At 59.0% G+C, this 57,671-nt stretch carries 48 protein-coding genes and 1 pseudogene (1 of these 49 only partly in view); 16 read left to right on the plus strand and 33 right to left on the minus strand.

From position 1 onward, the window contains the following. Window positions 1-781: 781 nt before the first annotated feature. Window positions 782-1,141, plus strand: a complete 360-nt coding sequence (locus HNR03_RS14050; protein WP_259154179.1) for a DUF6124 family protein — start codon at window positions 782-784, stop codon at window positions 1,139-1,141. An 83-nt stretch (window positions 1,142-1,224) separates the two neighbouring features. Here HNR03_RS14050 and HNR03_RS14055 read toward each other — a convergent pair whose 3' ends face one another. The 4 genes from HNR03_RS14055 to HNR03_RS14070 are packed head-to-tail and all read right to left on the minus strand — an operon-like array spanning window position 1,225 to window position 6,847. Continuing rightward, complete coding sequence (locus HNR03_RS14055) at window positions 1,225-2,673, minus strand: curlin (RefSeq protein ID WP_259154180.1); 1,449 nt, start codon at window positions 2,671-2,673, stop codon at window positions 1,225-1,227. Between the two features lie 27 nt (window positions 2,674-2,700). Further along, window positions 2,701-3,162, minus strand: coding sequence for a curlin (locus HNR03_RS14060; protein WP_208667726.1), 462 nt, complete (start codon window positions 3,160-3,162; stop codon window positions 2,701-2,703). 59 nt (window positions 3,163-3,221) lie between these two features. Further along, window positions 3,222-5,465 (minus strand): cadherin-like domain-containing protein, encoded by a 2,244-nt coding sequence (locus tag HNR03_RS14065; protein WP_259154182.1) that lies wholly within the window; start codon window positions 5,463-5,465, stop codon window positions 3,222-3,224. A gap of 35 nt (window positions 5,466-5,500) precedes the next feature. Then, window positions 5,501-6,847: a hypothetical protein gene (locus HNR03_RS14070; RefSeq protein ID WP_259154184.1), complete on the minus strand. Its 1,347-nt coding sequence runs from the start codon at window positions 6,845-6,847 to the stop codon at window positions 5,501-5,503. 289 nt (window positions 6,848-7,136) lie between these two features. Here HNR03_RS14070 and HNR03_RS14075 point away from each other — a divergent pair, with 289 nt between their 5' ends. The 5 genes from HNR03_RS14075 (at window position 7,137) to HNR03_RS14095 (ending at window position 15,597) form a co-directional block, all read left to right on the plus strand. Further along, window positions 7,137-8,585: an ATP-binding protein gene (locus HNR03_RS14075; RefSeq protein ID WP_259154185.1), complete on the plus strand. Its 1,449-nt coding sequence runs from the start codon at window positions 7,137-7,139 to the stop codon at window positions 8,583-8,585. Window positions 8,586-8,771: 186 nt separating this feature from the next. Next, window positions 8,772-11,579 (plus strand): multicopper oxidase domain-containing protein, encoded by a 2,808-nt coding sequence (locus HNR03_RS14080; RefSeq protein ID WP_259154186.1) that lies wholly within the window; start codon window positions 8,772-8,774, stop codon window positions 11,577-11,579. Next, window positions 11,576-12,607: an SCO family protein gene (locus tag HNR03_RS14085; protein ID WP_259154187.1), complete on the plus strand. Its 1,032-nt coding sequence runs from the start codon at window positions 11,576-11,578 to the stop codon at window positions 12,605-12,607. Before HNR03_RS14080 ends, HNR03_RS14085 begins: the two co-directional genes overlap by 4 nt. A 100-nt stretch (window positions 12,608-12,707) precedes the next feature. Beyond that, window positions 12,708-14,201, plus strand: coding sequence for a sensor histidine kinase (locus tag HNR03_RS14090; RefSeq protein ID WP_259154188.1), 1,494 nt, complete (start codon window positions 12,708-12,710; stop codon window positions 14,199-14,201). After that, window positions 14,170-15,597, plus strand: coding sequence for a sigma-54 dependent transcriptional regulator (locus tag HNR03_RS14095; protein ID WP_090182714.1), 1,428 nt, complete (start codon window positions 14,170-14,172; stop codon window positions 15,595-15,597). Before HNR03_RS14090 ends, HNR03_RS14095 begins: the two co-directional genes overlap by 32 nt. Window position 15,598: 1 nt before the next feature. Here the strand turns inward: HNR03_RS14095 and HNR03_RS14100 are convergent, their stop codons facing one another. Then, a complete protein-coding gene (locus HNR03_RS14100; protein ID WP_222585934.1) occupies window positions 15,599-15,985 on the minus strand; it encodes a hypothetical protein in 387 nt (128 codons plus the stop codon). Between the two features lie 181 nt (window positions 15,986-16,166). Here HNR03_RS14100 and HNR03_RS14105 point away from each other — a divergent pair, with 181 nt between their 5' ends. Then, window positions 16,167-16,976, plus strand: coding sequence for a class I SAM-dependent methyltransferase (locus HNR03_RS14105; RefSeq protein WP_259154192.1), 810 nt, complete (start codon window positions 16,167-16,169; stop codon window positions 16,974-16,976). A 730-nt stretch (window positions 16,977-17,706) separates the two neighbouring features. On the opposite strand, the gene HNR03_RS14110 is transcribed toward HNR03_RS14105, so the two are convergent. The 17 genes and pseudogenes from HNR03_RS14110 to HNR03_RS14190 form a co-directional block, all read right to left on the minus strand. Beyond that, complete coding sequence (locus HNR03_RS14110; RefSeq protein WP_259154193.1) at window positions 17,707-18,399, minus strand: GNAT family N-acetyltransferase; 693 nt, start codon at window positions 18,397-18,399, stop codon at window positions 17,707-17,709. Between the two features lie 114 nt (window positions 18,400-18,513). Continuing rightward, window positions 18,514-19,305: a ChbG/HpnK family deacetylase gene (locus HNR03_RS14115; protein ID WP_259154194.1), complete on the minus strand. Its 792-nt coding sequence runs from the start codon at window positions 19,303-19,305 to the stop codon at window positions 18,514-18,516. Then, window positions 19,277-20,497 carry a GNAT family N-acetyltransferase gene (locus HNR03_RS14120; RefSeq protein WP_259154195.1) on the minus strand — a complete coding sequence of 407 codons (1,221 nt, stop codon included), beginning with the start codon at window positions 20,495-20,497 and terminating at the stop codon, window positions 19,277-19,279. The genes HNR03_RS14115 and HNR03_RS14120 overlap by 29 nt, the downstream gene beginning before the upstream one ends. Before the next feature lie 4 nt (window positions 20,498-20,501). After that, window positions 20,502-21,191 (minus strand): N-acetyltransferase, encoded by a 690-nt coding sequence (locus tag HNR03_RS14125; protein ID WP_259154196.1) that lies wholly within the window; start codon window positions 21,189-21,191, stop codon window positions 20,502-20,504. 86 nt (window positions 21,192-21,277) lie between these two features. Further along, window positions 21,278-23,197 (minus strand): hypothetical protein, encoded by a 1,920-nt coding sequence (locus HNR03_RS14130; protein ID WP_259154197.1) that lies wholly within the window; start codon window positions 23,195-23,197, stop codon window positions 21,278-21,280. Continuing rightward, window positions 23,194-24,498, minus strand: a complete 1,305-nt coding sequence (locus HNR03_RS14135) for a lipopolysaccharide biosynthesis protein (protein WP_259154198.1) — start codon at window positions 24,496-24,498, stop codon at window positions 23,194-23,196. Before HNR03_RS14135 ends, HNR03_RS14130 begins: the two co-directional genes overlap by 4 nt. After that, window positions 24,495-25,496, minus strand: a complete 1,002-nt coding sequence (locus tag HNR03_RS14140) for a polysaccharide deacetylase family protein (RefSeq protein ID WP_259154199.1) — start codon at window positions 25,494-25,496, stop codon at window positions 24,495-24,497. Before HNR03_RS14140 ends, HNR03_RS14135 begins: the two co-directional genes overlap by 4 nt. A gap of 12 nt (window positions 25,497-25,508) precedes the next feature. Beyond that, window positions 25,509-26,645 (minus strand): glycosyltransferase, encoded by a 1,137-nt coding sequence (locus HNR03_RS14145; protein WP_259154200.1) that lies wholly within the window; start codon window positions 26,643-26,645, stop codon window positions 25,509-25,511. Next, complete coding sequence (locus HNR03_RS14150; RefSeq protein WP_259154201.1) at window positions 26,638-27,606, minus strand: glycosyltransferase; 969 nt, start codon at window positions 27,604-27,606, stop codon at window positions 26,638-26,640. The genes HNR03_RS14145 and HNR03_RS14150 overlap by 8 nt, the downstream gene beginning before the upstream one ends. Continuing rightward, window positions 27,603-28,970: an O-antigen ligase gene (locus tag HNR03_RS14155; protein ID WP_222585945.1), complete on the minus strand. Its 1,368-nt coding sequence runs from the start codon at window positions 28,968-28,970 to the stop codon at window positions 27,603-27,605. Before HNR03_RS14155 ends, HNR03_RS14150 begins: the two co-directional genes overlap by 4 nt. Next, window positions 28,967-30,055 (minus strand): glycosyltransferase family 4 protein, encoded by a 1,089-nt coding sequence (locus tag HNR03_RS14160; RefSeq protein ID WP_259154203.1) that lies wholly within the window; start codon window positions 30,053-30,055, stop codon window positions 28,967-28,969. The genes HNR03_RS14155 and HNR03_RS14160 overlap by 4 nt, the downstream gene beginning before the upstream one ends. Next, window positions 30,052-31,644, minus strand: a complete 1,593-nt coding sequence (locus tag HNR03_RS14165; protein ID WP_259154204.1) for a Wzz/FepE/Etk N-terminal domain-containing protein — start codon at window positions 31,642-31,644, stop codon at window positions 30,052-30,054. Before HNR03_RS14165 ends, HNR03_RS14160 begins: the two co-directional genes overlap by 4 nt. Before the next feature lie 17 nt (window positions 31,645-31,661). After that, window positions 31,662-32,690, minus strand: coding sequence for a polysaccharide biosynthesis/export family protein (locus tag HNR03_RS14170; protein ID WP_090182734.1), 1,029 nt, complete (start codon window positions 32,688-32,690; stop codon window positions 31,662-31,664). A 21-nt stretch (window positions 32,691-32,711) separates the two neighbouring features. Then, window positions 32,712-33,359: a CpsD/CapB family tyrosine-protein kinase gene (locus HNR03_RS14175; protein ID WP_090182736.1), complete on the minus strand. Its 648-nt coding sequence runs from the start codon at window positions 33,357-33,359 to the stop codon at window positions 32,712-32,714. Continuing rightward, window positions 33,360-34,106, minus strand: coding sequence for a sugar transferase (locus tag HNR03_RS14180; RefSeq protein ID WP_090182738.1), 747 nt, complete (start codon window positions 34,104-34,106; stop codon window positions 33,360-33,362). It lies immediately after the preceding gene. Beyond that, window positions 34,103-35,161 carry an NAD-dependent epimerase gene (locus HNR03_RS14185; RefSeq protein ID WP_259154206.1) on the minus strand — a complete coding sequence of 353 codons (1,059 nt, stop codon included), beginning with the start codon at window positions 35,159-35,161 and terminating at the stop codon, window positions 34,103-34,105. The genes HNR03_RS14180 and HNR03_RS14185 overlap by 4 nt, the downstream gene beginning before the upstream one ends. Before the next feature lie 71 nt (window positions 35,162-35,232). Next, a pseudogene (locus tag HNR03_RS14190) lies at window positions 35,233-35,439 on the minus strand (UDP-glucose 6-dehydrogenase); the annotation flags it as partial. 388 nt (window positions 35,440-35,827) lie between these two features. On the opposite strand from HNR03_RS14190, the gene HNR03_RS14195 reads away from it, so the two are divergent. From HNR03_RS14195 to HNR03_RS14230, 8 genes are all read left to right on the plus strand, one after another. Beyond that, entirely contained in the window at window positions 35,828-37,525 is a 1,698-nt protein-coding gene (locus HNR03_RS14195) for a sulfatase-like hydrolase/transferase (protein WP_259154207.1), read from the plus strand. 154 nt (window positions 37,526-37,679) lie between these two features. After that, window positions 37,680-38,348: an ABC transporter ATP-binding protein gene (locus HNR03_RS14200; protein ID WP_259154208.1), complete on the plus strand. Its 669-nt coding sequence runs from the start codon at window positions 37,680-37,682 to the stop codon at window positions 38,346-38,348. A 1-nt stretch (window position 38,349) separates the two neighbouring features. After that, on the plus strand, window positions 38,350-40,821 hold the full coding sequence (locus HNR03_RS14205; RefSeq protein ID WP_259154719.1) for an FtsX-like permease family protein: 2,472 nt from the start codon (window positions 38,350-38,352) through the stop codon (window positions 40,819-40,821). Next, window positions 40,811-41,890: a lipocalin-like domain-containing protein gene (locus tag HNR03_RS14210; RefSeq protein ID WP_259154209.1), complete on the plus strand. Its 1,080-nt coding sequence runs from the start codon at window positions 40,811-40,813 to the stop codon at window positions 41,888-41,890. Before HNR03_RS14205 ends, HNR03_RS14210 begins: the two co-directional genes overlap by 11 nt. Before the next feature lie 62 nt (window positions 41,891-41,952). Then, window positions 41,953-42,195 (plus strand): hypothetical protein, encoded by a 243-nt coding sequence (locus HNR03_RS14215; protein ID WP_222585955.1) that lies wholly within the window; start codon window positions 41,953-41,955, stop codon window positions 42,193-42,195. An 11-nt stretch (window positions 42,196-42,206) separates the two neighbouring features. Further along, the gene (locus HNR03_RS14220) at window positions 42,207-42,374 is read left to right on the plus strand and encodes a hypothetical protein (protein ID WP_222585956.1); all 168 of its coding nucleotides are present in this window, start codon (window positions 42,207-42,209) and stop codon (window positions 42,372-42,374) included. Window positions 42,375-42,460: 86 nt separating this feature from the next. Beyond that, on the plus strand, window positions 42,461-43,039 hold the full coding sequence (locus HNR03_RS14225; protein ID WP_259154210.1) for a hypothetical protein: 579 nt from the start codon (window positions 42,461-42,463) through the stop codon (window positions 43,037-43,039). A gap of 68 nt (window positions 43,040-43,107) precedes the next feature. Then, window positions 43,108-43,647: a hypothetical protein gene (locus HNR03_RS14230; RefSeq protein WP_259154211.1), complete on the plus strand. Its 540-nt coding sequence runs from the start codon at window positions 43,108-43,110 to the stop codon at window positions 43,645-43,647. On the opposite strand, the gene HNR03_RS14235 is transcribed toward HNR03_RS14230, so the two are convergent. The 10 genes from HNR03_RS14235 to HNR03_RS14280 form a co-directional block, all read right to left on the minus strand. Further along, a complete protein-coding gene (locus tag HNR03_RS14235; protein WP_259154212.1) occupies window positions 43,624-44,649 on the minus strand; it encodes a hypothetical protein in 1,026 nt (341 codons plus the stop codon). The two genes, HNR03_RS14230 and HNR03_RS14235, sit on opposite strands and share 24 nt — an antisense overlap. Window positions 44,650-44,822: 173 nt before the next feature. Beyond that, a complete protein-coding gene (locus HNR03_RS14240) occupies window positions 44,823-45,245 on the minus strand; it encodes a HEAT repeat domain-containing protein (protein WP_259154213.1) in 423 nt (140 codons plus the stop codon). A 219-nt stretch (window positions 45,246-45,464) separates the two neighbouring features. Continuing rightward, window positions 45,465-45,869: an immunity 50 family protein gene (locus tag HNR03_RS14245; RefSeq protein ID WP_259154215.1), complete on the minus strand. Its 405-nt coding sequence runs from the start codon at window positions 45,867-45,869 to the stop codon at window positions 45,465-45,467. A gap of 2 nt (window positions 45,870-45,871) precedes the next feature. Further along, window positions 45,872-46,114, minus strand: a complete 243-nt coding sequence (locus HNR03_RS14250; protein WP_259154216.1) for an HNH/endonuclease VII fold putative polymorphic toxin — start codon at window positions 46,112-46,114, stop codon at window positions 45,872-45,874. Between the two features lie 437 nt (window positions 46,115-46,551). Then, complete coding sequence (locus tag HNR03_RS14255; RefSeq protein WP_259154218.1) at window positions 46,552-46,743, minus strand: hypothetical protein; 192 nt, start codon at window positions 46,741-46,743, stop codon at window positions 46,552-46,554. A 307-nt stretch (window positions 46,744-47,050) separates the two neighbouring features. Next, a complete protein-coding gene (locus tag HNR03_RS14260; protein WP_259154219.1) occupies window positions 47,051-47,308 on the minus strand; it encodes a hypothetical protein in 258 nt (85 codons plus the stop codon). Between the two features lie 2 nt (window positions 47,309-47,310). After that, on the minus strand, window positions 47,311-51,981 hold the full coding sequence (locus HNR03_RS14265; RefSeq protein WP_259154220.1) for an RHS repeat protein: 4,671 nt from the start codon (window positions 51,979-51,981) through the stop codon (window positions 47,311-47,313). Beyond that, window positions 51,981-52,718, minus strand: coding sequence for a DUF4123 domain-containing protein (locus tag HNR03_RS14270; RefSeq protein ID WP_259154221.1), 738 nt, complete (start codon window positions 52,716-52,718; stop codon window positions 51,981-51,983). The genes HNR03_RS14265 and HNR03_RS14270 overlap by 1 nt, the downstream gene beginning before the upstream one ends. Beyond that, window positions 52,708-54,750: a type VI secretion system tip protein TssI/VgrG gene (tssI, locus tag HNR03_RS14275; protein ID WP_259154222.1), complete on the minus strand. Its 2,043-nt coding sequence runs from the start codon at window positions 54,748-54,750 to the stop codon at window positions 52,708-52,710. Before tssI ends, HNR03_RS14270 begins: the two co-directional genes overlap by 11 nt. A 134-nt stretch (window positions 54,751-54,884) precedes the next feature. Beyond that, window positions 54,885-55,400: an Hcp family type VI secretion system effector gene (locus HNR03_RS14280; protein ID WP_007948242.1), complete on the minus strand. Its 516-nt coding sequence runs from the start codon at window positions 55,398-55,400 to the stop codon at window positions 54,885-54,887. Between the two features lie 416 nt (window positions 55,401-55,816). Between HNR03_RS14280 and HNR03_RS14285 the strand changes: the two genes are divergently transcribed. Next, entirely contained in the window at window positions 55,817-56,494 is a 678-nt protein-coding gene (locus tag HNR03_RS14285; RefSeq protein WP_222585970.1) for a type 1 glutamine amidotransferase domain-containing protein, read from the plus strand. 100 nt (window positions 56,495-56,594) lie between these two features. On the opposite strand, the gene HNR03_RS14290 is transcribed toward HNR03_RS14285, so the two are convergent. Further along, window positions 56,595-57,671 carry the 3' portion of a VOC family protein gene (locus tag HNR03_RS14290; RefSeq protein ID WP_259154224.1) on the minus strand. Its footprint extends 300 nt past the window's final position, so the window shows 1,077 of its 1,377 coding nt (coding positions 301-1,377); its start codon lies beyond the right edge, outside the window — the gene reads right to left on this strand; its stop codon occupies window positions 56,595-56,597.

Genomic DNA, 57,671 nt, shown 5'->3' on the forward strand with positions numbered 1-57,671 from the left:
CAGCCAACCAATCTCTCGCAGCTGTACAAAATTCAATTGTGGGAGCTGGCCTGCCAGCGATGACGGCCTGACAGCCAACCAATCTCTCCCAGATGCACCCATTCCCCTGTGGGAGCTGGCCTGCCAGCGATAGCGGCCCGCCAGCCAACCAATCTCTCGCAGCTGTACAAAATTCAATTGTGGGAGCTGGCCTGCCAGCGATGACGGCCTGACAGCCAACCAATCTCTCCCAGATGTACCCATTCCCCTGTGGGAGCTGGCCTGCCAGCGATGACGGCCTGCCAGCCGACCAATCTCTCCCAGATGTACCCAATCCAACTGTGGGAGCGAGCTTGCTCGCGATGGCGGTGTGTCATTCAGCATTGATGGTGGCTGATACTCCGCTATCGCGAGCAGGCTCGCTCCCACAGGGAAGGTGTGCTGATTCGAGGGTGCTGTTTAATAGTGTTTAACGTTACTTCCTGAAAGCCACAGATCCTTGCGCCGTTGCCTACGACTGCGCCAGAATCCGCCGGCTTGTGCGCTTTGGGCCTGGTCTTTATCGTTTCCGGGTCGCTGATATCAGCGACCGGGTTTAGCGACCCGGGCTATCCAAAGTGCATCAGTGCTCCAGACTTTTTTGCAGACTTTTGACGTTTGCAATGATGTTATGGTGGCTGTATGCGGGAGACCTTCGGGTCTACCGGGTGCCTTTGACCGGTTCGCTAACCTGCATGCAGCCGCCACCCTTACTTGTTTAGCGACAGGTGCTGGTGGCGCCATTTTCCAAAGGAGATTCACCATGTTCAAATCCACCCCCAATCCCCCTGAACCCGACGACGTTTCCCCCTACGATCCCCTCGATCCGAAAAAACTCAACGAAGCCGCCGACCGCGCGCTGGATCACTATCTCAACCCACTGAAAGCCGCGATCCCGCCACGCAAACCCAGCACCATTTACCTGGTCGCCCCGGACATCGACACCGAAACCCTGTTGGCCAACGCTTGTGAATCCCTGGCTTCGGCCAGTGTCATGGCCAGCGACTTCGCCGGGATGTTGGAATGGCCGCATCGCAACACGATGCTGGGTATTCAGCAGGTCATCATGCTAGCTGAGCTGGCAGTGAGCCGGGCGCTGGACAGGGTTGATCCACAGGCATAAACCCCACCACTGATCGTTCCCTCGCGTGGGGCACAAAAAAACCGCGACCCCTTCACGGATCGCGGTTTTTTTACGCCTTGCGATTACTGTTGCAACACCGTCGCCCGGTTGTCGCTACCCAGCTGTTGAATCGTCGCCATCTGGGTCGTGCCGCTCTGATCGACACTGGCAATGTTCCCCGTGCCTCCCTGGGTGACGTAGGCCACGTTCATGGTGTCAGCCTGTTTGACGGTGATCATGTTGTCGCTGCCATACAGCTGTGTGGTGTACGCCTGGTTGCCGCTGCCCGACTGGTCGAACTCGGTGGTGTTGCCTGAGCCGTTGCTGGTGCCCTGGGCCAGGTTGGTGGTGCCGCGCTGGTCGGCGATGAGGATGTTGTCGCTGCCGTTCTGGTCAAAGTACAGCTCGTTGTAGTTGTCCGCCTGGCTGACCGTGGTTTTGTTGCCGCTGCCGGTCTGGTTGGTGGTCATGATGTGGCCGACGCCGTCTTGTTTGAAGCTGGCGACGTTGCCGTAGCCGGCCTGGGTGACGGTTGCGCGTTGGTTGCTGCCGAATTGGCCGCCCAGTTGCGGGCCTTTCCAGTTACTGGCGTAGACCTTGTTTTCGCTGCCGACGGAGGTGGCGTTGAGCACGTGGCTGTCGCCGCTCTGGTAGGTGAAGTGGACGTTGCCGGTGCCTTGCTGGTAGAGCGCGAGGACCGAGCCGACGGAGTCGAACTGGTCGGCGTAGATGGCGTTGACGTCGCCGACTTGCAGGACCTGGGCGTTGTTGTTCTGGCCGAAGCTCTGGTCGACCACGGTTTCGTTGGTGTGCCCGTACTGGTTGACGGTGGCTTGGCTGGCGGTTTGTGCGCCTTGCCAGACTTCCGTGGCGTTGTAGTCGCCGAACTGGTTAACGGTAATCGTGCCGCCGTTGCCGTCGCGCTGGTCGCCATAGGCGTAGTTGCCTCCACCGGCCTGGTTGAGGTTGATCTGGCCGCCCATGTGGGCGATCTGTTCGGCGGTGGCGTAGTTGGCGGTGCCGTACTGGATGATCATCGCATTGTTGCCGACGCCCAGTTGAATCTGTTCGATGTTGGCTTCGTTGTTGTCACCGAACTGGAAGGTCTGGCCTTTGGTGGCTTCCTGGCTGTCCTGATAGACGAACGAGAAGTTGCCGCTGCCTTGCTGTTGTTGCAGCGCCTCGTTTCCACCCATGCCAATCGACTGGCTGGCATGGCTGGTGTTGTAGCTGCCGGCCTGTTGTTGGGTGATGGTGCTGCCGTCTTCGAACAGTTGCTCGGCGTAGCCGGCATTGTAGTCGCCGATTTGACCCTGGGTGATGGTGCCGGTGGCGGTGTCTTGTAACGCTGCGGCATCGTTGCCCTGGCCGAGTTGTTGTTGCGTGGCGGTACTGTACGGGGCCGCTGTCTGTTTCACGTCGGCGATGTTGGCGTTTCCGACCTGGGACTGGTTGGACACGCTGTCGTCGGCCATTGCCTGGGCGCTGACAATGACCAGTATGGCGGCGGTGAGGGGCGTCAGTTTGAACATGATGGATCCTCCAAGTGGTGCAGTGCTTTAGCGATATTGTTTGACCGAAACGCTCATGCCGTTCCCTGACTGCGTCACGGCGCTTGAAAGCCCCGTACCGGCCTGGTCGATGCTGGCGTCGTTGTTATTGCCGTTCTGCGAAATCTGCGCGCGGTTGTGGCTGCCGTTTTGTGTGATTGAGGCGGCGTTGCCACTGCCTTGCTGGGTGATCATGGCCATCAGGTCGCTACCTTGTTGCAGGATGTAGGCTTCCTGATTGCTGCCCGACTGGACGATGGTGCCGAGCAGCGACTGACCGTTCTGCTGCAACAGCGCCACGTTGGCCTGGCCGTTCTGGTCGATCAGCGCGTGCTGACCCACCGGTGGCGGCAACTCGCCCAGATCGGCGGCGGGTGCCAGGTCGTCGTTGTCCATCAAATCGTCGGCGCGCACGCCGGCACTGCTGCAAAGCAGAAGCAGGCAGAGCAGGGCGGCGGTCGACGTTTTCATGGCGTTGTCCTTGGAAAGAGGCCAGCCCCACCCACCAGATCGGCGGGTGGGGCGAGGGCTCAGTTGGCAGTGACCGTCACGGTGCGCACGGTGCCTTGGGACGAGCTAATGGTCGCTGTCGGGTTGGCCGACGGGATCACCGTGGTGGTGTTGTTTACCGTCAACCGCCAGCGTCCGGTCACCGGCACGGTGGTGGTGCCCAGGGTCGCCAGTCCGGTCGGGGTGCTGACCTGCACGGTGATGGTGTTGCCGGTGGTCACCGATGAGGTGCCCGCAAAGTCCCAGGTGAAGCGGTTGTTGGAGCGGGCCGACACAGTGGCGGTGGTCACGGTGAAGGTTTCCGCAGCAGGCCTTGGCGAGACTTGCACCGTGACCGTCGCCGGTGTCGACAGGGCGCCGAAGCTGTCCCGGGCGATGTAGGTGAAGGTCGTGGTGAAGGCCGTGGTGACCGTGGCCGGTGGCGTATAGGTGATCACCGTGCCGTCAGTGCTGACGGTGCCGCGACCTGCTGCCGGTTGAGTCAGGCTGGCGACGCCCAGCGGCACGTTGCCTTCCGGATCGGTGTCGTTGGCCAGCACGTTGATCGGAATCGCCACGCCTAGGGTCGCGGCGGCGTCGTTGACAGCCACCGGTGGCCGGTTAGGCGCCACGGTGATGGTCACGGTTGCCGGTGTGGTCGAGGCCAGGCCTTTGGCGTCTTGAGCCTTGTAGGTGAAGGTGGTTGTCAGCGGCGCATTGACCGCGGCGGGCGGGGTATAGACCACCGCAGTCGTGCCGCTCAATGCCACGGTGCCTTGGCCGGCAGCCGGTTGGGTCAGGGCGGTGATGGTTAATGGCGTGTTGCCGTCGGGGTCACTGTCGTTGGCCAGCAGGTTGAGGGTGATTGGCACGCCGAAGCTGGTGCTGCCGGAGTCTGCGACAGAGAGCGGCGCCTGGTTTTCGCCGGTGTCCGGTGCCGTTCCGACGACCACGACTGGCTCGGTATCACTGCCGCCGGCAGCGGATTTGACGGTGACGGTGGCCGGTGGCTGGGTCAGGTCGGAAACAGTGATTTTTTGCAGGGTGCCGGATTTCGACAGGCGTCCGTATCCTTGCGCAACCATGTCCGGCACCGCCACTTCGTCCGTGGAGGTGGCCTCGATCAGCAGGCTGTGATTGCTCCAGTTGTAGCGAGCAGTCTGGATTTTCACCACGTCGGTGAGTTTGCTCGACACCGCCGTCGGCCGGGTGGTGCCGGCCGGGTTGGTGGCGGTCACCACCACGACCGAAGGCACAGGGCCGGTGATCAGGTGATTGCCGAAGAACAAGCCGTTGTTGTCACCGACCATGCTGGTCTGGCAGGGCGTAGGCGGTGGGCCGGGGACCAGTGCGAGGCTTTCGCGAAAGCACAGGCTCGAGCTGTTGTCGGCATTGCCGAAGACTTCGACCCGGGTGCTGCTGCCAGTGCCCGAGGAGGTGCGGCGGTAAGTGGCGCGGTTGACCTCCACATGGGTCTGTGCACGGTTGTCGAGGACTTTGCCGGACACGGTGAAGAGGTTGGTCTGGATGGTCCCCGCCGGCCCCTGGATGCGCACGAAGTTGGTGTTGTTGGGGCTGCCGGTGACTGCTTCGGTGAGGTTCGGGTCACCGATGAAGGTCTCTACCGACCCGGTGTCCGGGTTCACTTCGGTGTAAGGGCCGTTGACGCTGCGCAGGAATGGCCCGATGGCGCCGTTGAGCGCTCCGGTGAAATTGCCTGGTGCACCGATGCCGACGTCTTTGGTGATGTTGATCGCACGACGGCCCGGGGTGGTGACGTTGACCGTTTCCACGCCGTACGGGTGGGTAATGGTGTAAGTCCCGGCGGTGGGCACGTTCACCCGGATGCGAATCCGCGCGAAGCTTTGCTGGTCGCCATCGACAGGGGTGCCCGAGGCGAATGCTGCTTCGACCCCGGCCACGTAGGCGTCCATCCCGTAGCCAGCGGCGTTGTTGGGAATGGTGGCGTCGGCCAGGAACCAGAAGCCTTCGTCTGGCCAGTTGTCCGGGAACACCATCGGCAGGGTGTCATCGAAAATGCCCGGGGTCGGCAGCAGGGTGCACATGTAGGCCGGTGGCGTGGCGGCCGGCACCCGCGTACTCGTGGCGCGTGACTGGCACAGTTCCAGCGACAGCAGATTGTTGTCCTGATACCACATCGGGAATTTCCCGGTGGCAAAGGTGTAAGGACCGGGGTCGACGGCAGCGAGTTGCGCAAAAGCGTTGCCGGACAGCGAGAGAGTCAGTCCCAGGGCGTTGAGCGCCAGGCGTGGCCAGTTGTTCATGATGCCTCCTGATGAGGATCTGGGCATGTGAGCGTTCATGGCAGGATGACCACTTCTTCGGTATCGGTGCCGCCATTGGAGGACGTCACGCGAACCTTGGCCGGTGGAATGGGCGAGATGCCGGTCGCCAGGGTTTTCAGGGCGCCGTCGCCACTGAGGGCGCCGATGGCGGCACCGCTGCCGGACGTCGCGGTGAGTACCGGTGGCGAGGTTTCATCGCTGGTGGAGGCCTCGATCGTGAGTTGCCCGGAGTTCAGGCTGTACTCGGCGCGCTGGATCACCACCAGATCCGATAACGGCGTCGACAGGGTGGTGGGTGTGCTGGTGGGGATGGCGATGTGGTTGTCCGCGGTCAGTTGCAAGGTGGTTGGCAAGCTAGGGTTCGTCGACGACTGGGCGTACCAGCTGCCGGTGCCGTTGAGTTCTGTCAGGTTCAGCGCCGGGTTGTTGCTGGTCAGGGCGACGGTGCCTGGAGGCGGCGGCGCCAGGACGAACACGTCTTGCTGGGCCACTGGCGCACTGTCGCCGGCCTTGCGCGAATAGGTGCTGCGCTGGGTGATCATCGGTGTCGGCCGCACGACCGTGGACAACTTGCCGGAGACGGCGAATACCGTGGTGGTCAGGTCTATCCCGTTGGGGCCTTCGATGCGGATGAAGTTGGTGTTGAACGGGCTGCCGGTCACGGCTTCCGAGAGGTTCGGATCGCCGATGAATTGCTCGGCGGCACCGGTCACCGGATTGGTCTCGGTGTAAGGGCCTTTGACGCTGCGCAGGAACGGTCCGACATCCCCTTTGAGGGCGCCGTCGTAGGTTTTCGGCGAGCCGATACCGATGTCGCGAGTCATGTTGATCGCCCGCCGCCCAGGGGTGTCGACGTTGAACACTTCGACGCCGTAAGGGTGGGTGATGACGTAAGTGCCGGCGGTGGGAACATCGACGCGCAGGCGAATCCGGGCAAAGCTGATCTGATCACCGTCCACCGGTTCGCCACCGCTGAAGGCGGCTTCGACACCGCTGACGTAGGTCAGGTTGATGCCCCTGGCCGCGTCGACGATGGCGCCGTCAGCAGTGAACCAGAAGGCCTCGTCCGGGAAGTTGGTGGGAAAGACTAATGGTTTGGTGTCGTCGAATACGCCGGGCGTCGGCAGCAGGGTGCACATGTACGTCGGGGCGCCAGGAGCACTTGGCACGCGCGAACTGACCGCCTTGGACAAACACAGGTCGAGGGTTCGACCATGGGTGTCCTGATACCAGCCGGCAAAAGAGCCGATGGTGGGTTGATAGGGGCCGGGATCGACCGCAAACAGCGCTGCCTGGGTAACACCTTGGGCAAGCGCACTGACGACCAGGGCGGCCGCCGTTTTGGACAGTAAAGGGTGCATGAGTATTCCCTCTATCAGAGTACCTGCCCCGTGGGGATGGGTCAGTCGGGAGGGCTTCGGCAACTTCCATACCAATCTTTCAAAACCAGCGGCAGAGGCCCGCAATGAAGGCGTACGGCGTGCAATCGGCGCGATCGTGCAAAGCGCGCGAGCGGGCGACTGTCCCCAATATTGGGGGTAGATGGGGGCAACGGGCAGGCGGGGAATTGGTGGGGGGGCAAAACCCAAAGTCGGGCAGATACCGTCCAGTGGGCTATAAACCTATAGGGAGTTTCGGGGAACAACGTCCATGAATATCCAGACCAGACCCCTTCAGCAAGAAGAGGCCGATATCCGCCTGAGCTCGCGCAAGCAGCCGTTCAATCTGCTGCGCTGGTTCTCGCTGATCAGCATGGCCGTAATCGGTACGGTGGCCGTGGCGCTGGGGGCGGTGTCCACCCGTTTCGTGATCACCGAGAGCGTGCAGCGCGATGCGTTGCTGACCTCGCAGTTCATCCAGGCGATTGCCTCGGCCGAGGTGCGCCACGTTGCCATCCCCAACGTGCGGACCATGGGCGAGTTGCTGGACCCGCGCAAAGACAAGGACTATACCGACGTCGATCCCATGGCCCGAGCCAGCGCCCGTGGCGAATTCCTCGATCATGTCGAGCACTTGCCGGACGTGATCCTGGCCAACATTTATGCGCCTGACCGCATGGTGATCTGGTCCACCAATCCGGAACTGATGGGCACCACGATCCATGCCGATGAAGACCTCGACCAGGCGTTCGCTTCCAGGATGCCGGTGTCCGCCAGTTACCACAACGTCGACAAGGGGCGCATGGAGCAGAAGTTCGTAACGCCCCCGGATTACATCTTTATTGAAAACTACATACCGCTGTTCGATGCCGACAACGAAAACGTCACGGCGATGGTCGAGATCTATAAGGAGCCCAAAGACTTGATCGATCGCATGGAGCGAGGGCTTGCGCTGATCTGGCTGGCCACGGCACTGGGGGGTGGACTGATTTATTCAGGGCTGTACTGGATCGTGCTGCGGGCGGCGATCCTGCTGGCGACCCAACAAAAACAATTGATCACCAACGAAACCTTCGTGGCCCTGGGGGAGATGTCATCGGCGGTCGCCCATAGCCTGCGCAACCCGTTGGCGACCATTCGCTCCAGCGCCGAGCTGGCCCTGGAGTTCGACAGTGGTCCGGCCCACAAGAACATCAACGACATCATCGGTCAGGTGGATCGCATGTCGAAGTGGGTTCGTGAATTGCTGCAGTCCTTGCGACCCCTTAATGATGAACCCGAACCGGTGAATCTGGTGGCGGCTTTGCATGACAGCCTCATGGCTTTCGAGCAGCAGATTGCCAAAGCCGGGGTCTACGTAGTGTTCGAACCGAAGGAAACACCGATGGTGCTGAGCCAGCAGGTGCAGCTCACGCAGATCCTCAACAGCCTGCTGGCCAACGCATTGGAAGCGATGGACAGGGGCGGTACGCTGACCATCACGCTGGAACCGACCGATGCCAAGGGAATTGGCGTGGTGGTGAGCGACACCGGCAAAGGCATGAACGAAGAACAGCGCAGCATGGCGTTCCGCCCTTTCTTCACCACCAAGCAAGGCGGGCTGGGTGTCGGGCTGGTCCTGGTGAAGCGGATCATGGAGCGTTTCGGGGGCGCGGTGAAACTTGATAGCCGTGAAGGCGAGGGCACTCGGGTCCGTCTGTCGTTCAAGCGCATTCCCTGAAACTGGGTATGAACTTTCCCCGTTAGCGGGTGTCTGGCCCCAGTCGTTTTTCCCGGTCATGGCACATTGATGTTGATAAGCCATTGTTTTATCGAGTGTTAACACTTTCGTATAAACCTGTTACAAATTTGGCGAGCTCCTTGCAGAACCACCACTACCCCCTTCATGACTTCGAGGCGGCTGGTGATGGACAGAAAAGCGCGGTACCCCTTCAAATGGTTTGGCCTGATGACGCCCTTGAGCGTTCTACTGACAATGACGCTGGGCACAGCGACACTGCGCGCCAGCCCCATCGATGACGAGCGACAGCCAGAGCCTTCCGACCCCTCGGCCTACTACGACGAACCGGCTGACGAACCGGCCGCCCTGAACGCCATATTGACCATGCCGGAGGCCAATTTAGATTCCTTCGATTTGCCCAATGGCGTCAAAGGCACCCGGGACGAAACTCGCAAGGAAAACGTCCTGCCGCCGGCGGTGCAGACCAGTTTCAATTACCCCACCAATGGCAAGCCGAGCCCGTTGTTCGGTGCCCAGCCGTTCACTCAGCAACTGGTGCTGTTCGAAGAATTCGGCCCGGAAAAACTCGACCCCACCACCCCGGCCGCGCCATTGGGTTTTCCACCGGCAGCCGTGGGCCCATTGCCCCAACAAGACCCCAACAATGCGGCGCGCAGTGCGCCACCGAGCGCAGCGCTGGATGCGTTCTTGCGGCAACCGGGGCTGACTCCGTTCCCCAGCCAGTATTCGAACGTGGTGGACCGCAACCCGTGGCAAGCGCAGATCGAGGTGTTCCTCAACCGCCGTATCGGCTCTTCGGCGGAAGGTCGTCCACCAGGAAAAGGCTGGTCGCACCAGCGCTGGAACGAGTTCTACCCGCAAGTGGCCTACAAAACCGTGCAAACCGGGGCGAGGCTCAACAGCGGTTGGCGTGACAGCCATCAGATGCACGGTTATGCCGTGGGCGAATTCGGCCCCGGTGGCCTCTATCACAACGTGGCGGGCGTACCGGCAACGGATGGCACCGCCAAGGGCGTCGATGCGCGTTTCCACCCGAACATGCCGGTGCAGAACCACAACTCGGTCTGGACCTTCGACGGCACCTTGCCGCCCAAACTGCTCATGGTGCGGTACGGTCAGCCGGTCCTGATGCGTCACTACAACGGCTTGCCGATCGACCCGTCGGCCAACATGGGCTTTGGTCTGCACACCATCACCACCCATGAACACAACGGCCACGCACCGGCGGAAAGCGATGGCTATGCCAACGCGTTTTTCTTCCCGGGGCAGTATTACGACTATCGCTGGCCGATCCAGCTGGCCGGTTACGACAGCATCAACACCGACGCTCACGATCCACGCGCGGCGTTCCCTTGCGCACCGGGCGAAACCCTGTGGACCAACGACGTGAGCCCCAGCCGCAAGACCTGCGATCACGGCACGATCAAGATCCGTGGCGACTGGCGCGAAACCATGAGCACCCACTGGTTCCACGACCACATGCTCGATTTCACCGCGCAGAACGTCTACAAGGGCAACGCGGCGATGATGAACTACTACAGCGCCCTGGACCGTGGCAACGAATCGGTGAACGACGGCGTCAACCTGCGTTTCCCCAGCGGCAGCGCCTTGCCGTGGGGTAACCGCGACTACGACGTCAACCTGGTGTTCGCCGACAAGGCCTGGGATCAGAACGGCCAGTTGTGGTTCAACCCGTTCAACACCGACGGCTTCCTCGGTGACCAGGTGCTGGTCAACTGGCAATGGAAACCGACCCTGGACGTGCGCGCCCGCAGCTATCGGTTCCGCATCCTCAATGGTTCGGTGTCGCGTTACTTCAAGTTCGCGATCGTGCGTGAGGTCAAGGGCACCAGCGGCGAGTTCCAGGGGCCGAAAAACTCCGGCGTTTCCTATAGCCGCGTGCCGTTCCACATGATTGCCAACGACGGCAACATCATGGAACACAGCGTGCCATTCGACGGCAGCATGGACCTCGACGCCGACGGCGATAAACAGAACCACAACGCGATCCTGCCAACCCAGGGCATCGCCGAGCGCTTCGACATCATCGTCAACTTCGCGAAAAACGGCATCAAGCCAGGCGACAAACTGTTCGTGGTCAACCTGCTGGCCCACGACGATGGCAAAGGCCCGAAAGAACCGATCCCGTTGGGTGATGTGCTGTCGGAAAAATACCTGGCGGTGATCAAGCAAGGCAGCAAAGGTCCGCAGTGGGACAGGGGCGATCCGGGCGTGGGCAAGGTCTTGCAGCTCAACGTCAAGGCCTACACCGGTCAGGACCTGGCCATGGACCCTGCGGCGTACGAACCGGCCAAACCGGGTAAAGCCGAAGGCCTGGTGATGATTCCGCTGAAGATCCATCGCGACAATCCCGCCGACAAGGCACTGCTGGCCAACGCTCGTCACCGCACCTTCACCTTCGGCCGTTCCGACGGCACCGATGAGGCGCCGTGGACAGTCAAGACCGATGGCGGCTTCGGTTTCCACATGGACCCACGGCGCTTGAACGCGGCGACCCACTTGGCGAGCGGTCCGACCGATGCCGGAGCATCAGGGTTCGGCACCCTGGAGGTGTGGAACATCAGGCTCGGCGGCAGTGGCTGGAGCCATCCGGTGCATGTGCACTTCGAGGAGGGGATCATTCTCAGTCGCGGCGGCAAGGCGCCACCGGAATGGGAAAAATGGGCACGTAAGGATGTGTATCGCATCGGCTCGGAAAAGGATGGCCTGGACAACGTCGAGATGGCGATCAACTTCCGCGAATTCGCCGGGACCTACATGGAGCACTGTCACAACACTCAGCATGAGGACAACTCGATGCTGCTGCGCTGGGACATTGAGAAACCCGGGCAATTCCAGTTGATGCCGACACCGTTGCCGAGCTGGGATGGCGTGCGCTACGTGAACTCCGCCGCGTTGCCAACCTTCCGCACTGGCGATGGCCTGGGCCCTAAAGTGGTGGTCAAGCCATGAACCGGGAGCGCGTCGACAGGATTGTGCACACGCCGCGCTCCCGCGCCCTGGGCATGCACCTGATGTTGCTGCTGATCACCTGCCTGCTGGCCAGTCAGGGGCTCACAGCCCATGAAGGAGCCTTGTCGCCGACGGAGTCGGCGACACCCTGGGGCGGCGACTATTTCCCCAACACCCTGCTGACCGATCAGGACGGTCAGCAGGTGCATTTCTTCGATGACCTGATCAAGGACAAAGTGGTGGTGATCAATTTCATTTTCACTTCGTGCAGCGACTCTTGCCCGCTGGAAACCGCGCGCCTGCGTCAGGTGCAAAAGTTGCTGGGGGACCGGGTCGGCCAGGACATCTTTTTCTATTCCATCAGCATTGATCCCCTCAGCGACACGCCCGAGGTGCTCAAGGCTTACGCACAACGCTTCAAGGTCGGACCCGGCTGGAAGTTTCTGACGGGTGAATTTGCCGACGTCACGGACCTGCGCAAAAAACTCGGGCTGTTCATCGAAGGCGTCGACAACGGACGCAACAAGGACCACAACCTGAGTCTGATCGTCGGCAACCAGAGCACCGGCCGCTGGATGAAAGCTTCGCCTTTCGAGAACCCGTGGATCCTCGCGGACCAGTTGGCCAATACGTTGCAGAACTGGAAGAAAGCCAGCGTTGAAGAAAGTTACGCCAACGCGCCTGAAATCCGCCCGCCGAGTAATGGCGAAGAACTGTTCCGTACCCGCTGCGCGTCGTGCCACAGCCTGGGCCCGATGGACGGGCAGGGGATCGGCATGCGCAGCATCGGCCCTGACCTGATCGGCGTGACGCGCCAACGCGATCCGGCCTGGCTCAGCCGCTGGATTCGTGAGCCAGACAAGATGCTGGCGGAAAAAGACCCGATTGCGGTGGAGTTGTTTGAACGTTTCGACAAAATCCCGATGCCCAACCTGCGTCTGGATGAGAACGCTGCGCAGTCAATCATGGGGTTTTTACAGGAAGAAACCGAGCGCCAGAAACCGATGGAAGCGGCGCAGGCGCAATAGCGGCGAAATACTATCAGTGAAGCCGTCCAGCGCGATCAATGCCACCTACACTGATCGGTGATACGGCTGAAAAGCGTGATGCATGCCTCAGGACATTCCCATGCAGAATCAGGAATCACCCACAACAACGGCACCGGAGGTGTCTGCAGCAGACACCCCGGGCCGCAACGGACAGTTCAATCTGCTGCGCTGGTTTTCCTTGGGCAGCTTTTTCATCATCGCGGCTGTCGCGTTGGGGTTGGGCTATGTGTCCACGCGTTTTGTCGTCGATGAAAGCGTCGAGCGTGATTCCATGCTGACTGCGCAGTTCATCCAGGCCATCGGTGATGGAGAAATTCGCCATGCCGGCATCACCCCGGAAAGAACCATGGGTGAAATGCTCGATCCACGCGATGAAAACGCCTATCCCGACGTCAATCCGGGTTCCCGTGCGGCGGCCCGCACAGAGTTTCTCGATCATGTCGAAAACCTGCCCGATACGCTGTTGGCGGTGGTGTATGCGCTGGATCGCACGGTGGTCTGGTCGACCAACCCGAAAATGATCGGCATGCGCGTCGAAGGTGACGAGGAACTGGACGAATCCTTTGAAATGAAGGAACTCGTGTCCACCAGCTACCACAAGATCGACGACGAGCGTCCCGAACAGATGCTGCTGCGCGAACCCAAGTACCTGTTCATCGAGAATTACATTCCGATGTTCAATGCTGACAAGAGCAAAGTGATAGCCATGGTCGAGATCTACAAGGAACCGGCGGACCTGGTCGAACGTATCCAGCGCGGTTTCAAAGCCATCTGGCTGGCGACTGCGCTGGGTGGCCTGCTCATCTACCTTGGGTTGTTCTGGATTGTGCGGCGCGCATCGATGCTGCTGCAAAGCCAGCAAAAACAATTGATCACCAACGAGACTTTCGTTGCCCTGGGGGAAATGTCCTCGGCGGTCGCTCATAGTTTGCGCAATCCGCTGGCGAACATTCGCTCCAGTGCCGAACTGGCCCAGGAAATCGCCAGCGATGGGGCGCAACGGAACATTGGCGACATCATCAGTCAGGTCGACCGCATGTCGCGCTGGGTGCGGGAGTTGCTGGTGTCGTTGCGGCCCATGAACGACGACTACGAAACCGTGGACCTGGTGCTGGCCATCGATGACACCCTGAGCGCTTTCGATGCGCTGATCAAACGTTCCAACGTGCAAGTGCACTTCACGCCGCAAGCCTGCCCACCGGTCGTCAGTCAACAGGTGCTGCTCACGCAAATTCTCAATAGCCTGTTCGCCAATGCCCTGGAGGCCATGCCCAAGGGCGGCGTGCTCAGTATCGACATAGAACAACCTCACCCTGGGCAGGTGCAGATGACGTTGAGCGATACCGGCAAAGGCATGAGCAAACAGCAGCAGCAAATGGTCTTCAAGCCGTTTTTTACAACCAAACAGGGAGGGTTGGGCGTTGGCCTGGCCCTCGTCAAACGAATAATGGAACGCTTCGAAGGCTCGGTTGAATTGACCAGCCAGGAGCAGGAAGGAACCCGCGTCTGTCTCAATTTTAAAGTGGCAACGGGAGGGGACTATGGAGCACAGCATACTGCTGGTCGAGGATGATGAACTCCTGGCCGAGAATATTCAGACCTACCTGGAGCGCAAAGACTTCGAGGTGACGGTTTGCCACTCGGCTGAAGAGGCGTTGGAGCAATTGGGCACATTTGCTCCAGACGTGGTATTGACCGATAACTCGCTGCCGGGCATGAGTGGTCATGACCTGATCCAGAAGCTGCGCGTCAGCGCGCCGGATCTGAAAGTGATCATGATGACCGGTTACGGCAACGTCGAAGACGCCGTGGTGGCGATGAAAGAGGGCGCGTTTCATTACGTGACCAAACCGGTGGCCTTGCCGGAGCTCAAGTTGCTGCTGGACAAGGCCCTGGCCACCGATCGCATGGAACGCACGCTGTCGTTCTATCAGGAACGCGAGGCGCAGAAGTCAGGCGTGCAAGCGTTGATCGGTGAATCGGCGCCGATGCACTACTTGAAAAACACCATCGCCCAGCTGCTCGACGCCGAACGGCGCATGGCCAACACCGACCTGCCGCCGGTGCTGGTGGAAGGTGAAACCGGTACAGGCAAGGAGCTGGTGGCCCGGGCGCTGCACTTCGACGGTCCGCGCAGCAAAGGCCCGTTCATTGAGTTCAACTGCGCCTCGATTCCTTCCAATCTGGTGGAGTCGGAACTGTTCGGCCACGAGAAGGGCGCTTTCACCGACGCCAAGGACCGCCGTGTCGGTCTGGTCGAAGCGGCTGACGGCGGCACGCTGTTTCTCGACGAAGTCGGGGAAATGGACCTGCTGCTGCAAGCCAAATTGCTCAAGCTGCTAGAAGACCGGACCATTCGCCGGGTCGGCTCGGTCAAGGAGCGCAAGGTCGACTTGCGGGTGATCAGCGCCACCAATTGCAACCTCGAACAAATGGTTCAACAGGGCAAGTTCCGGCGTGACCTGTTTTTCCGCCTGAGGATCATTTCGATCAAGGTTCCGCGCCTGTATGCCCGTGGCGAGGACATCCTGCTGCTGGCTCGACATTTTCTGGCGACCCACGGCAAACGCTATGGCAAGCCGAACCTGCATTTCAGCGACCAGGCTGAACAACTGCTGCTCAGCTACAGCTGGCCGGGCAACGTGCGTGAGCTGCGCAACATGCTGGAGCAAACCGTGCTGCTGGCGCAGAGCGATACGATTGCGGCCCATCAGCTCAATGTGTGCCTGAGCCTGGTGGATGATCCGATCGTGCTGCAAGAACCCCAACACCACGAGCCGCGTCCGCTGTACAGCGCCAACGAGTCGATGAACCTGCCGGAAGTCGAGCGCGACATGGTGCGCAAGATGCTCGACAAGACCGACTGGAACGTCACCAAGTCGGCACGCCTGCTGGGCCTGAGCCGCGACATGTTGCGCTACCGGATCGAAAAACTCGGCCTCGCGCGCCCGGACAAACGGCAATGGTGAATCACTGCATCAATGGCCCTTGGCGACTGAGGCACTCGAGCAGACACGAGGGGTCGAGGACTTCTTCGTTCACGTAGACGCCGTGTTCGGCATCGTAGGAACGGACAAAGACCCGGACGGAGGCGTCCGCGATGGTCGGTAACCGGGAGTCGTGGAAGTCGTGCTGACTGGCAATCGGAATGAAATTCCCAGGCGCCGTCGGGATGTAGGAACCCGGCGGCACGATACTCATGGACGGCGGCACCGGGTGAGCGAAGGGCTGGTCGGCGCCGTAATAATTGAACTCACTGCTGTAGTCGGTGGTGGGTGTCAGGCTCTCGTCCGCCTGGGCGCCAGCGATGGCGGTCAGGCTGAGGGCGATCAACAGTGGCAGATCGGTTTTTTTCATGGCAACACCTGTGAAGTCGATTGTCCCGCACATCCCCAAGGCCATTAACTATAGCCTGCCGTACAGGCACGCGTTCGCAATGCCCGGGTTACAACATTCCAACAAACGCCAAATGGGCTTTTTCGAAGGCCTGACCTAGACTCGTGCCGGTCAATAAAGATCCGAGTGAGGACGCGCGCAAATGGACATGCCGACCAACGAAAAAGCCATCGCCAGCAACCGCGATGCCTGGAACGACTCCGCCCGACACCACCAGGACACCCCCGAATGGCCGACGCTTTTGATCGCCGTGGGGCAGGGGGACTTCTCCTGCCTGGATGCAACGTTGACGGGTGTTCTGGAACAGGTGGGCGTCGACGGCAAGGCTGTGGTGCAACTGGGTTGCAACAACGGGCGCGAAAGCATCTCGCTGTTTGCCCTGGGCGCCCGCAGTGTGGTGGGCATTGATCAGTCTGAAGCGTTTCTCGCTCAGGCGCGGGAACTGGCGGCTCGCTCGCCCCATGAGCCGCAATTCATCGAGGCAGACATTCATCACCTGCCCACTGAGCTTCACGACCGGTTCGACAGGGCATTGATCACCATCGGCGTGCTGAACTGGATGCCGGACATTGCGCAGTTTTTTCGCCATGTCGCGCGCACCCTAAAGCCCGGCGGCGCGCTGGTGGTGTACGAAACCCATCCGTTCCTGGAAATGTTCGACCCGGAGTCAGAGGATCCCTATCGCCTGGACAGCTCGTATTTTCGCAGCGAACCGTTCGTGCAGAACCAGCCGATCGTCTACGAAGGCAAAGTCGACCAGCCGGCCGCTTCCTCCTACTGGTTCGTCCACACCCTGGGCGCAATCCTCACCGGCGCCATCGAAGCGGGGCTGCAAATCAGCCACTTCAAGGAATACCCGCATTCCAACCGCGAGGAACTCTACGACCGGTATGAACAGCAGAAAGCGCAGCTGCCATTGTGCTTTACGATGGTGGCGGTGAAGCGCGAGTAAATGTGTTGCACCAACTGACCCCTTCGCGAGCAAGCCCGCTCCCACAGTTGATCTTTGTCGAACACAAATGCTGTGTTCACTGAAGATCCCTTGTGGGAGCTAGCCTGCTGGCGATAGTGGTTGATCAGTCACCGCAAAGCTGAATGTTCGACCGTCATCGCGAGCAGGCTCACTCCCACATTTGTTCGTCGTTGAACACCAATGCTGTGTTCACTGAAGATCCCTTGTGGGAGCTAGCCTGCTGACGATAGCGATTTAGTAGTCACCGCAAAGCTGAATGTTCGCCCGTCATCGCGAGCAGGCTCACTCCCACATTTGTTCGTCGTTGAACACCAATGCTGTGTTCACTGAAGATCCCTTGTGGGAGCTAGCCTGCTGGCGATAGCGGTTGATCAGTCACCTCAACGCTGAATGTTCGTCCGTCATCGCGAGCAGGCTCACTCCCACATTTGTTCGTCGTTGAACACCAATGCTGTGTTCACTGAAGATCCCTTGTGGGAGCGGGCTTGCTCGCGAAAGCGATTGATCAGTCACCTCAAAGCTGAATGTTCGACCGTCATCGCGAGCAGGCTCGCTCCCACAGTTGATCTTTGTCGAACACAAATGCTGTGTTCACTGAAGATCCCTTGTGGGAGCTAGCCTGCTGGCGATAGCGGTTGATCACTCACCGCAATGCTGAAGGTACGACCGTCATCGCGAGCAAGCCCGCTCCCACAGTTTCAACCAGCAATCAGGCACTCGCCGCGCCGGTCACCACTGGCCGGCCCGGTTTGCGCAGCGGGTCGAGGCGTGAGCCGTCGTAGCGGGTTTCGCGGTAGAAGCGCCAGCGACCGAACAGGGAGTAGATGTGGGTGACGCGGCCCTGTTCGTGGTAGCCCATGCGAATGTGCAATTTCAGCGCCGGGATGTTGTGGGTTTCGCAGACGTCCACCACTTTGTGGCAACCCTGGGCGCGCATCGCCTCCCAGAGGGCGACCTGAACATCCACTGACAGGCTGGTGCCGAAGTAGGCGCGGATCATTTCGCCGCCGAACTCGAAGAACTCGCCGGGTTTGACCGGGAACCAGCAACCGTAATAGTGACGGTCGTGGTAATCACGCACGCTGCCCCAGATAAACCCGACAGCGTGGCCGCCTTCGTCCAGGTACATGTGCCCGGTGTAACCTTCGGCGGCGAGCTCGGCCATGGTGCCGACGCGGTCGCCAAAATGCTTGGCGAATGCCGTGGCGTTTTCCGGGGTGATGACCTCCATGCGCAGGCCCGAGTAGGGACGTAATTTGTGCGGTGGCACCGGACTGACCAAGTCGCGCTCCATCCACAAAAGCTCCCTGTGGAAGAACACGTAGCGTTTCCACAGCGTGTTGAACGTGCGGCTCAAGCCTTTTTGTTTGATACGTTCGCGAAGCTTTTCGATGGTGCTCATGAAGCTCTCCTTAGCCATAGCCAGGGTGTGTGTGGAACGTCTTTTATGGATATAGATCAACGGTGCAAACTCATCTCAAGGCGCCGGCCTTGAATATGTTGCAACGTATGTAACTCATTCGAGTGCAACTTCCGCGGTGGCTGACACGCTGTTCACAGCGCCATAAGACACCCGGGGAACACCGTGAAGTCGCTGCTCCAGCAGCTGTGTCAGCGACTCCTCGGGACGCAAGTAGGCATCACCGAAATCCGCCCCGAGCTGGGTCGGATGGGCCACGATTTCCAGCACGCCGTCGGTGGGCATTGCCTCATTACGCAGGTCAACCGGGGTGCACACGTAATCGGCGGTCACACCCGCCAGATGCTGCAGCCGACCATTGAGCAAGGTCTTGAACACTCGTTTGGGCAGGCTCAGGTTTTGCCCGAGATTGCGCGCAAGGCGCACGGGTACGCCCTGGCTGGCCGCGAAGCGGGCGACGATTTCGCCGATGGGCCAGATGTTGTGCACGTGCTGATGAGAATCGATGTGGCTCGGGCGAACGCCGTGGTCCACGCAACGTTGCCATTGGGCCTGCAACTCCTCCAGCACCGCGGTACGGTCCCGGCGACTCAGCCACAGACGGTGGCGGGAAAGGTTGAGATCAAACACGCCGCTGCGATCGCAGAAGTTCGTACGACCCAGCATCGACCGACTCAAGGGGCGTCCGTACGTCAGGTTGAAATGCAGGCCGATGCGGTTTTTCAGTAACGGATGCTGGGCCATGATGCAGGCGGCCTCAAAGGCCGGCATGTTGGCCATGGCCGTGGCGGAGCTGATCAGCCCGGCCTGGAAGGCCCCCAGGATCACCGCGTTTTCGCAGGCGCTGAGACCGAAATCGTCAGCGTTGACTATGACTTGGCGAGGCATGTCCGCCCTCCCTGTTCAGTTCGATGGGCGCCGCTTTGACGGGTGCGGCGACGGGAGCCGGTGCGGGTGCCACGGCCACGGCCGCTGCGGCGCGTTTGGCTCGCCATTTTTGCAATGAAGGTTTGAGCCTCTGCCAAAGCCTCAGCGCCAGGCCCAGTGCAAGACCGCTGGGGCGCCATGAATAGAAGCTCCAGCGCCAGTGTTCCAGTTGCCCGGTCATGCGTTCGTGAAGTTGATGGCTGGAGTTTTCCAGGCTCACCCGCGACGCATCGATCCAGTGCCAGTGTTCATCCAGCCCCCAGCGAATCCACTCTTCGAGCAGCACCCGACCGCTGCCCAGATCGGCGTATTGCGGCAGGAAGGCCAGGTTGTAATCGTAGAGTCGGCCTTGCTCCAGCAACCCGAGTCGATAGCTGATGCAACGCCCGTCCAGTTCCAGCACGACCACTCGAACCAATCCTTGTGCTGCCAGAGCGGTGAAGGCTCGGTCCATCCATCGTCGGTGGCGTTCGTCGGAAAAAATCCCGACGCCTTCATCGCCTTTCCAGCTCACTGCTTCGACTTCACTGATGGCCTGCAACAGCGGACCCATGGTTATCGCGTCCGGCGTGATCCGCCGGACCTGGGCGCCACATGCCGCGATGCGTTTGCGCGCACGGCGCAACTTGTAGCGTGGGTCGCCCGACACTTCCTGGTGATCGGCGTCGCTGATCAGGTGCACCGGCACCCGGCAACTGAGGCGTCGTTCACCGGTCGAGGAGTGCGCCATCCACTCGGTCAGGGCACTTTCTTCGCCGACAGGTTCGGATAACTCATTGAGTTGCAGCAGGGCATGGGGAAGCTGCCGGCGGATCTCGACCAATGCCTTGCGGACATTCTCCCGGTCCATTCTGGCGAGTAAGGCCAGGCGGTCGGTGAGGGGATAGCCAAGGTGATGCAGCACGCGAAAGGGCAGTCCGCCGAAACGCTCGACGGATGCCACCAAGGGGAGGCACAAGACCAGTTCACTGCCTTGCCAGCCAAGCAGCACGTGCAGACTTTCCCCGGCTTTCAATGCCTGTTCGGATGCGCACATCCAGGCCAGGGCATTGAACGGCGTGTGGTCCGTCACCCGCAGACGCAACGTTTCATACGCCGTTGCCGGGAAGTCAGGGGCGCACAGCGAAGTGCGCCATTCAAATCGTGCTGCCATAGGGTCAGGTCGCCGCTGCTGTGGCAGGTTCACGGGCCGGTTTGCGCAAGGCATCCAGACGTGAGCCGCTGTAATGGGATTCGCGGTAGAAGCGCCAGCGACCAAACAGCTCGTAGACGTTCATGATCCGCCCCTGTTCGTTGTAACCGGTGCGTATGTGCAGTTTGAGGGCCGGGACATTGTGGAACTCACAGACATCCACGACCTTGTTGCAGCCCTGCGCCAGCATGGCTTTCCATAATTCCGTTTGCAGGTCCATCGACAATGCAGTGCCCCAATACGCGCGGGTCAGCTCACCGCCGAATTCAAAGAACTCACCTTTTTTCACCGGGAACGTGCAGCCGTAATAGTGCTTGTCGTAATAGTCACGGGCAGCGCCCCAGATGAACGCTACCGCGTCCCCCTGATCGTCGACGTGCATGTGGCCGGTGTAGCCTTCGCGGGCCAGTTCGGCCATGGTGTCCACGCGATCACCGAAGTAACGGGTGAAGGCCACGGCGTTCTCCGGGGTGATGGTGACTACTTGCAGCGGCGGGTAGGACCTGAGTTTGTACGGCGGCACCGGACTGATCAGGTCTCGCTCCATCCACAACAGTTCTTTGTGGGAAAACACGTAGTGTTTCCAGGCTTTTTTAAAGGTGGTGCGCAAGCCTTTTTGCCGGATGTGTTCGCTGAGCTTGTTGAAAATACTCATGTCATCGACTCCTGACGGCATAGGCCGAAAGTGGAGTGGTGCGAGGCGCGGCCAAGGTCCGGCGTCGCTTTTCAATTCGTGGGCATTCATGAGGCGCTCCAGCTGAGGCTGAACAGGGTCAGTCCAGGCAGTTCGAAACTGACGCGCCCGTTCTGGCAGTTGAACGGTGCGTCGCGGCTGCGATTGTCGGCGCCGAAATAGCGCAATGACCCCTTGGCCAGCGGACAGCTGACTCCGGACAGATCCACACGCTGCAAGCGCGTGCCTTTATTGACGCCCAGCAGGCTGCGTTTGAGGTCTTCGGCCATGGCCAGCACATCGACCTCGAAGGCGCTGTTTTCCAGACGAATCACGTCGTGCAGCCAATGTTGCTGGATGAATTGCTGGGCCAGTCCCACTGGTTTGAGTTCAAAACGATCGTTGCCGAGTACGCGCAACATGCCTTTGGGGTAGTTCGGTTCGTCGGCGGCCTGGAACCAGCCCAACATTTCCAGCAAGCCATCCTGAGACGAGTTGATCACCACCGAGGCCCACCACAACGAGGCGAAGTGGGTTTCCTGATCGTAAGGGCTGAGGCTGGAACCGCTGGACATGTTGGTCTGGTCCAGCAGCAAGGCTTTGCGCGGCCTACCCTGGGCGTCGAGGCCGACCAGATCGGCGGCGCGGCGCACGCTGTCACGGTAGACCCGGGTCGCCAGCAAATCGCGAATCATCCATTCGTGCCAGGCCAGGGCATCGATGTTGTCGCCAGATTCGGCCAGCAGGCGTTTGGCCCAATCGATGCCGCGCTTGTCGGCGGCATTGTCGGCAAACGGTCCGTTGATCAACCGTGAACTGGCGGGCATGGCGATGCGCACGCCCGCCTTGGCGTTTGCCGGATCGCTGCGCACTTGCCGGGCCATGCTGTTGAAGATGCTTTGATAGTGGGCGTAGTCGGGGTAGTTGAGGTTCGGCTCGTCGGCAAAACCGATGTAATGCGTGCCTTTGCCGCCAAGGGCGCGTGTCGCCGCGAGCCAGGCGTCGAGGCCGGCGTTGCTCATGGTGTCGGCACGCAGGTCAGCCTGGCGTTCGCTACCGGCCAACAGAGTGATGTCCTGGGTGATGCCGAAACGGTCTTGATACAACCGACGGAAAGCGTCTTCGTAGTGCGGGTTCTTCGCCGTGATGTCGACGAAGCTGTAGTAAGTGCCCGCCTGTGGCTTGAGCGCATCGAGCACCGCAAAACTCGATTCCGGTGGCGAGACGTAGGGCAGGGCAATGCCCAGGTTCGGGGTCGGTCCCAGCACTTGTTTGGTCAGGGTCAAACGGGTCTGGCCGTCGTCCTCGCGCAGCGGCTTGAGTTGCTGCGGATTCTGCGCAAACAGGTTGGCCGTACCGTCGAGCCAGAACGCCACTTTGCCGCTGCCTTGCAGGCGCAGGCGCCAGACTTGTTCGTCGCGGGTGACGGGCAACTCGACCTTGTCGAACTGCCAGTAAGCCCGATACGGCTTCAACGCCAGCGCCACTTGCTTGCTGTCACCGACCCGCTGCGCTTGCAAGGCGCTGACGCCACCGTGGAACTTGCCGGCCAGTACCGCGTGTTCTCCCGGCGCGACCTTGAAAAACAACTCGTCGCCGTCACGGGTTTCGGCGCTGAAATGCACCTTGGCCGGGGCGAACAGCGCCACCGTGTGCTCGTCGTGTTCGACCTTGTAGCGACGGAAGCTGTAGCCCGGAATTGCCAGTTGGTAGCTGGCAGCGCTGGGCGCCAACGGCCAGCTCTGGGTGCCGCGCGATTCGCTGGCGGCGATCAGCCGTTCGCCCTCAAGCTTGCCTTTGCCATCGAGCAGGTACAGGCGTTCTTCGTTGGCATCCGCTTGCCAGGCCGGGGTCCAACGGACCGTCAGCGTGTCCGGGCGATCCGTTTGCAGGTACAGGCTGCCATCGCGAATGTCGCCCCAACGCATGGACGCGCTCCAGGCGTCGAGCGACAGGCCCAGGCCCACCAGCAGCGCGAAATACTTCATGCCGATTTCCTTTGCAGCATGTGCAGCATCGGCGTCACGTCGCTGGGCAGGATGATCAGGGTTTGCCAGACCGGCACGCCGCTTAAGCGGCAGTACATCACCAGCAGCGCCAGGGTCACCGCCACATAAGCGATGGATGAAGCCGCTGCTGCGCCAACGATGCCGTAAGCCGGAATCATCACCAGGTTCAGCGCCAGGTTCAGCAAGGCACCCAGGCCCATCAACAGTGAAATGGTGCCGGGACGGTTTTTGCCCAGCAGGTCCAGGCGCAGGATGCTCGCGTAACACAAGCCCAACAGGCCCGGCAGCAGCGCGAGCAGGGCTGGATAAGCAGGCTGATAGGCGACGCCGAACAATGTCACGATCAGCCATTCACCAATCACCGCCATGGTCAGGCACGCGCCGAGCATCACCGTGGCGGTCAGGCGCAGGGCCAGCGGCGTGACTTTGTCGATGCCTTCTTCCTGTTGCAGCAGGCGTTTCATCAGCGGCGTGGTCACGGCTTCCGGGACGATCAGCAGCAATTCGGCGGCGGCGCTGGCCATGGCGTAATGACCGAGCGCGGTGCTGCCGAGCAGGGCGCCGATGAACAGGTAATCAGAGCGCAGGATCACTTGCTGGAACAGCAGGTCGGGATGGCTGCGGGCACTGTAGCGTAGCAGTTCGTTCTGGCTGGCGCGGTCCCATTGCAATTTCAGCGGCTGATCGCGTTTGAGCCAGAACCAGCCGGCCAGCACCACCAGGCTGATCCCCGACAACCAACTGATCAGCGCAGCTTCCAGCGCGGAGTCTTTCCACATCCAGAACAAGGCCAGGAACAGCAGCAGCGGCGCCAGCGATTCCACCAGGCGCAAGGCATTGAACGCGACCACGCCACCCGACGCGTTGTGCAGCGTCAGCAAGCCGCTCTTGAGTACGGTCAACGGCACCGCCAGCAGCAACAGCCAGGCCAGTAGGCCCAGTTGCATGGTGATGTCGAGTTCACTGCCAAACTCGCGCACCAGGGCGACCACCAGCAAGGTCAAAAGGCCCGCCAGCAAGCAACCGAACACCAGCACCTGACTCAACAGCAAACCCATGGGCCGTTGCTTGGCCGCCTGATAACCCACGGCCGAATTCAAGCCGCCGCTGGTGGCGGCGCTGATCAGGTCGGGCAGGGTGCTGAGCAAGGCAAACAGACCGCGTTCGCTGGGCCCGAGAATCCGCGCCAGCAACACGTTGCGCATCAGGCGCAAACCGATCATGGCCAGTTTGGTGCCCATGCTCAGGGCCAGGTGTTTCAAGTAGTGGCTGCGGCTCATGCGCGTGCCCCGCGATACAAGCGCCAGGACAGCAGCTGAGGGTTGCGCGCCGCCCGCTGGCTGACGCCGAACCGTGGCAGGTTCAAGGGGTCGCAGTTGCGCCGATAAATCCCGGTGCCGGTGCCCAGGGCGAACGGGAAATCATGCTCGCAAACCTGTTTGCGCACCCGGGCATCGTTGTCGCCGTTGGGGTAGCAATAGACCGGCAGCGGCCGGTTGCAACCGTTGAGCAAGGCATCGCGGCTGCGGCTCAACTCTTCATGCAAGTGCTGATCGTCAAGACCGGTGAGGATTGCATGGCTGGCGCCATGAGGTCCGAACCGCACCAGCCCGGAGGCTTCCAGCGAACGCACTTGATGCCAGTCCAGTGCCTGGGGCAATGACTCGTCTGGGCATTCATCGGTGAGTCGATTGAGGTCTTGCGGGCTCAGGGTTTTCAGGCTTTGCAGAAAATGCAGCAAGACCAGGCTGCGACGTTCGACATCCAGCTCGTCGAAGGGCACGGGCAGCGGCCGACCGATCTGTTGCAGGCAATCGATCAATTGCTTGCGCGCCCGTTCGCCGTGGCTGCCCCAGAGGGTTTCGCCGATGCTTTCCCACCAGAACCGTTGACGGCTGCCGATGAAATCGGTGGAAAGAAAGATGCTCGCCGGCACCTGATATTTCTGCAACAGCGGGAAAGCGTTCAAGGCGTTGTCGCGCCAGCCGTCATCAAAGGTCAGGGTGATTTTCGGCCGATCCGATCTGACCTTGCCGGGTTGCAGGATCTCCATCAATGACACGCAATCGAAATGCTTTTTCAGCCACCCCAGCAAATGCTCGAAGGCCTTCGGCCCCACGCACAGTTCATTGCGGTGGGGCAGGTCGGCGGCGTCATCGCTGGCCAGCACCCGGTGCAACATCAGAATCACCCCAGCGCCCTGCAATTGATTGCGCCCCACCGACGAATTGAGATACAGCCAGCCACTGGTACTTTTTAAGAGTTGTTTGATTGCCATGGCTCAGTCCTTTCAACGATTTTGCTCGGGATTCCACTGGGCATACCGCTGGCCACGCAGGAACTGCCACAAGCCGATACTCATGCCGACAAGGGTCACCAACAGGAACGCGGCGAGGCGAAAGGGTTTGGGTAAACGGTGTTGCGAATCGAGCAGGCCGGCGATGGCCACGGTGTAACCGAACAGTTGCGCGATCAGGCTCAGGCGATAGAAACCGTGGTCCTCCCACAGCCAGAAATTGCTCAGTAGCAGCGGCAACAACAGGATCGGCGCCAGTCGGCGAATCAACTTGTGGCTGATCAATGCAATCGAATACAGGCCATGCTTCAGCGGATTGAGCAGCTCGCTGCGTTGGGCCAGGCTTTGCAGCCCCCCGACGGTGACACGCTGACGACGGCGAAATTGTTTGTCTGCTTCGTCGACACCGTGGTCGATCACTTGCGCTTCGGGCACATAGACAATGCGTTTGAACGCCACCGGTGCGCAGGTGCTGATGAAGAAGTCATCGTTGACCTCGGCCGGCACGTTCTGGAACAACTCGCGGCGCAAGGCGAGCAGGGCGCCGTCGGCGGAGACCATGCAGCCGGTGCGGTTTTCCACCCGGCGCAGCCAGCCTTCGTAGTGTCGATAAAGGCTGTCGCCGATGCTCAGGCCGCCGCCGGTGACCGGGATCACCATGTGCCCGGCGCAGGCGCCGACCTGCGGGTCGCTCAGCGGCGCCAGCAGGTGACCGAGGGTGTCGCGCGACCATTGGTTGTCGGCATCGGTGAACACCAGGATATCTCCGGTGCTCAATGCCACGCCGGCATTGAGGGTCGCGGCCTTGCCCTGGCGGGGCAGGTCAAGCACGGTGATGCGCGGGTCGACGACCTTGTGGGCGCAGGCCACGGTGTCATCGGTCGAGCCGTCGCTGGCCAGAATGATCTGCAGTGACGTGGGCTCATAGTCCTGGGCGAGCAGGGTGCGCAGCTTGTGCTCGATGTGCCGCGCCTCGTTGTGGGCGGCAATGACGATGCTCACGTTCATTGGCAGCGGCACCGTGTGACGCCGCGCCTCAAACAACGGCGACAGGAGCGTCAGCAGCAGTGGGTAACCCAGGTAGGCATACACCGGAAGCAACAGGCACAACCAGAAAATGAATTCAGCCACGGGCAGGTCTCCTGGCATTCCACTGGCAAAGGCTAAGGATGAACGCCGCGCCGGCGATGTGCAGGCGTACCCAGTGCAGGCCCCAGAGTTGCAGGGACAAAAACGGGTTTCGGTGCTCGTGGCTCTGGCGCAGGCTCATGACCAGCGCCGGCACGCTGGTCAGCGCCAGCATGACGGCGGCATGGTGGGGGAAGCCGTCGAGCAAGGCTGAGAGCGCCAGCAAGTCCAGTGCCCAGGCGCTGAGCGAGAGCAGCGGGAAGCGCAGTAATCGCAGGCTCACGCCATGGGTGCGCAGCAGTTGCAGGTGACTGCCCTGACGCCACATTTCCTTGCCCATCCACTCATTCCAATTGGCTTCATAGCCCCAATGCAGGGCAACGCTTTGATTGGTAGCCAGCAACCGCGCGCCGGCCTGATGCAGGCGCAAGGTGAAATCCTTGTCCTCGCCGGTGCGCAGCTTTTCGTCAAACCCCTGGACCTTGTCGAACCAGGCCCGACGCATCAGCAAGTTGGAGCTGGGCAACCAGTCCACCACGCGAATTGCGTGGTTAGAAGGGCGCAAGGTGCGGCGTTGCCAGGCGGTGGCGTACCAGGGCGCCTGGGCTGGCGTGTGCAGGTCCAGGCCAAACACGTCGGCCTGGCCGCTGGCTTCGAGTGCGATCAGACGGATCAGCCAGTCCTCGGGCATTTCGATATCGGCGTCGATGAAGGCCAGCCATTCGCCGGTCGCTATGGCGGTCCCGCGATTACGCAGGGCACCGATCAGCAAGCCCGGCTGCACCAGCACCTGAGCGCCGAACTGGCGGGCAATGTGCGGGCCCTGATCCTGCGAGCCGTTGTCGACCACGATCAGTTCGCACTCGAGACTGGCGGCATGCGCCGCTTTCTGCGCCGCCAGCAAGGTCCGCGCGATGTGACGGGCTTCGTTGTACATCGGAATGACAATACTGATGCGGCTCATGCCTTGGCCTCCGGAAATGGGCGTTCTTCAGCTTTCAAACGCAGCACGCTGGTCAGGGCGAGCATGATCCACACGTACTTTTGGTTGGGTGCGCTGAGGAACATCAAGAACAGCGTCAACGACAGAAAACTCATGGCCAGGTGCGTCATCATGTCCGCCTCTTCGCGATTGTTTCGCTGCATCCAGAGGCGACGGGCGCGGATCAGGTTGTACAAGCCGAGCGCGAGCATGCCGACGAACAACAGGCCGGCGGGAATCCCCAGTTCACTGAAGATTTCCAGGTAGGTGTTGTGGGCGCGGCGGTACAAGTCACCGACTTTGCGATTGGCAGAGAAGGCTTTGGCGTAACCGGTGGTGGCGTAATGCAGCGGGAAGGTCCCGGGCCCGGTACCGAGCAATGGGTTTTCGCGGATCATCTGGCTGCCGACCACGATGTACGAAGCGCGACGGCCCAGGGATTCGTCCTGGCTTTTGGCCCCGGCACTCAAGATGCTCAATGACTGAATGCGCGCGACATAACCGGCCGGCATCACGGCAATGGCCAGCGGAATCACCAGCACCACGCCAAGCATGGCGAACCCCAGATGCCGCGGACGAATACGCGTCAGCTCGGTGCGGTAGTGCCAGGCACCGATCACCAGGCTGAGAAACAGCACCACCAGGCCCGAACGGGATTCGGTCTTGGTCATGCCGCCCAACAGCAAGATGCAGCACGCGCCCCAGAACAACCGGTGCAGAAAATTCGGGCTGCGGACCACCAGCAACAGGCCCAGCGGTACCGCGAAAGCGATCAGCATGGCAAACGCGTTCGGGTCTTCGAGCAGGCCGGCGGCCCGACCCTGGTCCTGATATTTGCTGGAGAACATGGCCAGTACGCAGGTCATCGTGACACTGAGGGTCACGAATTTGGCGAACAGGTCCAGGTTCAATTCACGGCCGATCAGCAGGGTGATCACAAACAGCACCAGGCCGACGCTCAGCTCACGCAAATGCCCCAACGACATGCCCAGGTCATCGGTATTGAGCAGGCTCAGGAAGTACAAGACCATGAACCAGACCAGGTAGCGCCAGAGGTTGCTGCGCAGACGCTCGGACGGAATCTGGTGGATGGCCAGTTGCAGCATCAGGATCACGGCCAGAGACGCACCGAGGAACTTGGTGCCCGACAGCGAACTGTCCTTGAAGAACCCTTCGAACGGCACCAGCGCGGCGATCCCGAGCAAACCCCAGGTGGGTTTTCGGTAAAACAGCGTGACACCCACCAGGCCCAACACCGCCCCCGGTGCCAGATACGGATAAGGGCTGGCCAACAAAGCGAGGCAGACCAGGCCGAGCAAACTGACGATCGAGAGCGGAAAAATCACGCGCGTGCCTCCCGTGCTGTACGGATATAAAGCTGCGACCAGCGTTCGGCCAGGGCCTTAAGGTCATAGCGATCCAGTTGCGTACGTCTTGCGTTGTCAATCAGCGTCCGTGCCAGTACCGGTTCCGTCAGCAGGGTGTCAACCTGATGGGCGAGGGCGGCGCTGTCGGCAGGTGTTGCCAGCAGGCCGTTGTGTCGATGTTGCAGCACGTCGGGAATCCCGCCGACGGCAAACGCCACCACCGGCACGCCGACCTGCATCGCCTCAAGCAGAATCATCGGCGTGCCTTCGGTGCGCGAGCTGATTACCAGCGCATCGAGTCGCCGCCACCACACCGCCATGTCCGTCTGGTAACCCGGCAGGGTGATGCGGTCCTGCAAACCGGCGGCGTTGATTCGCGCCAGCAGACTCTCCCGTTCCGGGCCGTCGCCGAGCATCACGGCGTCCAGTTGCGGGTGTTGCTGACACAGCGGAATCAGCGCATCAAGAAACAGGTCCGGGCCTTTTTCGCTGCTCAGCCGTCCGACGTAACCGGCCAGCCGACGCTGGCGAGTCACGCTGTGGGGCAGAGGAGCGGTGGGCGCCGGTAAACCATTGGGAATCACTTGCAGTTTTTCGTCGCGGACACTGGCCTGGCGGCACAGCACGGCGATGCTTTCGGCGACGCAGACCACGCGATTCACCGACGCCGTGCGGCACAGTTGCAGGCTCAGCCAGGTGTAGAACTTCTGCTTGCGACTGCGCGGGGTAAAACCGTGCTGAGTGATGACCAGCGGCAGGCGCAACAACGTTGCGCCGACCCAGCCAAACAACAGGCCCTTGAAGTTGTGGGTATTGATCAACGGCTGTTCGGCCCGGCGCTGGCGCAAATGCGCCAGCAACTCCCCAAGCCCTGCGCAACCCTGGCAATCGACCCCGGCCTGGCGAAACCGCGCGATCAGTTCCGGCGGCGCATCGAGAAACAGCACCTGGTGCTGCCCCGGTGTCGCCAGGCAGTGGTCCAGCAGCATCCGCTCAGCCCCATAGAAGCCGCCGCTGCTGAGCAAATGAATGATCGGCAGGGAAGGGATGAGCGGCGCGTTCAATTGCGCACCCAATGCACGAGGCTAGGCACGGACCAGTTGCCATGTGGATTGACCGGTTCCACGTTCTGATCGTTGATCACCAACAGCACCGGCAAGCCCAGTTCATGGGTGATTTGCGCAGGGTGTTTGAAGCGATGATCGAAGAACTCACGCACGTAGACCAGGGCAATGGCCAGCAGCAGACCGGTGAACAGGCCGAACGGAATGATCAGGAACGGTTTTGGAAACGCTGGATCGGTCGGTTCGTACGGTGGGCTGAGCACCCGTGCGTTGGACAGGTCGTTGTCCAGCGAGCGAGCGGTGCTGCTTTCGGCAAAGCGCTGGGCGTAGGTGGAGAACGCCGCGTGCAAGGCGTCGATCTCGGTGTCCATCTGCCGCAGCTTGCTCTGGGTTTCCTGCAACTGGTGAATGCGGTTCTTGAACTCGGCGATGCGCGCGGTTTTCTGATCGATCACCGAGCTGACAATCGCCAGGTCGTTGGTGCGTTCCTGAATCCGGTTGCTCACCACTTTCAAAAACTGCTGGCGGGTACGGGAAATCTGCTCGCGGGTCAGCAGCATCGGTTCACTGCCGGGCTGGAAGATCGCCAGGTCGTTCATGTAGCGGCTGACCTGGGTGGTCAGCGCCTCACCCATCTGTTTGATCTCGCGGTCTTCGAATGCCACGTTGTCCACAGTGGTGGTGAAGGTGTAGGGGAAGGTGTAGTCGTTGAGTTTGGAATTGCTCGCCGCAGCCAGGCTGCTTTTCAGGTAGTCGAGCCAGCGTTGGCTCTGCAACCGGCGGTCCTGGTACAGGTTGAGCGCTTGCTCTTCGGTGTTGATGGCGTTGAGGCGGAAGGTGATTTCTTCCTTCGGATCCGCCGAGCCGACGCCTTCGAGCAATGCCAGCCGAGTCCCTTCCAGGCCATCAAGACGCACCTGATACTGATGCTTCTTGGTTTCATAGAAGGCTTGCGGCAGGTCGATCGATTGCAGTTCCTGGCGACTGGCCAGGTAGTTTTGCAGCAAGGCAGCGACAAACTGCGTGCCCTGATGCGGATCGCCGAAGCTGTAGATGATCGAGATCACGTTGGAGCCAGGCAGGGTTTCGATCTTGAGCTTGTCGACGGCTTCCTGGGTCAGCGCATCCAGCGTCGTGTCGCGTACCGGATCGGTTTCCATGCCCAACGCGGATTTCACCGGGTTGATCACGTATTCGCGAATCGGCGTGGTGACGAAGCGCTTGAACGGCTGGCTCACCAGTTTATTGAGCAGGCTGGGGGCGGGTGTGTACTCGCCCTTGTCGCGCAACTCGCTGATGGTCTGCCGAATCAACGCCGGCGAGCGCAGGATATTGCTTTCGGTTTCCATGTCCGCCAGCGAAGGCGGAATGAAGGTGGCGTTGTCTTGAGTGAGGGAGGTGGTGGCGTCCCCCTGCGAAAGTTTCTTGGACTGCACGATCACCTGAGCGGTGATATCGAAGCTCTGCTTGAGCATCAGCGGCAAGACCAGGGCGATCACTGCAAAGACCAGGAAGACTCGCTTCACCAACTGCTTGTTGGCGAAGAAGATCCTGAAGAACTCATGCAGGTAGTTTTCCTTTGGATTCATGTCGGGTCACCTGAGAGTTAGTTGCTGTTACTGCTGCCTTTGTTGTCGACGCGGTAGCCGAAGCTAAAGCCCACGCCCTGGAACAACACCACATCCGCCAATTGCCGCGCGAGGTCACCGGCGCTGGCCAGTTTGGTCTTGGGCACGTACAGCATGTCGTCCGGTTGCAGGTAGGCGATCTGCGACGCATCGCCCGCCAGGGCTTTTTCGACGTCGTAGCGCACGGCCTGCACCTGGTTGCCATTGCGGCGCATGATCATCACCGAATCGAGCCGCGCCTTGGTGTTGCTGCCACGGGCCAGGGTCAGCGCCTCAAGCACCGAGACCGGCCGGCGGATCGGGTAGGAACCCGGTTGGCCGACTTCACCCAGCACATAGATTTCGTTGCCGGCGGTGGACTTGAGCATCACGTCGACGGTCATCCGTCCTGGCAGGTTCGCGTAGCGTTGATTAAGGAAAGTTTCCAGTTGATTGACGGTCATGCCTTGCAGCGGCACGGCGCCGATTTCCGGGAAGCTGGCGTAGCCGTCGGTGCCCACGGTGATCTCCCGGCTCATGCCGGTAGCGGGGTGGTTGAGGGCGCTTTTGAGGTTGGACTCATTGCTCAGCGGGCTGATGACCTGCACGGACAGCTGATTGCGATTAGGCTGGAACAGCTGCTTGCGCTGATAGGCGCGCTGGATTTCCTCACGTGCCTGTTCGGAGGTCAGCCCGGCGATTTTCACCGAGGTGTTGGCGCCTGGCAGTTCGATGCTGCCGTCGGGCAGCACCAGTTGATTGCCGTTGAGCTGGCTGGCGGCGGTGAAATTCAGGCCGATCTGGTCACCGGACTGGATGCGGTAGGCATCCGAGCCGCTGGTGCTGATGTGGAAGATCACGTCCAGCACATCCTGGGGCCGCAAGGTCTGTTCGACCTTGGGCATGTCGGTGGCCTGGGCGTTGGCCGGTGAGGCCGTGAGGATATTCACCGGCATGTGCTGGGTTTCGGTATTGCTGGTGCAGCCTGCAAGCGGCAGCAACAGCAGGACAAGCATTTTGGCGTTCATGTCGTCATCCTTTTCTGATGCTTACAGGTTTTTGTACAGCCACTTGGGCATGTAGTACTTGCGTCGGTTGAACACGCTGCCGACCAGTTTTGCCCCGGCCTGGGTCAAGCGCTGGACCGCCGCCTGAGCCACTTCCCAACGCGTGTCTTCTGCGCGGACGACCATGATCACGCCGTCCACCTGAGTGCTGATGACCAGGGTGTCGGCGGCGGAATACACCGCATCGCCGTCGATCACCACAAAGCGGTACTGGCTGCCGAGCTGATCGAGCAGAGGGCCCAGGCGTTCGGCGGTCAGGTGTTCGTTGCCGCGCACATATTTGCCGTTAGGCAGCAGGTGGAACGGCAGGCTGGCAACTTGCAGCACGCAATCCTGCAGCAGCGGCGGACTCTGGGTGTTGAACACAAGGTCGCGAAAACCACGCTCCTTGCTTAACCCAAGTTGCTGCGTGAGGTTGGTCGCCGACTGGCTGGCGTCGATCAACAGCACTTGGCCGCTGCTCATTTGCGCCAGCTGTGTGGCCAGCGCCAGGGCGCTGGTGGTTGTGCCTGCTCCGGGATTGGCGGAGGTCAGGAATAGGATCCGCAGATCTTGATCGAGCACGGTCGAAGTCAGATTGGACTCGCTCGGGTTTGCGATGCTTAGGCTTTTGGCTGATGAACCGTCCATTTAACTCGCTCCGTGGCCGCTAAATACTTTGAAGGGGGTTTTCAACAGGATCTTCAGATCAAGCAAGAGGCTCTGCTCGGCGATATAGCTGAGGTCCAACTCAACGCGCTGGTCGAAGTCGATATTGCTGCGCCCGGAGATCTGCCACAGGCCGGTCATGCCGGGGTAGATGCTCAGGCGTGCAAGGTGATTGTCCTTGTAGCGATAGGCGTTGAACGAGGTAGGCCGCGGGCCCACCAGGCGCATATCGCCCGTCACCACATTGATCAGGTTGGGCAGCTCATCCAGGCTGCTGCGCCGCAGGAAGCCGCCGATACCGGTGATGCGCGGGTCCTTGTCGATCTTGAAGTCGATGGCGTCGGCACCGTGTTTGTTCAGGTGACGCAGCGACTCCTTGAGCTCCTCGGCGTTGGCCACCATGGTGCGAAACTTGTACATGCCGAATTTGCGACCGCGGTAACCGGTGCGTTTCTGTACGAACATCACCGGCCCCGGGCTGCTGAACTTGATCGCCAGTGCCAGGCCCAGCAGCAAAGGCGAGAGCAGCAGCAGAATCATCAACGCGCCGATGCAGGCAACAACACGGTTGGTGCGCGACAGCGTCCAGGGCCGACCACCATCGCGACCGGTCATCCAGCCGCGACCCTGCATATGGATCGCGGAGTCAAGGCGCATTCGGTGCTCGGGATCCAGGCGCTTGTCTCGGCGCATCTGGTTGATCGGCACACCTTTTTCTAGTCCAGTCATAGGGTCCTCCGCTGAAGTTCAGCCGCAAGCGGCGCATGGGCGACAGGCAGTGAGTAGTAATCGCAGAACCAGGCGACAAAGCGCCTGAGTCCTTCATCCAGCTCGATACAAGGCTGAAATCCGGTTGCCTGAGCCAGGTCGCTGGCATCGGCAGAAGTGTTGAGCACATCGCCCGGTTGCATGGGCAGCAACTCGACGAGGGCTTCTTGTCCAAGGTGTTTTTCCAGCAGCGCCAGGTAATGCTTGAGCTCAACCGGGTGTTGGCCGCCGATATTGAAGATGCGCCACGGCGCCATGCTGCTGGCCGGGTCCGGTTGTTCACGGTCCCATTGCGCATTGGCAAGCGGTGGGCGATCGATCAGGCGAGCGATGCTTTCGATGATGTCGTCGATGTAGGTGAAGTCGCGCTGATGCTCGCCGTAGTTGAACAACTTCAGTGGCTTGCCTTCGGCAATGGCCCGGGCGAACTGGATAGGCGACATGTCCGGCCGGCCCCAGGGTCCATACACGGTGAAAAAACGCAGGCCGGTGCAAGGAACGCCAAACAGGTGGCTGTAGCTGTGGGCCATCAGTTCATTGGCTTTCTTGGTGGCGGCGTACAACGACAGCGGGTGGTTGACGCCGTCCTTTACCGAATAAGGCGTGTGCTGGTTGGCGCCGTACACCGAACTGGAGGAGGCGTAGATCAGGTGCTTGACCGGGTGGTTGCGGCAGCTTTCGAGAATGTTGAGGAAACCGTTCAGATTGCTGTCGAGGTAAGCCCGAGGATTTTCCAGGGAGTAACGCACCCCGGCCTGGGCCGCGAGGTGAATCACTACTTCGGGTTTTTCACGGACAAACAGGGCTTCGATGGCCGGACCGTCGGCCAGGTCAACCGTTGCGAGCTGGAAATGGCCGACCTGCTCCCGCACCCAACGCACACGGTCGTGTTTGAGTTGCGGGTCGTAGTAGTCGTTGTAGTTGTCGAGGCCGCACACATCGTGGCCGTCGCGCATCAGTCGCAATACGCAATGGGCACCAATGAAACCGGCGGCTCCGGTGACAAGTATCTTCATGGTCGCGGCGCCTCGGGAGCGATGGGCCGAAGGCCAATGCAGCTATAGTGCAAACCAGCCGCCACCACCTGTTGCGGGCTGTACAGGGTGCGATCAGCCTTTTTGTTCTCTGCCACCGTGCCGGACAGCCCTGGTTCGCTGATCGTTGGCAGGGCTTTTTGCCGTTGCTTGATCTTGTCTGGATCGATATCGGCACACAGGACGCGATGTCCGACATCGGTCAGCGCCTCTGTTTTTATCGGGCCAACGTAGCCCGTACCAAATACGCTCACGTCCATATTGGCGTGCCTCGTAAGACGGTGGAAAGATCGGAAAAAAGACTGTCAAAAGGGGTATAGCCCAGCATTGGGAAAACGTGTCAGCAAAATGACATGTTGCGCTGCTATAACAGGCCCATTTTTGGGGCGTTTTGCCATCAAGTGCTTGCCACTGCTGGATTTGCCGCGGTTTTGACGGGTTTTTAACATTTTCAAGAAAGCGATAAACGGTCGTAAGGCTTGAAAAACGTGGCCTGTAGCCAATCGAGTGTGTCAGATTTGAGTCAACGTTTTTTTGACGCTTTTTGAAAAAGTCGGACATTTCTTGCGCTTTGATGGCCCGGTGCTAGTGTCAAAAAATGGCCGACAATCTATTGGCCAACGACCTGACGTGAGCATCGGAAATACTATGATTCGATACTTGAAAGAACTGCTGTTAGTTCTCTATTTGCTCAAGAATTACGACTATTACCTGGAACGCCTAAGTGCAATGGGCGTCGGGTTTGCGGTCTTGCTGTTTGGCGCGATGTTTGTCGTGTTGACAGTGGCGCTGTTCATGACCGCGTACATCCGCCAGACGCTGGTTCGCCACCTGTTTGCCCTGGTGATGTTCGTCTCGGCGGTTTTTTTCGACGTCTATACGCGGGTCACGGCCGATTACCTGACCTACAGCAGTTTCGTGTCGCTGGTGTATTCCGCCGGGTTCATCCAGGACGCGGCTTACCAGTACCGCGACGCGCTCATCAGCGGGGTGGTCGGCGGCTTGCTGTTGCTGTTCGGCATCGGGCTCAAGCCGCGTCGGCGGATGCCGTTGCCGGGCGCGTTGCTGGTGGCGGCACCGGTGCTTGGGGTATTGCTGCTTAGTGCGGTGCTGTTTGTGCGGGCCGGCGAGGGCGCCCGTGGCCTGCCGATCATGTACACGCCGTTGGCGTATTTGAATCTGTTTACCTATGAAGCCCTGCACAACACCGTTGGCCCGCGTGAGCCGGTGCGCCTGGCGCGCAATGGGCAGGCGGTGGATCACGATATCGTGCTGGTCATCGACGAGAGCATTTCCGGCAACTACCTGGACATCAATGCCCCGTTCGGTGTGCACAGCAATCTCAAGGAACCGCGCCCCGGCGTCGAGATCTTCAATTACGGTTACGCCGCCTCCATCGCCAATTGCAGCGCCGACACCAACGTCACGTTGCGCTATGGCGGCACCCGCGCCGACTACATGCGCATCAACACCACACAGCCGTCGATCTGGCAGTACGCCAAGAAGGCTGGCCTTCGCACCGTATACATCGACGCCCAGCGCACCGGTGGCAACCTGCAGAACCTGATGAGCGAGACCGAGAAAAAGGACATCGACGAGTTCGTGCAATTCGACCAGACCAGCGTGCGTGATCGCGACATGGCGGCGGCGGCGAAGCTGATCGACTTGCTCAATGACGGCAAACCGGAGCTGGTGGTGATCAACAAGGTCGGCGCGCATTTCCCGGTGCACGACAAGTACCCGGATGCATTCATGGCCTACCGTCCGACGTTGCCGCGAGGGCAGTTTGTCGAGGTGGCGGACACCGGCAAACGCGATGGCTTCAATGGCCAGCCGGACGATTGGATGCTGTACCGCAACGCCTACAAGAACACCGTGCTGTGGAACGTCGGGGAGTTTTTCTCACGGGTGTTCGCCCAGGCAGACCTGCGCAATGCGTTGCTGATCTACACCTCCGATCATGGGCAGGACCTGCATGAACGAGGTAATCCCGGGTTGAACACCCATTGCGGCGGTGACCCGGTGGAAGAGGAAGGACTGGTGCCGTTGGTGGTGATTCAAGGCGATCAGTTGCGCACCCTCGACTGGCAGAAGTCGCTGGCCGCGAACAAGGATCGCTCCAGCCACTACAACATCTTCCCGACGCTGTTGCAGTTGATGGGGTATGACCTGGCGGGTGTCGAGGCCGTTTATGGCAAACCGTTGAGCGTGCCGACCGCAGACGAGTTCACCTTCAACTATCGGTTCAATGCGCGGCTGGGGGCTAAACCTGAGTGGAAGCATATTGATCTGAACAGCATTGTGACGCCGTCGCAGGCGCCGACGAGTGTGGCGGCGGGGGAGTGAGGTTTTGCTCGGCTGATCGACCTCATCGTCGGAGCACCGCCCGCAGGCTCGCGTCCACAAAACCCTGTGGGAGCGAGCTTGCTCGCGAAGAACGATAACGCGCTGCCAGTGCCGTCCGCTATCCTAGGCGCACTGACTTCAGCGAGCCTCCCCCATGCTTTCGGTCCAAGGCGTCTTCAAAAGCTACGCCACTGCGCAAGGTCCATTGCCAGTGCTGCAAGGCATCGACCTCACGCTGAAACCCGGCAGCAGCCTGGCATTGATGGGCGAATCGGGCAGCGGCAAAAGCACGTTGCTGCACTTGATCGCCGGGCTGGACAAGGTCGATCGGGGCAGCATTCGCAGCGGTGAACATCGGCTGGACCAGATGAACGAAGGGCAACTGGCGAACTGGCGGCGAACCGAAATCGGCCTGGTGTTCCAGCAGTTCAACCTGATCGGCAGTCTGCGCGTCGAGGACAACCTGGCGTTTCAGGCGCGTCTGGCGGGGCGGCATGATCCGCGCTGGCAGGCGCACCTGGTGCAGCGACTGGGATTGGGCGAGTTGCTGCGGCGCTATCCCGAGCAACTGTCCGGCGGCCAACAACAGCGTGTCGCACTAGGCCGCGCCTTGGCTTCGCAGCCGAAACTGCTGTTGGCCGATGAGCCCACCGGCAGTCTCGATGAAGCCACCAGCGATGAAGTCTTGCAGTTGTTGCTGGAACTGCTCGACGACAGCCCGACCACGTTGTTGATGGTCACACACAGCCCCCGCGTGGCCGCACGGCTGGCGGAAAAAGTGGTCTTGCACCATGGCCGCCTGGCTGGCGCGGACGAGCGCTGAAGTGCGTGTTTTTGGTGAGACGCTAAGGGCGCTGCTGAGCCATTGGCGACTGCATCCGGTGCAGTTTTTCAGTGTACTGACCGGGCTCTGGCTCGCCACCAGTCTGCTGACTGGTGTGCAGGCGCTGAACAGCCAGGCGCGGGAAAGTTACGCCCGGGCCAGTCAACTGATCGGTGGCGAGCCGCAAGCCAGCCTCAGTGCGCCGGGCGGCGGGACTTTTCCTCAGGCGCTGTTTGTCGATTTGCGTCGCGAAGGTTGGCCGGTGTCGCCGGTGCTGCAAGGCCGATTGATCCTCAAGGGCCACGAAGATCAGCGATTGCAGCTCATGGGTATCGAGCCGGTGTCGCTGCCGGCCGGTTCTGCCGTGGCGGGGCGGGCGTTGGCGATCGAGCAGATCGTCGCGTTTTTCAGCCCGCCGGGCAGCACCTGGATTTCCCCACAAACCTTGCAGGCGCTGGGCTTGCACGAAGGCGATCAGCCCGAGAACGAGAGCGGTGTGACCGTGCCGCCGCTGCATGTGCAAACCGACATGGCGCCCGGCGTGCTGTTGGTGGACATCGGCTTCGCCCAGCAGATTCTGGGCCTGCCGGATCAACTTTCACGCCTGCTGTTGCCGAAGGATTTCAACGCGGCATTACCCGATCGATACAAGAGCCAGTTGCAGCTCAAAACCAGCGGTGAAGAGAACAACCTTTCACGCCTGACCGAGAGCTTTCACCTGAACCTCGATGCCTTGGGGTTTCTGTCCTTCGTGGTCGGCTTGTTCATCGTTCACGCGGCCATCGGTCTGGCGCTGGAGCAACGCCGAGGACTGCTCAGAACCCTGCGCGCCTGCGGTGTCAGCGCACGCTTGCTGATCGCGGGCCTCGCCGTCGAATTGGGCGCGCTGGCATTGATTGGCGGCCTCGCCGGCGTCGTCAGCGGTTACTTGCTGGCCAGCGTGCTGCTGCCGGACGTCGCCGCCAGCCTGCGCGGTTTGTATGGCGCCGAAGTGGCGGGGCAGTTGAGCCTCAGTCCCTGGTGGTGGTTCAGCGGTGTCGGCCTGAGTGTGCTCGGTGCATTGCTGGCCGGGGCCAATAGTTTGTTGCGGGCGGCACGTCTGCCGTTGCTGGCGCTGGCCGATCCGCAAGCCTGGCATCAGGCTCACGCGCGCTGGTTGCGGCGCCAGGGATGGGTTGCATCGCTTGCCGCAGTCATCGCGCTCAGCGCCTTGATCTGGGGTGACAGTCTGGCCAGCGGATTTTTGCTGATGGCGGGGTTATTGATCGGTGCCGCTCTGGCCCTGCCGGTGGTGCTCAATGCCTTTTTAAACCTGGCGTTGAGCCGCAGCCACTCGGTGCTCGGTCAATGGTTCGTCGCCGATTGCCGCCAGCAATTGCCCGCGCTGAGCCTGGCCCTGATGGCGTTGCTGTTGGCGCTGGCGGCGAACATTGGTGCCGGCAGCATGACCGCCGGATTCCGTCAGACCTTCAGCGACTGGCTCGAACAACGACTGACCGCCGAGCTCTACATCAACCCGTTGAACCCGTCCCAGTCCCGAGAGCTGAACACCTGGCTCAAACAGCAGCCTTCACTGACCGCCGTACTGCCCAACTGGCAGGTGTCGATCCAGTTGCAGGGCTGGCCGGCGGATATTTTCGGGGTAATCGATCACCCGACCTATCGCCAGCATTGGCCGTTGTTGGAGTCCTTGGGCGACAATCCTTGGGATCGCCTGGCCAAGGACGATGCGGTGATGCTCAGCGAGCAACTGGCCCGGCGCTTGAAAGTGCGTCTGGGCGATCACCTGACCATTCCCACATCAGGCGGGCCGTGGTCGCCACGGATCGTCGGGATCTACGCCGACTACGGCAATCCCAAAGGCCACATCCTGGTGAACGTCGATCACCTGCTACGCGGCTGGCCGCAGCTCACGCCCAATCGATTCAACCTGCGCATCGAACCGGCGTTGATCCCCGGGTTCCTGAAAACGCTGCAGGCACGTTTCGCCCTGGACGACAGCCGGATCGTCGATCAGGCGCGGCTCAAGGGGTGGTCCACGCAAGTGTTCGAACGCACCTTCGCCGCCACCGCCGCGCTCAACAGCCTGACCCTTGCCGTTGCTGGCGTGGCGTTGTTCATCAGCCTGCTGACCCAAAGCCAGAGCCGCCTCGGACAACTCGCGCCATTGTGGGCGCTGGGCGTGACCCGGCGGCAATTGATGCTGCTCAACCTCGGGCAAACCTGGCTGCTGGCGGTGCTGACGCTGGTGCTGGCGTTGCCGTTGGGCATCGCGTTGGCGTGGTGTCTGGATGCGGTGATCAACGTGCAGGCGTTTGGCTGGCGACTGCCATTGCGGGTGTTTCCGTTGCAGCTGTTGCAATTGATGGGGCTGGCATTGCTCGCGACATTGCTGGCGTCGGCGTGGCCGCTGTATTCGCTGTATCGCACGCAACCGGCGGACCTGCTGAGGACCTTTGCGCATGAGGATTAAGGTCGGCTTGCCGTTATTGGGATTGTTATTGGCATTGTCATTGGCGTTGTTGAGCGGCTGTGATAACCCGGTGCCTGCCCAGAAAGGTTTTGCCGGCCTCGGTGGCGAGGCTTCGGTATTCACCCCCGTGGTGCCCGGTCGGGTCTTCAGCTTCCCGGCGGATCATGGGCCGCATGACGGCTTTCGCATTGAATGGTGGTACGTCACGGCCAACCTCAAGGATGAGCAGGGCCGCGAGTTCGGCGTGCAATGGACGTTGTTTCGCAGCGCGCTGAAGGCTGTTGCGGAGCAGTCGGGGTGGGGCAACCAGACAATTTGGCTGGGGCATGCGGCGGTGACTTCGGCGACGGTCCATCACGCGGCCGAACGCTATGCCCGTGGCGGCGTCGGTCAGGCGGGCGTGAGTGTCGCGCCCTTCAATGCGTGGATCGATGATTGGCGGTTCAGCAGTCAGGGTTCCGATGCCTTGGCAGATCTGCAACTCAGTGCCCGGGACAAGGATTTCAGCTACCAATTGCGGCTCACGTCGACACGACCGCTGGTGCTTCAAGGGGACAAGGGTTTCAGTCAGAAATCCGAACAAGGGCAGGCGTCGTATTACTACAGCCAGCCGTTTTTCCAGGCCAGTGGCGCGTTGGTTATTGACGGCAAGACCTATCAAGTCAGCGGCCCGGCCTGGCTCGACCGCGAGTGGAGCAGCCAGCCGCTGACCGCCAATCAAACCGGTTGGGATTGGTTTTCCCTGCACCTGGACAGCGGCGAACAGATAATGCTCTACCGCATGCGACAAAAGGACGGCGCGCCTTACCTGACCGGCACCTGGATCGACGCCCAGGGCCAGACGCAATTGCTGCACGCCGACGACATCATCCTCACCCCGCAAGACACCGCCAACGTCGCCGGACGTTCGATGCCGGTACGCTGGTCGATCAAAATCCCCGGCAAACACTTCGATGTCACGATCAAGGCCCTCAACCCAAATGCCTGGATGGATTTGCGCATTCCGTATTGGGAAGGCCCGGTGCAATTCAGCGGCGGCACGGGCTACCTTGAAATGACCGGGTATTGAGGCGGAACTCTCGCTCGGGCGACGGCCTCCTACGTTAAGAAGCCTGTTCACTGGAGCCCGTCATGAGCGACGACCTCAAACCACCTGACCTCGATACCTGGCAGCGCCTGTTCGAAGACAAGGCCTACTGGCAGCAATCCCCCGACGCCCATTACAGCGAACTGCTGCGGGTGGCCGATGACTTGCTGGGGCAGGGCGCCATCGACCTCGAACAGTGGCAGGCCTTGAAGGCCAAGGCCGAACAATCCCACAAAGACTCGCCCGCCGTGAACGTCGCCCAAGAAGTCGACGATCCCGACGCCTGAGGAGACCCGCCATGAACCCCACACCGGATACCGAAAACCCTGACGAGCCACGCCCACCGGGCGAAGTCGAACGCGACAACGACGCCCTGCGCCCCACCGACCCGAACCGACGCAAGGACAGCGGCAAAGGCACAGAAAGCGGCGAATCCACCGCGCAAGAAACTGCGAACACGCCCTGATCAGCGTCTATGCTGATTTGCACAGACAGCACTGACCCAAGGGCCAGAGCCGTCTGTTGCCATCCATCACAGGGAATGTATCGCCTATGAAACTCCACGCACTGACCAAAGCCATCACCCTGGCAACCTTGCTGTCCGCCGTCAGCCTCAGCGCCATGGCCGCGGAGATCCCGCTGTCTGCCGTTGTGGAGGCAGACCAAGTCACCACCAAAGTAGTCTCGGTCGACGCTGCCGCCCACCAAGTCGTCCTGGAAGGACCTGAAGGCAATCAGGTTCATGTGCAACTGACCGACAAAGCAAAAAATCTCGGCAAACTGAAAGTCGGCGATCAAGTTAACGTCAAAGTCACCCGCTCCGTCGCGGCCTCCCTCGACACCGATATCGACAAAGGCCTGCCAGGCACTGTCGAAAGTGCCGGCGAAGTCCGCGCCGCCCCCGGCAGTGACAACCCGGGTGGCGAAGCCTACCGCCAGGTACGAGTCCAGCTGAAAATCACCAAAATCGATGTGAAGAAACACAAGGTCACCTTCCAAAACCCCGCCGGCCAATCCAAAACCGTTGATGTCGTAAGACCCGAAATACAAGCGAAATTGAAAGACCTGAAAGTTGGCCAGAGTGTCATCGTGACCTACACCGATACACTGAAAGTGACCAGTAAACACTGAAGTTGAGTATTAGCTCTAAAGATTGATTGTTCTTGTACAGATTTTTTGTATAAGAACAATCAGTTTTAATGGTCGAACTGGTGGGTTTAGAAAGTTTCAGAATAATATTTGGAACGACATTTAATAAAAGTGGTATCGATAAAATTCATGGTTGTGTGTGCGGACAACTTCAAGAACATCAATTAGAATATTTCTCGTTCGCCCAGTGGCAGGGCTCTTTACCGGTGCATGGATTGCCAAGGCCATTACACTGGGCGAACACCTTCTTGGGGTGCGGTATGTGCCTGTCGTTTGATCTTGTTTTTCTGCACAACAAAGCCATTGATCAAAAAGCTGACCGGTTAGTCGATAATCGGGGTGGTTATTGTGTTGGGGTGATAATTTTTTTTTGGTGTTTGGGGGGACTGATTCGGGAGCGTGGATGCGAGGGAGGTGAGGGGGCTGTCATTTGTGTGAGGCTCGTAGCGGTATTGGCGGTGGAAAGCCAAAGGGGAGCGTATTTATTATCTAATAAAGTAGATTTGACCCCCTTTTGTGAAAAACGGGCGATCTTGAGATTGCCCGTTTTAGTATGTGTAGAGGGGTTATACCTCTTTTCTCCACCCTGAGAAAGTGATGAGTGTTCCTTCTTCCTCTTTATCCTTAATTTCGATTTTGTAGGTGCGGCCACCAGTAACCCCGTCAATTAGAGCCTTTTCATCATTGGCGCGTAACTCGGCATCCTTGGCGTGCTGTTGGTAAAACTCCACGACATCGGAGAACGGCGTATAGGTCTTCAACATGACTTCGAAATCATGCCGTGGCCGACCTGCCATTTCGTCGAAATCGCCGTAAATCGGCGCTCCTTTCATCCCGGGGGTGATGTAAGAACCGTCAACGCCAGCGCCTACGAGATAGGTGTTTTTTGGAAGCAGTGGCAGCATCGCTTTCGGAAAGTCCGAAGGTAATTGCGAGGCGCTCCAGGCGTCTTTTTTTGGCGCGGTGGTGATGTATTCGACCGTGGCAATTTTTTGCGCCTTGGCGCGTTTTTCAGGATCTTCACTCTCTGCCCAAATCGCGATCATGGGTGGCAACTGTTTGCTCCAGGCGATGATTGGATCTGCGTCACTCTTCTTTGCGTCTTTTGCCTGGAAGATAGTCAACACAGTTTCGGGGCTCGGGTTGCAGGACAACGTCTCTTTACTTGATTTGACTGTGCAGTGCCCGTTGACCAATCCAACGGCGATTAGCTGACCTTTTTCATCCAACAACAACGCGCCGCGTTCGTCGCCATTGTTACCGTCATTCATGGCGGTCAGCATCTTGCGCCCGGCAGGCACTCCCTCCTCAAACGTCGAGAACTCTGAGTCCAGAGCATCCAGAACTTGCGACACGATCATATAGTTGTCTTTGGTGTAACTACCGGTCGCGTAACCCATGAAGTCAACCAGCGCCGCGCGTATCGCTGGATCTTCGTTGAGTTTAAGCGGCTGTGTAGGGGCCGGCTCATTGGAGAGCAAGAGCACGATTGTACCATCGGAGCGCTTTTCTGAGTGAAGGGATAAAGCGGCGGCTTCGAGAGAGACGGTTAATGCTAATGACAGGGCGAAGAGACGTGTGATGGTAAACAAGGGTTCATTCCTTTGCTGGGTGGTGATCCGGGGGGTATAGAGGTGGATTTTTTCTAAAAAATGGTGAGAAATTTACGGGCTATCCCAAAACAAAAGGGGACGGTTTTATGCCCGGTAAAGTGAATAGAACCGTCCCAATTTTTTATTCTGGTTGTGAAAATAAACATGTCATTTTATATTTTTGAGTTTTGTGCTTTTAATAATAAATTCGTTAGTTCAGGGCAGGACTCAAGCTCCTCTTCTGAAAGGCTACTTATAATTCGTTTTATCTTGTCGGCGTATGTTTGCTCTATTGGGGTTTCTGTCCAGTCTAATTCTGATGCGGTAGCTATTAATACTTCTTTGTACTGCGAATCGAGAAGTTTTTTAAGAATTTCAATAGCAGAGGCGGAACGTTGCTCGCCTAAGGCGGCTGCGCTTCGCTCCTGCCAATACTTGGCTTTTGAGAGGATAGAACTATTGAGCTCTTTCCAATCCTCCGTGCTGAATTTCTCAAGTACGCCTTTCGCTACCTGCTCGGCGATATATTCATTCCAGTTAGATCCTTCGTCAGGGCCTAGCCAGTAGTTTAATTCGTCAAACTCTTTGCTATACATGTCGTTTTCTCGAAATTAGATCGGGGGTGACATTGGGGCGTCACCCGTATAAAAAAAAGGGGACGGATTTATTTTCTGTGGTGAAAAATAAATCCGTCCCCTTTTTTTCTTTGTTTTTTTCTGCTCTTTAAAAAATGGCGCGGATGTATTTTCTGTTATGAAAATAAATCCGTTCCCTTTTTTGTAGTAAGAAGCTCGCTCGTATTTTCTTATTTGATGCTAGAGTTGTTCGGAATCACTACTATTCATGTAAACTGATGGTCCGCAAAGTAAAGCGAATTTTGTTTTGAACTCAATTAGTGAGCTTGTGTTTGATGCATGAATTGTAAAAATATTTTCTTTGTTTGTGATGGTTATGTTAAGTTTTTCTTTCGTGGGTATGTTTTTTATCGTTAAGTCGCTGATTCCGCCGCAGTTTAGGCCGATGCGGCAGGTGTTGTAGTCAGACTTCTTCCATTTGAGAGGAGGTGCGTCAGGTAGTTGCTTGATGTCAAACTCTAAAATTATAGTTGGTCTGTTGTTGTCTATGCTTATAGTGAAAAGCTCAATTGTGTCTATTTCAACCGAAGTTGTGAAAATCTGGTTGAAGAAAGTACTGCCGTCAAGATTGTTCCAGAATTTCATAATTACTCCTTGAAGTAGAAGTGATCTTTTGCACCTGGGATCTTACCCGTTCTGGTGTTTTCAATCGGTCGCAAATTAAAATGAGCAGCCTGATCACCTTTGTTTCCAAGCTCATGGTATTGGTGACCCGCAGAATGGTCTTGAATAATTACCTTTGAACCATCGCCACGTGTGTATTGATATTCCCGTGTCAGTATTGGTTTTCCTTCGCTATTTAGAATACTTTCACCGGCTTTGTCTGTCATTCTCACATACTTGTACTGACGCGTTTTGCCTGTTGTAGGGTCGTAAACAGGGTCGGGCTGCTGTGTTCTTGGAACTCCTGCTTCGGATTTAGCTTGTTTGGAAAAAAAGGGGACGGATTTATTTTCTGTAGTGAAAATAAATCCGTCCCCTTTTTTAGAATGATGAATAGCACATGTTTAATGTCCATCTGTAGACCCGTGTGGAAGTGTGAAAATAAATCCGTCCCCTTTTCTATAGTCTGTGTCCAATTTAAAATCCTTTGGCTAGGTCGATTGCTGATTTGAATGCGTCTGCATTACTCGCTCACTTTTTTCTAGCCCCTTTTTTGGGAGTTAGTATCCCAAGGTTTCTACGTATAATATCCCAATTTTCTTCTATCTGGCGTGTTACCACAGATCTATTCTTGCACATTCGAATTCAATAATGTTTCCATTCTCTAGTCCACCTGGTAAAAATCATCAATCACCATTTTTATATTGCCGACGGCGATCACTTGATTTTTGGTGTCGACTATTTTGGCGACAACTTTTAGTTCCAGTTTTGCGTCTCTTGTTCTCCAAACTCCTAGTGCGGAGTTATCACTAATCATTGCATTTTTTATGGCGAATACGTGGAACTGGTCAGTCACGTACTCGCCAGCTTTGGCATTGCATTGCTGAGAGAAGGCGACGCAAGTGAATTAGCCGTCGCTGATTTCAACCTCCGCCTCTTCGGCCTCTCTTGAGGTCCATTTGATGATTTTAATTATCATGCTTTATCACTTGGATTGTGGTAATTGATATAGCAAAAAAATAGAAAAAGGGGCGGATTTATTTTCTATGGTGAAAATAAATTCGTCCCCTTTTTTGTCCGTCCCCTTTTTTGGCTTGGAAGTGACCACTTCTCCTTTAACAGTTTATATGGTATTAAATAAAGTCAGCGATTTTTAATTGTCATTATTCTTCAAATGAATGGTTTGCAATTTCGGACCAATTGTTTTTTTGAATTGTTTCTAAAGTTGGGTTTTCCGTCTCGAAGTCAACTAGCAAAGTAAGAAATCCATTTTTGTTTTCATTCGCGTCGCTAGAATTTAACCAGCCCATCTCGCACTCTTCACAGTGCAGATATAGCCTTTCATGAGTGAGGTCGCGGGTAATAATCAATCTACCCTGTTTGCAGGCTGGGCAGTTTTTATACCAGTAGTATTTTTTCATTTTTACTCTGCAGGATAAGAAGTGATTATTTTGTTGGTTCCTGGGACTAGCTTCATCTCAAGGTCGTAAAATAATTTCCCTAATTCTGCTTCATCCCCTCCGGAGCGGCCAACTATTTTAGCCATCGGCACACGTAATGTACCCGTTGAGTCCGGTTTAATTCCATCTGTTTGAGCTTTCTTCCAAGCCTCGTTAGTCACATCGACACCATCGCCATAGAAAACGCCGTGTTGTGGCTTGCCGGGATTGTCGACATTATGTAGCCGGACATGATCTTCTCGACTTTGGCCCTTGTACTTCCCTTTTGCAGGTACAACGCTTTTCCAATCGAGTTCTTCTCTAGGCGCTGGAGCGCTGGGTGATACTTCTGTGACACTCGAGTTCCCCGTTGGCTCATTGAGTCCAGTCCCCTTACTACCTGGACAACCACTACTCAACCCCAACGGATCCACCCACCCCGTAGGGTTAGGCACGTACTGGTAGTTATTCAACCCACCCGCAAGCTTGATCGGATCCGGCGTCAAAAACCGCCCGGTCCCCGGATTGTAGTAGCGATGCCGGTTGTAATGTAAGCCTGTCTCCGCATCGAAGTACTGCCCCTGAAAGCGCAACGGGTTGTCGATTTCAGCGACGTCGAGGGCGGCGAGGTTGCCGTAAGCGCGGTACTTGGCCGACCACATGATCTCACCGCTGTAATCGGTCAGTTCCTGCGGCGTACCAAGGTGGTCGAGTTGGTAGTAAAACGGCGTGGCTTTCAGTGGGCCTTCACCGTCGAGCATCGCCAGCGGACGGAAGCTGCCCGGTTCATAGATGTAAGTGCGATAGCGGTTGTCAGCGCTTTCAGCGATCAGGCGTTCACCTTGCCACAGGAATTCTGTGGTGCTGCCGTCGACGGTTTTTTCGATGCGGCGGCCGAAGGCGTCGTATTTGTAGGTCGCGGCACTGCCACCCGGCAGGCTGGCGCCGATCAAGCGGTGTTGGCAGTCGTAACGGTATTCGGTGACGAGTTTCTGCCCGGTGCCACGACGTTCTCGGGTCAGGTTACCGTAGGCGTCGTAGTCGTAGTGGCGGTCGCCCTGCATCAGCAGACGGTTGCCTTTGACGTTGGCCAGGTGCGCGGCGGGTTGATCGCCTTGGCCCAGCAAGTTGCCGGCCGGGTCGTGGGCGAAGCTTTCCGGGGTGCTGCCGCGAACGTTGATCAGGCGATCAAGTGGATCGTAGTGGAAGCTGCGGTTGCCTTTGCGGCTGTCGTCGATGCCGGCGAGGTTGCCATTGGCGTCATAGGCGTAGCGCCGGCGGAACAGGTTGCGGTCCTGCTGGCTGACGGTGTGCGCCTGTAATCTGCCTTGTTCGTCGTATTGGTACTGACTCAGCAACAGGCCTTGCTGGCGCTGTAGTTCCTGACCGGCGCTGAACTGATGGGAAGTCAGGCGCGAACCGTTGAGGTCGATGCTGCTGAGTTGACCGCCACGTTGATGGTGGTAATCGAGTTTGCTGCCGTCCGGCAGGCGGCAATGGCTGAGTTGACCGAGTTTGTCGTACTCGTAGCGCAGGGTGCCCCAACCTTGGTGTTCGGTGATGAGGCGGTCCTGCAAGTCGTATTCGTAGGCGAGCGGCCAGTGGCCGTCGTCAACGTTTACGAGGCGGCCGAAGGCGTCGTAGCTGTAGTGGATTTCCTCGCCATCGGCCAGGGTTTTCACCAGCAAGCGGCCAGCGGCGTCGCGTTGGTATGCGGTAATCAGTTCGCTGCCGTCATCACCGAACTCGGTTTTCTTCAGTAACCGACCATTGAGGTCGTATTCATAAGCGGTGCGACGACCGTCGAATCCGGTTTCCTGCTGGATCAGGCCATTGGCGTAGTAATCAAGGTGATACTGCTCGCCACGTTCGTTTTCGATCTCGGTCAACAATAGGCGCGAATTGTCGTAGCGGTAGCGCAACTGGCTGCCGTCTGGATTGATCCGGCGGCTGACCAAGTGCAGGCCGTCGGCGTACTCGTAACGGGTGATGCGACCGAGTTCATCGCGCTCGGCGGTGACGCGACCGTACGGATTGTAGGTGAACGCACGGGTAGCGCCGCCGGGCAGGGTGACTTGTGTCAGACGGTCGACAGCATCCCATTGATAGTGGGTGATCGCGCCGGTTTCTTCCTGGCGGGTGATCTGTCGGCCCAAGGCGTCATAACGGTATTTGCGTTGGCCGCCGTCGGGCAGGCTTTCTTCCAGCAGTTGACCGAGGTTGTTCCAGCCTAATTGATGGCGGCTGCCATCGGGGTGGCGGATTGCCAGCAGTCGGCCCTGACGGTCGTAGCTGTAGAGGGTGGCGTTGCCATCGGGGTCGATCTGTTGAGTGATGTCGCCCTGATTGTTGCGTTGATACTTCCACGTGGCTTTGCCGCGATGAACATCACTGACGAATCCATTGCTGTACTCATAAGTGACAGGTTCATCTTCCGGAGGAATGACGGCCGTCATCAAGCCGTCTTCGTCGTACCGGTATTCGGTCACCGCGCCCAACGGATCTTTTTCGGCGATCAGTTGGCCTTTTTCGTCATAAGCCTTGAGGTGTTCAGCGCCATCGGGGTCAATCTTGCTGATCAACCGCGCCTTATCGTCGTGGGTGTAAACCTCTTCGCTGCCATCGGCGTTGGTAACGGTCACGCTGCCTTTATCGTCCCAGACGTAGTGCGCTTCCATCTGCGAGAAACTCGCCCAGTGATGAACGCAACGCGCCAATTTGCCTTCGTTCTCCCACTCCCAGAAGAAGCTGGCGCCACCTGCCAGTTGCCGCTCAAGAATCACGTGTTGATCGTTGTAGCGATAGCGCTCGGCTTCACCGGCCGCGTTCTTCGCTTCGATCAGGCGATGCTGCTCGTCATAGCTATAGGTGACCAACGTCTGGACGGTGTTCCAGGCGTCTTCCAGATTGTCTGCCGGAAGGAACTGCTGATAATCGACGGCGACAATGTGCTTGCGGTCATAACGCAGGAGGAGGGCACGACCGGCACCGTTGTCGAGGCGCTTTATCCGCCCATGGATATCGCGAGTGATGTGCAACCGGTTGCCATAGCTATCGCTGATGGCAATCAAGGTTGCGCCTTTGCTGTTGAAGCGGAAGTGGTAGAACGAGGGACGGGTTCCGGCCTGCGCCAGAACAAGCTCCGATGGATCGTCACCAATGAAAATCGCAGCCCGAGACAGGCTGTTGGTAATGGCGGGGCGTTGTTGGCTCGGCAGCGGGAACGGCGTGGCACGGTTTTCGTGGTCGGTCCAGATGACTTCGTCACCGTTGATTTCGATCCGGTGTGCCAGCGCATGGCTCCAGCCGTATCCCAAACCACAATCGATCTCCACGGCGCTGGTTCGGTACAGGCGTGTCCACTCAAACGGCAGCAGACCGTCGAGTTGGCCATCGCTCAACGTCAACAATTCTTCGCCGGTGACCATCGAAACGGGGCATTTGTCGGTACAGGTTTTGGCGGCGGGCTCTGCGCTCTGGTTGGCAGGCGTCTTTGCTTGTCTGGAAACGTCATCACCGGCTTTGCCCCTGCCCAGTTTCGCGTTTTTCTTCCCGTCAAACCGCAACTGCGCCAAACCACTCTTCACCTGCGCCGTCACACCACGCGCCGCAACCGCCGTGTATTTCGTGACGTATTCCATGAAGCCTTTGATGATCTTGAACACCGACTCCACAAAGCCGGTCACCGCCTTGATGATGATTTCGCCGTACTTCTTCAACCGTGCCGCGAGGTAAATGACGCCAGTGCCTTCCGCTGCGATGGTCAGCACGATCGAGATGACGATGTCGATTGCGATTCCGACGACCGCTGCCGTGGTCATTTTTGCGACGTCGCCGGCCATCTTCATTGGCGGCAGGCCCGCCAGCCAGATAACGGCGCTGCGCACCATCAGGAACAGGGCGGCCTCGTCGCTGGCCAGCAACATGGCCTTTTTCATGACGTCAGGCGTTTGTTTGGCGAGATCGATCAGTTTCTGAGTGCCGGCACCGAGGTCTTTTGCAAACTTGCCAGGGTCTTGCAGGATATCCAGCACCAGACTGATGCCGTCCCAGACGCCTTTTATCGCTTCCCAGCCGCCTTCAAGGATGCCGTTGCCGACAGCCATCGCGGTGCCGGAAGCCGACACATTCGACCACTGAGGTTTGAACCCGGCCCACTCCTTGCGCAGGAAACCTTCCAGGTCCGCGGTGAGACCGCCATAGGAGTTGAATAGCGTATCGATCTGCGCTGGTGTCACTTCGTTGTGAACGCGGATCTTGTAGAACTTGCCCGGAACACCACCTGTCCAGGCCGCTTTGCCTTGAGCATCCAGCTTGACCTTGCTGATCGCGCCGCCTTCAACCGCAACGATTTCGACTTCGATATCGCCTAACGGGATGTCGTAAACCGATTCGAATTTGCTCTCGATCAGCAACGGCCCCTTGAGAGGACACTGGGCGACGTTTGAGGTGAAGTCACCGTCAGTCGTGCTCACTGATTTGCTGGTGTTGCCAACCTTAATCACTCGTTCCATGCCAAGCAGGGAGGGCAGGTCGGCGGCGCGGCTGCCTTTATCGGCGACTTTCGCGTACCAGGTTTTGGTTTGTTCCTGATACAGCGTCAAGCTGTCCTTGAACGTATTCAGTTGGTTATCAACGTAGGCAACGCGATCCATCAGCCTTGCTCCAGAATCAGGTGGTTTAACAGTGCTTCGTTCAGGTTTTTCGGAGCATCCGGGCGGCGCACGAAACGTGCGATTTTCAGCTTCAGGTTGCTCTCGGGGTAAGCGGCGTAGAGGTCTGGACGTTCCATCTCCAGCCACTGCATCAGGTTGCCCACCTGGGTTGACGGGTTCTTTTTCGCCAGGCCATCCAGCAACTCCTTCGGCACCTCCCACCAAGGCCAATCTTTCGCCTTCGGCACCACTCGCTGCCCAACGTCCAACCGTTTCCCATTAATCAGATACCGATCAAACACCGGCAGCACTTCACCCGCCGCGTCACCCAATCCTTCCAGAATCGGATAAATATGCCGCCCATCCCAGAAGCGGAAAAACACCTCGGTGCCGTCGGGCATGCGCACTTGGGTCAGGCTGTGAAGGTGTTCGAACACCACGTCGGGCGAGCTGGTTGAAACCGCCAGCCAACCCCAATCCTGCGCATCCGTCTCGGCAATCCACTGCAGAAAACCGGAGTTGGGTTTCAACTCGACGAGGTAGGGCATGACCTGTTGCCAGCCTGCGTAGGGGGTACCGCCCCAGATTGGCGTCGCCTGAGTCGTGGGATCGTTCTGATAAAGCGTCTTGAGCGCTTCGGCATCGCTGGCGGCGCTGACGATCAAATAAAGATGTTCATTGGCCTGCAACGGCCGTTCTGCAAGCCACGCCTGCGGAGTCAACAGATCAGATCGCACAAGCACCTGCCTTACATTTCTCACACTCTTCACAAAACGGCGCATTACGCTTCAGCGTATTAACCTGAGCCGGCGTCAACATCGCCCCAGCCCTGTCCACATCCGCCTGCTTCAACACCCCCGGCAATAACGGCGCCGCCCCGGTCCCACTGCCCGGTCCACCCCCGGAGTTCATGTTGATCACCGGGCCGCTCAGGGTCACGCCGCTGGCGTCGATCTTGATGAAGCTGCCGCCGCCCTTGAGGGTCAGTTCGCTGCCGGCTTCGAGCACGACTTTCATGCCGCTGCTCAGGTGAATCTCTTGGCCGGCGTCGATGAATTGCCCGGTGCCGATCTTGATGTGCTGGTTGACCCCCACGGTCAGGTGGTCGTTGGCGCGGGCTTCGACTTTGCGGTCGGCGTAGACGGTGTGGTGTTCTTCGGCCTTGAATTCGCTGTAGCTGTTTTGCTCGACGATGTCGTGGCGTTCGTTGCCGATGCGGATTTTCTGGTCGTGTTCGACGTTTTCGTCCCAGTCGCGCTGGGCGTGGAGGAAGATCTGTTCCTGGCCCTTTTTGTCTTCGATACGCAGTTCGTTGAAGCCGCCGCCACCCTTGGAACTGAGGGTTTTGAAGGTGCTGCGGGTCTTGTTCGCCGGCAGCGGGTAGGGGACGACGTTTTCCTTGTGGTACAGGCAGCCGCTGATCAGCGGTTGGTCGGGGTCGCCTTCGAGGAAGGTGACGAGCACTTCCATGCCGATCCGCGGGATGGCGATGCCGCCATAGTGGGCGCCGGCCCAGGCGGAGGAGACGCGCAGCCAGCAGCTGGTCTTGTCGTCGGCCTGGCCTTCGCGGTCCCAGTGGAATTGCACTTTGACGCGGCCGTACTGGTCGCAGTGGATCTCTTCACCTTTGGGGCCGGTGACCACGGCGCTTTGGCTGCCGAGGATGCGCGGTTTCTTTTGCGTCAGGGGCGGGCGGTTCGGCACGTCCCACGGGGTCGCCTGAAAGCGGTTGCGGTAGCCCTGGTGGAAATCGCCCTTGAGGCGGGTGGTGTCGCTGGTGACCGATTCTTCCAGCACTTGCGGCTGTTTGCCTTCGTGCAGGACTTCGGTGAGCAACCACAGGTCGTTCCATTTGGCTTTCGGGTGTTGGGTCAGGGCCAGGAAGTGGCCGCTGACCAGCAACGGCTGATCGCTTTTGCCTTCGGCGAGCTGGAAGTCGCTGCGGTGGCGTTCCAGGCTGCGTTTGGCCAGGTGCTTGCCGCGTTCGCGGTCGATGAAGCGACCGGGATAGTCGTAGTCTTCGAGGTCGGGCAGGGCGTCGCCACGGTTTTCGCTTTCCAGCGTCAGGCGCGGTTTTTCGAAGTCGTAGTCACGGCGGGTGGTGCGGCTGGTGCGGGTTTCCAGGCGCAGGTCAAAGCGCTTGATCACCGGGTCGGTGGCGACCATGCCGGAATCTTGCTGATAGGCCACGGGGGCGAGTTTCGGGAACACCGTCTGGTCATCGCCGAACACCAGCTTGTGGGCCGTGGCGCTGTGCTGGAAGTGGTAGTGGATACCTTCTTCCTCGCACAGGCGCTGGACAAATTGCAGGTCCGATTCATCGTACTGAACGCAGTAAATGCGCTCAGGATAAATCGCCCCGACTTTGAATTCGTAGGCATTGCTCTGGATGCCGTGCTCTTCGAGGACCATGCCGATGATTTTCGGCACCGTCAGGTTCTGGAAGATGCGTTGGTTGATGCGGTGCGCGAGGTAGGACAGTTGCGGGCGCAGGGTCACCGCGTAGCGGGTCAGACGTTTGCCGGAATCACCCTGGGCGGCGCGATAGATCTGGCCATGAATGCCGCTGCCGTCAGGCGAGAGCTGCAGGAAGGCCGGTTTGTGCAGCAGGGTTTCGAGGTCCAGGGACGGCTGTTCACTGACCAGCTCCACCTCAAACACAAAAGGCTGGCTGATGGCTTCCCGACCTTGCAGGGAAAGGACCTGAAAGTCGCTGGAAAGACCTTCAATAGTCAGGGCAAAGTGAGTCTGATTGGCCGGCGCGAACATCCCTTGTTCCTCGTGCAGTGCAGCGGCGTTCGCCAAAAGCCCCAGGAAAAGGGGTCAGCAGACGCAAAATTCTGGAAAGGCGTAAACAACATCGACCAGCAGAGCTGGCCGATGCGTGAAGCGGTCAGCCGCGATTAAGCGACTGGCAGACGCCAGTCATCGGAACCCGAAGTACCGGATACTTCGTGGGTCCAGGTGATTTTGCGGTAGGTGAATTGCACTTCTTCCAGGTGCGTGAAGTGCGAGTTTGACGGATCCTGGCAGTTGTGCATTTTGTTGTTGATGGCGACGATGATCGCGTCTTCCAGTTTGGTGGTGTAGTAGTGCTCTTGGGTACCTTGAGCCGAAGTGCGGTACCACTGGATAACGATCTCGCTCATGCGCTCGCCGGAAGTCAGGGCGGCTTGCAGCAGTGGCGAAGACTTGTCGTAGACTTTGGTGATCACGACTGGCTTGTGTACGCGCTGGCCGGTTGGCTGGCCGGACTGCGGGTCACGCGGGATGATCACGTCGTGGCTGAAAGCCTGAACCATGACCTGGTCTTCGTGACCTTCCTGGTAGGTGTTGCCAACCGAGTCGGCGGTGAATGCGCCGGCAGTGATCAGACCTTGTTTTTCGCCAGTGACGGACATGTACGCTGGTGTAGCCATGGATGTGCTCCTTGCTGAATAAAGTGAGGGTGCCCGGGAGGCGGTATCGCCCGGTGGGTGGCTGACTGTTATCAAGGTCCGTGCCATAAATTGATAAAGCCATATAAATCAAGGTCTTGATCTTTTTTTTAGGCTGTTGAAACGAGGTTGGGCCAAGAACACGAAGGAATGTGCGCAAGAACTTGCGCACCACTGCGCAACTTCTTGCGCACTTGGCTGAAAGGCTTGGCAGGCTGGGCGTTTAGCGCCAAGGTAGGACCGTTCTGAAGAAAGGGTGCGCAAGAACTTGCGCATCAAGGCTTTGCGCTATCACTCGATGGCACTGCACATCCGGTGCAACGAATCGGTTGGCACAGTGGTCCATAAAAACAGCGCCGTCGAGCGTCCGAACAACCCTGAAACGGAGTGAGAACGACATGAAAATCCTGATGGTTTTAACGTCCCACGATCAATTGGGTGACACGGGTAAGAAAACCGGCTTCTGGCTGGAAGAATTCGCCGCACCGTACTTCGCTTTCAAGGATGCCGGCGCTCAGTTGACCCTGGTCTCGCCCAAGGGTGGCCAGCCGCCGCTGGACCCGAAAAGCGACGAGCCGGACGCGCAAACCGCGGCCACCGATCGTTTTCGCAAAGATTCCGCCGCTCAGTCCGCATTGGCGTCTACCGCTCTGCTGAGCAGCGCGCGAGCTGAAGATTACGACGCGGTTTTCTACCCTGGCGGTCATGGCCCGTTGTGGGACCTGGCCAACGACAAGAATTCAATTGCGCTGATCGAGGCATTTATCAAGGCGGGCAAGCCGGTTGCAGCCGTTTGTCATGCGCCCGGTGTGTTGCGTGACGTCAAGGGGGCCGACGGCCAGCCGCTGGTCAAAGGCAAGCGTGTGACGGGGTTTACCAACTCTGAGGAAGAGGCGGTGCAACTGACGAAGGTCGTGCCGTTTTTGGTGGAGGACATGCTCAAGGAGAAAGGCGGTGTGTATTCCAAGGGCGCGGATTGGGCGAGTTACGTGCTCACGGATGGTTTGCTGATCACGGGGCAGAATCCGGCGTCGTCTGAAGCTGCCGCCGAAGCGTTGTTGGCGAAGTTGAAATAAGATCAAAGGATCGCAGCCTCGTTTCACTCGACAGCTCCTACAGGGGATCGCTTTTCAACTGTAGGAGGTGTCGTAGGCTGCGTTTTTGTGCGACTGAGGTTTAGCTCAACGCTGCAAAACACTCTTCGATGGAACGCCGCTGCGTCTCGGCATACAGCCCCAATTCATCAATCGTCGGCCGTCCCAGGGCTTGTTCAAAAGCCTGGCGGTTCGAATGCACGCCGTAATTTACCTGAGCGGCATCCCCCAGGTTCGACTGAAATATCCCCGCCGCACTGACCGGCAGAAAATCTTCATACACCAACGGTTCCACCCGCAAATAGCCGCCGCTGAGCAGATCGTCCAGGGTCAAGGATTTCAGCTCATCCGCTGCAAGGCCTTTTTCCGTGACGAAATAGCGGAAGTACGCCAGTTCCTGTTGGCGCATGCCGTCGTAGGTGTCAGGGAATTCGCCGAAATGCTGCGTCATCAACGCGTTGTAACGGGCGGCATTGGCTTCGTTGGGGAAGTCATTCAATTCATCGCGGGCGGCGTTGAGTAGACGATCGTACAGCGCCCGGCCTTTGGGGGTGAGCGCCGCGCCCCGTTGTTCGATTTCACCAAAACGTGCGCTGTGGCTGCCGCGAGTCTCGGCTTGATCGGTGAAGGCAATCGGTTCGTCCAGTGCCTTGAAACTGGTCTGGCGCAGCAGAATCGGGCACTGACGGCGGGGCGGGCCTTCGATCACGGCTTTGGGCGTGATGCCATGGGCGGGCATTTGTGCCTGGACGATGTCGATGTCCAGGGTGCGCGGCGTCAGGTGATTGATGTGCGGGCCTTTGAACGCCACCACGTCGGCGATCAGGCGGTGCTGGGCGCTGAGTTTTTGGTACTGCTCGGCGGTGACGGTGGCGCTGTGGTGCCAGCGAAAGGTTTCCAGCGCCTGTTCGACGAAATCCCGGGCCTCTTGTTCGGTAAGGCCACCTTCGGTTTCAGCGCGCTCGATCAGTGCCAGCGCAGTCGGGGTGAAAATCTGCCGCTTATCCAGCACCGACTGGGCGAAGGCCCGCAGTGCCGGGTCTTCGATCAGTTCCAGGCGCAGCAGCGAAGTGAACACCCGGAACGGGCTGACTTGCAGCGCGGCTTCGTGCACGGCGCGGAAGGCGGTGGAATGCACCGGTACGCCGGCCGGGGTCAG

Source organism: Pseudomonas sp. JAI111, from assembly GCF_024809425.1.
GTDB lineage: Bacteria > Pseudomonadota > Gammaproteobacteria > Pseudomonadales > Pseudomonadaceae > Aquipseudomonas.

Excerpts from the sequence above, each read along its gene's own strand:
- HNR03_RS14285 (WP_222585970.1), top strand. The coding sequence starts at position 55,817 with ATGAAAATCCTGATGGTTTTAACGTCCCACGATCAATTGGGTGACACG.
- HNR03_RS14060 (WP_208667726.1), bottom strand. The coding sequence starts at position 3,162 with ATGAAAACGTCGACCGCCGCCCTGCTCTGCCTGCTTCTGCTTTGCAGC.
- HNR03_RS14130 (WP_259154197.1), bottom strand. The coding sequence starts at position 23,197 with ATGAAGTATTTCGCGCTGCTGGTGGGCCTGGGCCTGTCGCTCGACGCC.
- HNR03_RS14210 (WP_259154209.1), top strand. The coding sequence starts at position 40,811 with ATGAGGATTAAGGTCGGCTTGCCGTTATTGGGATTGTTATTGGCATTG.
- HNR03_RS14175 (WP_090182736.1), bottom strand. The coding sequence starts at position 33,359 with ATGGACGGTTCATCAGCCAAAAGCCTAAGCATCGCAAACCCGAGCGAG.
- HNR03_RS14240 (WP_259154213.1), bottom strand. The coding sequence starts at position 45,245 with ATGTATAGCAAAGAGTTTGACGAATTAAACTACTGGCTAGGCCCTGAC.
- HNR03_RS14120 (WP_259154195.1), bottom strand. The coding sequence starts at position 20,497 with ATGGCAGCACGATTTGAATGGCGCACTTCGCTGTGCGCCCCTGACTTC.
- HNR03_RS14080 (WP_259154186.1), top strand. The coding sequence starts at position 8,772 with ATGGACAGAAAAGCGCGGTACCCCTTCAAATGGTTTGGCCTGATGACG.
- HNR03_RS14070 (WP_259154184.1), bottom strand. The coding sequence starts at position 6,847 with ATGCACCCTTTACTGTCCAAAACGGCGGCCGCCCTGGTCGTCAGTGCG.
- HNR03_RS14245 (WP_259154215.1), bottom strand. The coding sequence starts at position 45,869 with ATGAAATTCTGGAACAATCTTGACGGCAGTACTTTCTTCAACCAGATT.
- HNR03_RS14180 (WP_090182738.1), bottom strand. The coding sequence starts at position 34,106 with ATGACTGGACTAGAAAAAGGTGTGCCGATCAACCAGATGCGCCGAGAC.
- HNR03_RS14220 (WP_222585956.1), top strand. The coding sequence starts at position 42,207 with ATGAACCCCACACCGGATACCGAAAACCCTGACGAGCCACGCCCACCG.
- HNR03_RS14050 (WP_259154179.1), top strand. The coding sequence starts at position 782 with ATGTTCAAATCCACCCCCAATCCCCCTGAACCCGACGACGTTTCCCCC.
- HNR03_RS14200 (WP_259154208.1), top strand. The coding sequence starts at position 37,680 with ATGCTTTCGGTCCAAGGCGTCTTCAAAAGCTACGCCACTGCGCAAGGT.
- HNR03_RS14260 (WP_259154219.1), bottom strand. The coding sequence starts at position 47,308 with ATGAAAAAATACTACTGGTATAAAAACTGCCCAGCCTGCAAACAGGGT.
- HNR03_RS14100 (WP_222585934.1), bottom strand. The coding sequence starts at position 15,985 with ATGAAAAAAACCGATCTGCCACTGTTGATCGCCCTCAGCCTGACCGCC.
- HNR03_RS14265 (WP_259154220.1), bottom strand. The coding sequence starts at position 51,981 with ATGGATCGCGTTGCCTACGTTGATAACCAACTGAATACGTTCAAGGAC.
- HNR03_RS14185 (WP_259154206.1), bottom strand. The coding sequence starts at position 35,161 with ATGAAGATACTTGTCACCGGAGCCGCCGGTTTCATTGGTGCCCATTGC.
- HNR03_RS14280 (WP_007948242.1), bottom strand. The coding sequence starts at position 55,400 with ATGGCTACACCAGCGTACATGTCCGTCACTGGCGAAAAACAAGGTCTG.
- HNR03_RS14090 (WP_259154188.1), top strand. The coding sequence starts at position 12,708 with ATGCAGAATCAGGAATCACCCACAACAACGGCACCGGAGGTGTCTGCA.
- HNR03_RS14115 (WP_259154194.1), bottom strand. The coding sequence starts at position 19,305 with ATGCCTCGCCAAGTCATAGTCAACGCTGACGATTTCGGTCTCAGCGCC.
- HNR03_RS14085 (WP_259154187.1), top strand. The coding sequence starts at position 11,576 with ATGAACCGGGAGCGCGTCGACAGGATTGTGCACACGCCGCGCTCCCGC.
- HNR03_RS14055 (WP_259154180.1), bottom strand. The coding sequence starts at position 2,673 with ATGTTCAAACTGACGCCCCTCACCGCCGCCATACTGGTCATTGTCAGC.
- HNR03_RS14170 (WP_090182734.1), bottom strand. The coding sequence starts at position 32,690 with ATGAACGCCAAAATGCTTGTCCTGCTGTTGCTGCCGCTTGCAGGCTGC.
- HNR03_RS14225 (WP_259154210.1), top strand. The coding sequence starts at position 42,461 with ATGAAACTCCACGCACTGACCAAAGCCATCACCCTGGCAACCTTGCTG.
- HNR03_RS14065 (WP_259154182.1), bottom strand. The coding sequence starts at position 5,465 with ATGAACAACTGGCCACGCCTGGCGCTCAACGCCCTGGGACTGACTCTC.
- HNR03_RS14150 (WP_259154201.1), bottom strand. The coding sequence starts at position 27,606 with ATGAGCCGCATCAGTATTGTCATTCCGATGTACAACGAAGCCCGTCAC.
- HNR03_RS14250 (WP_259154216.1), bottom strand. The coding sequence starts at position 46,114 with ATGACAGACAAAGCCGGTGAAAGTATTCTAAATAGCGAAGGAAAACCA.
- HNR03_RS14195 (WP_259154207.1), top strand. The coding sequence starts at position 35,828 with ATGATTCGATACTTGAAAGAACTGCTGTTAGTTCTCTATTTGCTCAAG.
- HNR03_RS14105 (WP_259154192.1), top strand. The coding sequence starts at position 16,167 with ATGGACATGCCGACCAACGAAAAAGCCATCGCCAGCAACCGCGATGCC.
- HNR03_RS14125 (WP_259154196.1), bottom strand. The coding sequence starts at position 21,191 with ATGAGTATTTTCAACAAGCTCAGCGAACACATCCGGCAAAAAGGCTTG.
- HNR03_RS14215 (WP_222585955.1), top strand. The coding sequence starts at position 41,953 with ATGAGCGACGACCTCAAACCACCTGACCTCGATACCTGGCAGCGCCTG.
- HNR03_RS14075 (WP_259154185.1), top strand. The coding sequence starts at position 7,137 with ATGAATATCCAGACCAGACCCCTTCAGCAAGAAGAGGCCGATATCCGC.
- tssI (WP_259154222.1), bottom strand. The coding sequence starts at position 54,750 with ATGTTCGCGCCGGCCAATCAGACTCACTTTGCCCTGACTATTGAAGGT.
- HNR03_RS14140 (WP_259154199.1), bottom strand. The coding sequence starts at position 25,496 with ATGGCAATCAAACAACTCTTAAAAAGTACCAGTGGCTGGCTGTATCTC.
- HNR03_RS14135 (WP_259154198.1), bottom strand. The coding sequence starts at position 24,498 with ATGAGCCGCAGCCACTACTTGAAACACCTGGCCCTGAGCATGGGCACC.
- HNR03_RS14110 (WP_259154193.1), bottom strand. The coding sequence starts at position 18,399 with ATGAGCACCATCGAAAAGCTTCGCGAACGTATCAAACAAAAAGGCTTG.
- HNR03_RS14095 (WP_090182714.1), top strand. The coding sequence starts at position 14,170 with ATGGAGCACAGCATACTGCTGGTCGAGGATGATGAACTCCTGGCCGAG.
- HNR03_RS14230 (WP_259154211.1), top strand. The coding sequence starts at position 43,108 with ATGGTCGAACTGGTGGGTTTAGAAAGTTTCAGAATAATATTTGGAACG.
- HNR03_RS14165 (WP_259154204.1), bottom strand. The coding sequence starts at position 31,644 with ATGAATCCAAAGGAAAACTACCTGCATGAGTTCTTCAGGATCTTCTTC.